The 55593-nt window shown below is 76.2% G+C and carries 50 protein-coding genes, 1 tRNA gene and 1 other RNA gene (1 of these 52 only partly in view); 27 read left to right on the forward strand and 25 right to left on the reverse strand.

The window, feature by feature from the left end:
• A protein-coding gene (locus V1J52_RS10030) for a Tellurium resistance (RefSeq protein ID WP_330139299.1) crosses the window boundary here: on the forward strand, nucleotides 1–10 show its final stretch. It extends 752 nt beyond the left edge of the window; the window shows 10 of its 762 coding nt (coding positions 753–762); the start codon falls outside the window, past its left edge; it ends in the stop codon at nucleotides 8–10.
• 19 nt (nucleotides 11–29) lie between these two features.
• Here the strand turns inward: V1J52_RS10030 and V1J52_RS10035 are convergent, their stop codons facing one another.
• Nucleotides 30–1277 carry a TerD family protein gene (locus tag V1J52_RS10035; protein WP_330139300.1) on the reverse strand — a complete coding sequence of 416 codons (1248 nt, stop codon included), beginning with the start codon at nucleotides 1275–1277 and terminating at the stop codon, nucleotides 30–32.
• A 246-nt stretch (nucleotides 1278–1523) separates the two neighbouring features.
• On the opposite strand from V1J52_RS10035, the gene V1J52_RS10040 reads away from it, so the two are divergent.
• From V1J52_RS10040 to V1J52_RS10050, 3 genes are read left to right on the forward strand one after another with little or no spacing between them, the layout of a single operon-like run.
• A complete protein-coding gene (locus V1J52_RS10040; RefSeq protein WP_330139301.1) occupies nucleotides 1524–2759 on the forward strand; it encodes an HpcH/HpaI aldolase/citrate lyase family protein in 1236 nt (411 codons plus the stop codon).
• Nucleotides 2756–5188 (forward strand): phosphoribosyltransferase, encoded by a 2433-nt coding sequence (locus V1J52_RS10045; protein WP_330139302.1) that lies wholly within the window; start codon nucleotides 2756–2758, stop codon nucleotides 5186–5188. Before V1J52_RS10040 ends, V1J52_RS10045 begins: the two co-directional genes overlap by 4 nt.
• Nucleotides 5185–6003 carry an HAD family hydrolase gene (locus V1J52_RS10050; RefSeq protein ID WP_330139303.1) on the forward strand — a complete coding sequence of 273 codons (819 nt, stop codon included), beginning with the start codon at nucleotides 5185–5187 and terminating at the stop codon, nucleotides 6001–6003. Before V1J52_RS10045 ends, V1J52_RS10050 begins: the two co-directional genes overlap by 4 nt.
• A 60-nt stretch (nucleotides 6004–6063) precedes the next feature.
• On the opposite strand, the gene V1J52_RS10055 is transcribed toward V1J52_RS10050, so the two are convergent.
• Entirely contained in the window at nucleotides 6064–6288 is a 225-nt protein-coding gene (locus V1J52_RS10055; RefSeq protein ID WP_330139304.1) for an FmdB family zinc ribbon protein, read from the reverse strand.
• A gap of 21 nt (nucleotides 6289–6309) precedes the next feature.
• Nucleotides 6310–7572 carry a coiled-coil domain-containing protein gene (locus V1J52_RS10060; RefSeq protein ID WP_330139574.1) on the reverse strand — a complete coding sequence of 421 codons (1263 nt, stop codon included), beginning with the start codon at nucleotides 7570–7572 and terminating at the stop codon, nucleotides 6310–6312.
• A gap of 150 nt (nucleotides 7573–7722) precedes the next feature.
• Between V1J52_RS10060 and V1J52_RS10065 the strand changes: the two genes are divergently transcribed.
• Nucleotides 7723–7797: transfer RNA gene (locus V1J52_RS10065), tRNA-Val, on the forward strand.
• Nucleotides 7798–7950: 153 nt separating this feature from the next.
• On the opposite strand, the gene V1J52_RS10070 is transcribed toward V1J52_RS10065, so the two are convergent.
• Nucleotides 7951–9324 (reverse strand): cellulase family glycosylhydrolase, encoded by a 1374-nt coding sequence (locus V1J52_RS10070; RefSeq protein WP_330139305.1) that lies wholly within the window; start codon nucleotides 9322–9324, stop codon nucleotides 7951–7953.
• Between the two features lie 262 nt (nucleotides 9325–9586).
• Between V1J52_RS10070 and V1J52_RS10075 the strand changes: the two genes are divergently transcribed.
• Together V1J52_RS10075 and V1J52_RS10080 are read left to right on the forward strand one after the other, a co-directional pair.
• Nucleotides 9587–10120 (forward strand): flavoprotein, encoded by a 534-nt coding sequence (locus tag V1J52_RS10075; protein WP_330139306.1) that lies wholly within the window; start codon nucleotides 9587–9589, stop codon nucleotides 10118–10120.
• 89 nt (nucleotides 10121–10209) lie between these two features.
• Nucleotides 10210–11421 carry an SGNH/GDSL hydrolase family protein gene (locus V1J52_RS10080; protein WP_330139307.1) on the forward strand — a complete coding sequence of 404 codons (1212 nt, stop codon included), beginning with the start codon at nucleotides 10210–10212 and terminating at the stop codon, nucleotides 11419–11421.
• An 86-nt stretch (nucleotides 11422–11507) separates the two neighbouring features.
• Here the strand turns inward: V1J52_RS10080 and V1J52_RS10085 are convergent, their stop codons facing one another.
• The 4 genes from V1J52_RS10085 to V1J52_RS10100 form a co-directional block, all read right to left on the reverse strand.
• Nucleotides 11508–11729: a hypothetical protein gene (locus V1J52_RS10085; RefSeq protein WP_330139308.1), complete on the reverse strand. Its 222-nt coding sequence runs from the start codon at nucleotides 11727–11729 to the stop codon at nucleotides 11508–11510.
• A gap of 248 nt (nucleotides 11730–11977) precedes the next feature.
• Nucleotides 11978–12460: a hypothetical protein gene (locus V1J52_RS10090; protein ID WP_330139309.1), complete on the reverse strand. Its 483-nt coding sequence runs from the start codon at nucleotides 12458–12460 to the stop codon at nucleotides 11978–11980.
• A 288-nt stretch (nucleotides 12461–12748) separates the two neighbouring features.
• Entirely contained in the window at nucleotides 12749–13282 is a 534-nt protein-coding gene (locus tag V1J52_RS10095) for a hypothetical protein (protein WP_330139310.1), read from the reverse strand.
• Between the two features lie 102 nt (nucleotides 13283–13384).
• The gene (locus V1J52_RS10100; RefSeq protein WP_330139311.1) at nucleotides 13385–14461 is read right to left on the reverse strand and encodes a choice-of-anchor A family protein; all 1077 of its coding nucleotides are present in this window, start codon (nucleotides 14459–14461) and stop codon (nucleotides 13385–13387) included.
• Between the two features lie 68 nt (nucleotides 14462–14529).
• Here V1J52_RS10100 and V1J52_RS10105 point away from each other — a divergent pair, with 68 nt between their 5' ends.
• A complete protein-coding gene (locus tag V1J52_RS10105; protein ID WP_330139312.1) occupies nucleotides 14530–15021 on the forward strand; it encodes a GNAT family N-acetyltransferase in 492 nt (163 codons plus the stop codon).
• A 52-nt stretch (nucleotides 15022–15073) separates the two neighbouring features.
• Here the strand turns inward: V1J52_RS10105 and V1J52_RS10110 are convergent, their stop codons facing one another.
• Nucleotides 15074–17098, reverse strand: a complete 2025-nt coding sequence (locus V1J52_RS10110; RefSeq protein ID WP_330139313.1) for an MDR family MFS transporter — start codon at nucleotides 17096–17098, stop codon at nucleotides 15074–15076.
• Between the two features lie 216 nt (nucleotides 17099–17314).
• Between V1J52_RS10110 and V1J52_RS10115 the strand changes: the two genes are divergently transcribed.
• The gene (locus tag V1J52_RS10115) at nucleotides 17315–18037 is read left to right on the forward strand and encodes an HAD-IA family hydrolase (RefSeq protein ID WP_330139314.1); all 723 of its coding nucleotides are present in this window, start codon (nucleotides 17315–17317) and stop codon (nucleotides 18035–18037) included.
• A gap of 125 nt (nucleotides 18038–18162) precedes the next feature.
• On the opposite strand, the gene V1J52_RS10120 is transcribed toward V1J52_RS10115, so the two are convergent.
• Nucleotides 18163–18741 carry a TMEM165/GDT1 family protein gene (locus V1J52_RS10120; protein ID WP_330139315.1) on the reverse strand — a complete coding sequence of 193 codons (579 nt, stop codon included), beginning with the start codon at nucleotides 18739–18741 and terminating at the stop codon, nucleotides 18163–18165.
• Nucleotides 18742–19239: 498 nt separating this feature from the next.
• On the opposite strand from V1J52_RS10120, the gene V1J52_RS10125 reads away from it, so the two are divergent.
• Nucleotides 19240–19926: an HNH endonuclease family protein gene (locus tag V1J52_RS10125; RefSeq protein ID WP_443075795.1), complete on the forward strand. Its 687-nt coding sequence runs from the start codon at nucleotides 19240–19242 to the stop codon at nucleotides 19924–19926.
• A 129-nt stretch (nucleotides 19927–20055) separates the two neighbouring features.
• Here V1J52_RS10125 and V1J52_RS10130 read toward each other — a convergent pair whose 3' ends face one another.
• The gene (locus V1J52_RS10130) at nucleotides 20056–20715 is read right to left on the reverse strand and encodes a superoxide dismutase family protein (protein WP_330139317.1); all 660 of its coding nucleotides are present in this window, start codon (nucleotides 20713–20715) and stop codon (nucleotides 20056–20058) included.
• Between the two features lie 210 nt (nucleotides 20716–20925).
• On the opposite strand from V1J52_RS10130, the gene V1J52_RS10135 reads away from it, so the two are divergent.
• The 3 genes from V1J52_RS10135 (at nucleotide 20926) to V1J52_RS10145 (ending at nucleotide 23307) form a co-directional block, all read left to right on the forward strand.
• Nucleotides 20926–21570 (forward strand): DedA family protein, encoded by a 645-nt coding sequence (locus tag V1J52_RS10135; RefSeq protein WP_330139318.1) that lies wholly within the window; start codon nucleotides 20926–20928, stop codon nucleotides 21568–21570.
• A gap of 242 nt (nucleotides 21571–21812) precedes the next feature.
• Nucleotides 21813–22820: a Gfo/Idh/MocA family protein gene (locus V1J52_RS10140; protein ID WP_330139319.1), complete on the forward strand. Its 1008-nt coding sequence runs from the start codon at nucleotides 21813–21815 to the stop codon at nucleotides 22818–22820.
• 109 nt (nucleotides 22821–22929) lie between these two features.
• Nucleotides 22930–23307, forward strand: a complete 378-nt coding sequence (locus V1J52_RS10145; RefSeq protein ID WP_330139320.1) for a DUF1330 domain-containing protein — start codon at nucleotides 22930–22932, stop codon at nucleotides 23305–23307.
• 97 nt (nucleotides 23308–23404) lie between these two features.
• Here V1J52_RS10145 and V1J52_RS10150 read toward each other — a convergent pair whose 3' ends face one another.
• On the reverse strand, nucleotides 23405–23731 hold the full coding sequence (locus tag V1J52_RS10150; RefSeq protein ID WP_330139321.1) for an antibiotic biosynthesis monooxygenase family protein: 327 nt from the start codon (nucleotides 23729–23731) through the stop codon (nucleotides 23405–23407).
• Nucleotides 23732–23822: 91 nt separating this feature from the next.
• Here V1J52_RS10150 and V1J52_RS10155 point away from each other — a divergent pair, with 91 nt between their 5' ends.
• Nucleotides 23823–25982 (forward strand): phosphatase PAP2 family protein, encoded by a 2160-nt coding sequence (locus V1J52_RS10155; protein ID WP_443075779.1) that lies wholly within the window; start codon nucleotides 23823–23825, stop codon nucleotides 25980–25982.
• Between the two features lie 12 nt (nucleotides 25983–25994).
• Here the strand turns inward: V1J52_RS10155 and V1J52_RS10160 are convergent, their stop codons facing one another.
• From V1J52_RS10160 to V1J52_RS10180, 5 genes are read right to left on the reverse strand one after another with little or no spacing between them, the layout of a single operon-like run.
• Nucleotides 25995–26900, reverse strand: coding sequence for an ECF transporter S component (locus V1J52_RS10160; RefSeq protein ID WP_330139322.1), 906 nt, complete (start codon nucleotides 26898–26900; stop codon nucleotides 25995–25997).
• A complete protein-coding gene (locus V1J52_RS10165; protein WP_330139323.1) occupies nucleotides 26897–28525 on the reverse strand; it encodes an ABC transporter ATP-binding protein in 1629 nt (542 codons plus the stop codon). Before V1J52_RS10165 ends, V1J52_RS10160 begins: the two co-directional genes overlap by 4 nt.
• Nucleotides 28522–29685 carry a CbiQ family ECF transporter T component gene (locus V1J52_RS10170; RefSeq protein WP_330139576.1) on the reverse strand — a complete coding sequence of 388 codons (1164 nt, stop codon included), beginning with the start codon at nucleotides 29683–29685 and terminating at the stop codon, nucleotides 28522–28524. Before V1J52_RS10170 ends, V1J52_RS10165 begins: the two co-directional genes overlap by 4 nt.
• Nucleotides 29682–30410, reverse strand: a complete 729-nt coding sequence (locus tag V1J52_RS10175) for an SCO2322 family protein (RefSeq protein ID WP_330139324.1) — start codon at nucleotides 30408–30410, stop codon at nucleotides 29682–29684. The genes V1J52_RS10170 and V1J52_RS10175 overlap by 4 nt, the downstream gene beginning before the upstream one ends.
• The gene (locus V1J52_RS10180; protein WP_330139325.1) at nucleotides 30410–31705 is read right to left on the reverse strand and encodes an SCO2321 family membrane protein; all 1296 of its coding nucleotides are present in this window, start codon (nucleotides 31703–31705) and stop codon (nucleotides 30410–30412) included. Before V1J52_RS10180 ends, V1J52_RS10175 begins: the two co-directional genes overlap by 1 nt.
• 565 nt (nucleotides 31706–32270) lie before the next feature.
• On the opposite strand from V1J52_RS10180, the gene lanKC reads away from it, so the two are divergent.
• From lanKC to V1J52_RS10200, 4 genes are all read left to right on the forward strand, one after another.
• Nucleotides 32271–34859 (forward strand): class III lanthionine synthetase LanKC, encoded by a 2589-nt coding sequence (gene lanKC / locus V1J52_RS10185; RefSeq protein ID WP_330139326.1) that lies wholly within the window; start codon nucleotides 32271–32273, stop codon nucleotides 34857–34859.
• A gap of 77 nt (nucleotides 34860–34936) precedes the next feature.
• Nucleotides 34937–35056 carry a SapB/AmfS family lanthipeptide gene (locus tag V1J52_RS10190; protein ID WP_330139327.1) on the forward strand — a complete coding sequence of 40 codons (120 nt, stop codon included), beginning with the start codon at nucleotides 34937–34939 and terminating at the stop codon, nucleotides 35054–35056.
• Nucleotides 35057–35236: 180 nt separating this feature from the next.
• On the forward strand, nucleotides 35237–37051 hold the full coding sequence (locus tag V1J52_RS10195) for an ABC transporter ATP-binding protein (RefSeq protein ID WP_443075781.1): 1815 nt from the start codon (nucleotides 35237–35239) through the stop codon (nucleotides 37049–37051).
• Nucleotides 37044–38822, forward strand: coding sequence for an ATP-binding cassette domain-containing protein (locus tag V1J52_RS10200; RefSeq protein WP_330139328.1), 1779 nt, complete (start codon nucleotides 37044–37046; stop codon nucleotides 38820–38822). The genes V1J52_RS10195 and V1J52_RS10200 overlap by 8 nt, the downstream gene beginning before the upstream one ends.
• On the opposite strand, the gene V1J52_RS10205 is transcribed toward V1J52_RS10200, so the two are convergent.
• Complete coding sequence (locus V1J52_RS10205) at nucleotides 38745–39350, reverse strand: response regulator transcription factor (RefSeq protein WP_330139329.1); 606 nt, start codon at nucleotides 39348–39350, stop codon at nucleotides 38745–38747. The two genes, V1J52_RS10200 and V1J52_RS10205, sit on opposite strands and share 78 nt — an antisense overlap.
• Before the next feature lie 193 nt (nucleotides 39351–39543).
• Nucleotides 39544–40188 (reverse strand): TetR family transcriptional regulator, encoded by a 645-nt coding sequence (locus V1J52_RS10210; protein ID WP_330139330.1) that lies wholly within the window; start codon nucleotides 40186–40188, stop codon nucleotides 39544–39546.
• 277 nt (nucleotides 40189–40465) lie between these two features.
• Between V1J52_RS10210 and V1J52_RS10215 the strand changes: the two genes are divergently transcribed.
• The 3 genes from V1J52_RS10215 (at nucleotide 40466) to V1J52_RS10225 (ending at nucleotide 43775) form a co-directional block, all read left to right on the forward strand.
• On the forward strand, nucleotides 40466–41806 hold the full coding sequence (locus V1J52_RS10215; protein WP_443075783.1) for a glycosyltransferase family 4 protein: 1341 nt from the start codon (nucleotides 40466–40468) through the stop codon (nucleotides 41804–41806).
• Nucleotides 41807–41943: 137 nt separating this feature from the next.
• The gene (locus V1J52_RS10220; RefSeq protein WP_330139331.1) at nucleotides 41944–42711 is read left to right on the forward strand and encodes a class I SAM-dependent methyltransferase; all 768 of its coding nucleotides are present in this window, start codon (nucleotides 41944–41946) and stop codon (nucleotides 42709–42711) included.
• Nucleotides 42708–43775: a prenyltransferase/squalene oxidase repeat-containing protein gene (locus V1J52_RS10225; RefSeq protein ID WP_330139332.1), complete on the forward strand. Its 1068-nt coding sequence runs from the start codon at nucleotides 42708–42710 to the stop codon at nucleotides 43773–43775. Before V1J52_RS10220 ends, V1J52_RS10225 begins: the two co-directional genes overlap by 4 nt.
• A gap of 98 nt (nucleotides 43776–43873) precedes the next feature.
• On the opposite strand, the gene V1J52_RS10230 is transcribed toward V1J52_RS10225, so the two are convergent.
• The 3 genes from V1J52_RS10230 to V1J52_RS10240 all read right to left on the reverse strand — a co-directional run bounded on the left by V1J52_RS10230 (nucleotide 43874) and on the right by V1J52_RS10240 (nucleotide 46471).
• The gene (locus V1J52_RS10230) at nucleotides 43874–44782 is read right to left on the reverse strand and encodes a DUF5336 domain-containing protein (RefSeq protein ID WP_330139333.1); all 909 of its coding nucleotides are present in this window, start codon (nucleotides 44780–44782) and stop codon (nucleotides 43874–43876) included.
• A 137-nt stretch (nucleotides 44783–44919) separates the two neighbouring features.
• Complete coding sequence (locus V1J52_RS10235; protein ID WP_330139334.1) at nucleotides 44920–45795, reverse strand: N-acetylmuramoyl-L-alanine amidase; 876 nt, start codon at nucleotides 45793–45795, stop codon at nucleotides 44920–44922.
• 34 nt (nucleotides 45796–45829) lie between these two features.
• Nucleotides 45830–46471 (reverse strand): class I SAM-dependent methyltransferase, encoded by a 642-nt coding sequence (locus V1J52_RS10240; RefSeq protein WP_330139335.1) that lies wholly within the window; start codon nucleotides 46469–46471, stop codon nucleotides 45830–45832.
• A gap of 287 nt (nucleotides 46472–46758) precedes the next feature.
• Here V1J52_RS10240 and chsH3 point away from each other — a divergent pair, with 287 nt between their 5' ends.
• The gene (gene chsH3 / locus V1J52_RS10245; protein ID WP_330139336.1) at nucleotides 46759–47616 is read left to right on the forward strand and encodes an enoyl-CoA hydratase ChsH3; all 858 of its coding nucleotides are present in this window, start codon (nucleotides 46759–46761) and stop codon (nucleotides 47614–47616) included.
• 243 nt (nucleotides 47617–47859) lie between these two features.
• A complete protein-coding gene (locus tag V1J52_RS10250) occupies nucleotides 47860–48795 on the forward strand; it encodes an SDR family NAD(P)-dependent oxidoreductase (RefSeq protein WP_330139337.1) in 936 nt (311 codons plus the stop codon).
• 14 nt (nucleotides 48796–48809) lie between these two features.
• Here V1J52_RS10250 and V1J52_RS10255 read toward each other — a convergent pair whose 3' ends face one another.
• Nucleotides 48810–50396: a hypothetical protein gene (locus V1J52_RS10255; RefSeq protein ID WP_330139338.1), complete on the reverse strand. Its 1587-nt coding sequence runs from the start codon at nucleotides 50394–50396 to the stop codon at nucleotides 48810–48812.
• Between the two features lie 175 nt (nucleotides 50397–50571).
• Here V1J52_RS10255 and V1J52_RS10260 point away from each other — a divergent pair, with 175 nt between their 5' ends.
• The 3 genes from V1J52_RS10260 to V1J52_RS10270 are packed head-to-tail and all read left to right on the forward strand — an operon-like array spanning nucleotide 50572 to nucleotide 53335.
• Nucleotides 50572–51429 carry a Nif3-like dinuclear metal center hexameric protein gene (locus V1J52_RS10260; RefSeq protein WP_330139339.1) on the forward strand — a complete coding sequence of 286 codons (858 nt, stop codon included), beginning with the start codon at nucleotides 50572–50574 and terminating at the stop codon, nucleotides 51427–51429.
• Nucleotides 51426–52169, forward strand: coding sequence for a zinc ribbon domain-containing protein (locus V1J52_RS10265; protein WP_330139579.1), 744 nt, complete (start codon nucleotides 51426–51428; stop codon nucleotides 52167–52169). The genes V1J52_RS10260 and V1J52_RS10265 overlap by 4 nt, the downstream gene beginning before the upstream one ends.
• An 8-nt stretch (nucleotides 52170–52177) precedes the next feature.
• Nucleotides 52178–53335, forward strand: coding sequence for a bifunctional RNase H/acid phosphatase (locus tag V1J52_RS10270; protein ID WP_330139580.1), 1158 nt, complete (start codon nucleotides 52178–52180; stop codon nucleotides 53333–53335).
• On the opposite strand, the gene eda is transcribed toward V1J52_RS10270, so the two are convergent.
• A complete protein-coding gene (eda, locus tag V1J52_RS10275; RefSeq protein ID WP_443075784.1) occupies nucleotides 53310–53978 on the reverse strand; it encodes a bifunctional 4-hydroxy-2-oxoglutarate aldolase/2-dehydro-3-deoxy-phosphogluconate aldolase in 669 nt (222 codons plus the stop codon). The two genes, V1J52_RS10270 and eda, sit on opposite strands and share 26 nt — an antisense overlap.
• Nucleotides 53979–54037: 59 nt before the next feature.
• Complete coding sequence (gene yaaA / locus V1J52_RS10280) at nucleotides 54038–54865, reverse strand: peroxide stress protein YaaA (protein ID WP_330139341.1); 828 nt, start codon at nucleotides 54863–54865, stop codon at nucleotides 54038–54040.
• An 82-nt stretch (nucleotides 54866–54947) separates the two neighbouring features.
• Between yaaA and rnpB the strand changes: the two genes are divergently transcribed.
• An RNA gene (gene rnpB, locus V1J52_RS10285) (RNase P RNA component class A) lies at nucleotides 54948–55346 on the forward strand.
• Nucleotides 55347–55593 lie beyond the last annotated feature (247 nt).

Raw genomic sequence — 55593 nt, forward strand, 5'->3', positions numbered from 1 at the left:
GGGCCGCTGAGAGCGGACGCCCGTACCGCTCAGCGGCCGGCGAACTGCGGCCCCTGCGGCGGCAGTACGAACGCCGGGTCCGGCTGCGGGTAGCCGTGGCCGCCCGGCGCCGCGGCGTGCCGGGGCGCCGGGGGCGCGGCCGGGGGCGGCACCGGGGGCGCGCCCTGGGCGTACCCGTATGGCGGCGCGCCGGCCGGCTCCGGCGGGCGCGCGGGCGGTCCGGGATAGCCGTAGCCGGTTCCGGCACCGGGCGGCGGTCCGGGCGGTGCGGGCGGCGGCGGGGGTACCGGTCCGGGGCCGCCCGGTTCGGGGTCGGGCACCGGTGCCGGTCCCGGCGCGGGCGGGCGGCCCGGCTCCGGCGGGCGGCCCGGCCCGGGTCCGGGCGCGGGGGTGGGCTCCTCGGGTCCGGGGTGCGGCACCGGTTCCGGCTCCGGGACACCCGGTTCGCGCGGCGGCTGCGGCACGGTGCCCTGGTCCGCCGGGGGAGGCGCCCCCGGTTCCGCCCGCTGCGCCGCGGCCCGTTCCGCCCGCGCCTCCGCACGCCGTTCCGCGCGGCCTCCCGCCCGGCGGGGTGCGGGCAGCCCGCCACCGGCCGCTCGGCCGCTGGGCAGCTCGGCGCCGTCGCCGGACGCCCCGCCGCCGGACGCACCGGCCCAGTCGGCACCGGAACCGTCCGCGCCCGGCCGGTGGGCCCCGGGGCCGTAGGCCGCGGGCCCCTGCGCCCCGGGCTCGGACGTGCCGTCGTCCACCGAGACGCCGAACGCGGTCGCCAGACCCACCAGACCGCTGGTGTACCCCTGGCCCAGCGCACGGAACTTCCAGCCTCCGCCGCGCCGGTACAGTTCCCCGCACAGCAGTGCCGTCTCCTCGCCGGTCTCCGGCCGGATGTCGAAGTGGGCGAGGGTCGCGCCGCTGCTGCCGTCCCGCACCAGCAGCCGCAGGCCGCCGGGAACCTGGGCGAAGGTGCCGCCGTCGGCCGAGGCCGTCAGCATGACCCGGTCCACGGACGGGTCCAGGGCGGCGAGGTCCACCTCAAGGGTGTCCGTCAGGCCCTCCGGCTCGCGCCGCTTGGTGAGGTGGCGCACCAGCCCCGAGGGGTGCCGGGACTGGTTGTAGAAGACGAAGTCGTCGTCCGTGCGCACGCGTCCGTCCGCCCCGAGCAACAGCGCGGAGGCGTCGACGTCGGGTCCTTGGGGGCCGGTGGCCCAGCGCAGGACCGCCTGTACCGTCGCGGCCCGCAACTCGATGTTGGAGCCCTTCGCCATCGCCTGCGTCATACCGCCATCCTGCCTGCCCGTCGCCGGGGGAACAACGCGGGGGAGTCCGCGCCGTGACGACGGTGTCCTCGGACCGGCCGGCGCGGGCCCGGGCGGAACCGGGCCCTCCGCCCGGCAACCGGTAGATCGTGTTCCGGTAACGTGATTTTCACGGACAGGGGAACTGTTGCCCGGTTGCCGTCCGTACGATGACCGGGCCGGGCCCTGCGTATGGCTTCGGTGCACCACCAGCGAGACGGGGGTTCCATGCGCCACTACGGGCACCTTTCGCCGGCTGTCCGGCGGGCGTTGTTCCACCAGGAACCCGTCGAGTTCACGGCCCGGTCGTCCGCCCGGGTGCTGGCCGCCGCGCTCGGCGCCACGCTCTACAGCCCGGCCACCCGCGAGACGCTGGCCGGGGACGTGCCGAAACTGGCTAGGCGCGGCGTCGTCTCGATGGTGCTCTGCCTGGAGGACTCGATCGCCGACGCGGAGGTGCCAGCCGCCGAGGAGAACCTCGTGCGGCAGCTCACCGCTCTGCACGACCGGCCCGGGAACGAAGCCCCCCGCCCCGGCGGCGGCCCCGGCGGAACCGGCGGCGGAAGCCCCGGCGACGCGCTGCCGCTGCTGTTCGTCCGCGTCCGCGCACCCGGCCAGATACTCCGGCTCGTGCGGCGGCTCGGCCCGGCCGCCGCGCTGCTGTCCGGCTTCGTCCTGCCCAAGTTCACCGAGGACCGGGGCACCCCGTTCCTCGAAACGCTGGCCCGCGCCGAGCAGGAGAGCGGGGCGCGGCTGTTCGCCATGCCCGTCCTGGAGTCGCCCGAGCTGCTGCACCTGGAGACGCGCACGGAGACACTGGAGGGCGTCGCCCGCGTCGTCGACAAGTACCGGGAGCGGGTCCTGGCCCTGCGGCTCGGCGTCACCGACCTGTGCTCCGTCTACGGCCTGCGCCGGACCCCGCACATGACGGCGTACGACATCGGCCTGGTGGGCACCGTCATCGCCGACGTCGTCAACGTCCTCGGCCGGCTGGACGGCACCGGGTGCACGATCACCGGCCCGGTGTGGGAGTACTTCCGCTTCTCCGAGCGGGTCTTCAAACCGCAGCTCCGCCGCTCCCCGTTCGCCTGGCGCGGTGCGGACGGACTGCGCGCCCGGCTCCTGGAGCAGGACATGGACGGACTGCTGCGCGAGATCCAGCTCGACCACGCCAACGGGCTGCTGGGCAAGACCTGCATCCACCCCTCGCACGTCGCGCCGGTGCACGCGCTGTCCGTCGTCAGTCACGAGGAGTTCAGCGACGCCACGGACATCGCGCGCCCGCAGCGGGACGGCGGCGGAGTGCTGCGCTCCGCCTACACGAACAAGATGAACGAGGTCAAACCGCACCGGGCGTGGGCCGAGCGCACCCTGCTGCGGGCCGAGGTCTTCGGAGTCGCCCGCGAGGGCGTCGACTTCGTGGACCTCCTGGCCGCCGGTGTGGACGACGAAGGGGCAGCATGATGTGGACGGGGACGTGGGCCGCGCGGCGGCTCGGCATCGAGCTGACCGGTGACGGCATCCGGGAACTGCTGGGCCTCGCCGTGCGGCGCAACCCGAAGCGGGCGCACCTGCTGGTGTCCAGCGTGCTGGGCAAGCACGTGCCGCAGCGGCCCGCCGTCGTCTACGGCACCGCCCTCGGCCTCGGCCACCGGGTGCGCGAGCTGCTGGGGGAGGAGGCCGCCGCCCGCGCCGTCGTGCTGGGCTACGCGGAGACGGCGACCGGGCTCGGCCACTGCGTCGCCGACGGCCTCGGGCGGGCGCCGTACCTGCACTCCACCCGCCGCCCCGTCCCCGGGTTCGCGCGGGCCGCCGGGTTCGAGGAGGAGCACTCGCACCACACCTCGCACCTGCTGCTCCCCGCCGACCGCGCCCTGCTCGCCGGGGACGGACCGCTGGTGCTCGTGGACGACGAGTTCTCCACGGGCCGCACCGTCCGCAACACCCTCGCCGCCCTGCACCGCGCCTTCCCGCGCGAGCGGTACGTCGTCGTCGCCCTCACCGACATGCGCTCCGCCGAGGACACCGCCGCGCTGGAGAAGTCCGCCGCCGACCTGGGCGCGCGCATCGACGTGGTGGCCCTCGCCCGGGGCCGCGTCACCGCACCGCCCGACGTGCTGGAGCGCGCCGCCGCCCTCCTCGCGGAGCAGCCGCAGGAGGAGCCGGAACCGCAGGACGCGCCCGGCCCGGCCGCCCCGCCGCTCGGCGACGTCGTCCGGGTGGACCCGCGCTGGCCCGCCGGACTGCCCGAGGGCGCCCGGCACGGCTTCACACCCGAGCACCGGGCCCGGCTGGAGGCGGTGCTGCCGCGCGTGGCCGACCGCGTCGCCGCCGCCCTGCCCGAGGACGCCGCCCGGGTGCTCGTCCTGGGCACCGAGGAGCTGATGTACGTCCCGCTGCGCGTCGCCGACGCGCTGAGCGGCGCCACCGGAGCCGAGGTCCGCTTCTCCACGACCACCCGGTCCCCGGTGCTCGCCGTGGCGGACCCGGGCTACGCCATCCGGCACCGCCTCGTCTTCCCCGCCCACGACACCCCGGCCGACGGTCCCGGGCCGCGCTACGCCTACAACATCCCGCCGCTGCACACCCCCGCCGGACCGGGCGACGGGCACCTCGACGACCCGGGCTTCGACGCCGTCGTCGTCGTCACCGACGCCGCCGCCGACACCCCCGCGCTGCACGCGGAGGACGGACTCCTCGCGCAGCTCTCCGCCCGCACCCGGCGCGTCGTGCTGACCGTCCTGCCCTCGCACGCCGCCCTGCCGCAGCCGCTCCGCGGCCCCGCCTTCTCCTCCTACCCGGCAGAGGACTGCGGCTGGCTGCTCCAGGACCTGTCCGGCACCACCCTGGAGGCCCCCACCGAGGAGCGCGAGGAGGCCATCCAGCGCGGCGGCGCCCACTACGCCGAGTCGCTGCCCGTCGAGTACCAGCCCACCCCCGAGTACCAGCGGCTGTTCCGCGCCGCCCTGGACGCGTCGGCGGCCCGGGTCGCACGGGCGGTCGGAGCCGTCACCGACGCGGTGCTCACCGAACGCGGACGCAGTCCGGTGCTCGTCTCACTCGCCCGCGCGGGCACGCCCGTCGGCGTCCTGATGCGGCGCTGGGCCCGGCAGACGCACGGCATCGACGTGCCGCACTACGCGATGTCCATCGTGCGCGGCCGGGGCATCGACACCACCGCCGTCCGCTGGCTCGCCGCCCACCACGACCCGGCCGACGTGGTGTTCGTCGACGGCTGGACCGGCAAGGGCGCCATCACCCGCGAACTGGCCGACGCCCTGCGGCCCTTCCCCGCCTTCGACCCGTCCCTCGCGGTGCTCGCCGACCCGGGCGGCTGCGTGCGCACCTACGGCACCCGCGAGGACTACCTGATCCCCTCCGCCTGCCTCAACTCCACCGTCTCCGGACTGGTCTCCCGCACGGTGCTGCGCGCCGACCTGGTCGGCCCCGGCGACTTCCACGGCGCCAAGTGCTACCGCGAACTGGCCGACGCCGACGTCTCCGGGGAGTTCCTCGACGCGATCACCGCGCACTTCCCCGCCACCGCCGCGCAGTCCGCCGCCGACGCCCGCGCGCTGCTGGCCGCCGACCGCACCCCCACCTGGGAGGGCTGGCGGGCCGTCGAGCGTATCAGCGCCGCGTACGGCATCGGGGACGTCAACCTCGTCAAGCCCGGCGTGGGGGAGACGACGCGGGTCCTGCTGCGCCGCGTGCCGTGGCGCATCCTGGCCCGGCGCGGCGCCGGCGCCGACCTCGACCACGTCCGGCTGCTCGCCGCACAGCGCGGCGTGCCCGTCGAGGAGACCGACGACCTGCCCTACAGCTGCGTCGGCCTCATCCACCCCCGCTACACCAGGGGCGCCACCGGCGCCGACGGAAAGGCCGCCTCATGACGTCCGCACCGCCCCTGCTCGTCGCCAGCGACCTCGACCGCACCCTCATCTACTCGGCCGCCGCCCTCGACCTGGCCGTCCCCGACGCGCAGGCGCCCCGGCTGCTGTGCGTGGAGGTCTACGACGCCAGACCGCTGTCCTACCTGACCGAGCGCGCCGCCGCCCTGCTGGCGGAGCTGGCCGCCCGCACCGTCCTCGTCCCCACCACCACCCGCACCCGCGAGCAGTACCGGCGCATCCACCTTCCGGGGCCGCAGCCGTCCTACGCGATCTGCGCCAACGGCGGCCACCTGCTCGTGGACGGGCGCACCGACGACGACTGGCACCGCGGCGTGCACGACCGGCTGGCCGCCTCCTGCGCCCCGCTGGCGGAGGTCAGCGACCACCTCGCGCGCACCGCCGACCCGGCGTGGCTGCTGAAGCGGCGCACCGCCGAGGACCTGTTCGCCTACCTCGTCGTGGACCGGGCCCTGATGCCGCAGACCTGGGTCAAGGAACTGGCCGCCTGGACGGAGCCGCGCGGCTGGACGGTCTCGGTGCAGGGCCGGAAGGTCTACGCGGTGCCGCGTCCGCTGACGAAGTCCGCCGCCGTCGCCGAGGTCGTGCGGCGCACCGGCGCGGGACGCGTGCTGGCCGCCGGGGACTCGCTGCTCGACACCGACCTGCTCCTGGCCGCCGACGCCGGATGGCGGCCCGGCCACGGTGAGCTGGCCGACACCGGCTGGGACGCCCCGCACGTCACCGCGCTGTCCGAGCGGGGCGTCGCCGCGGGCGAACGCATCCTCGCCGAAGCGCTGCGGCTGGCCGGCGGCTGACCTTGGCGGAGCGGGCCGCCGCCCGGACGGCTCCCGCTCCGGCCGGACCCGTGCCGTCCGTCAGGAGCAGCACCCGCCCCCGCAGCAGCCGCCGCCCCCACCGGAGGCGGCGGCACCGGCCGCCGACGGCGCCGCAGCGCTCCCGCCGACGGCCACGGCCGACAGCAGCTTGACGGTGTCCGCGTGCCCGGCGGGGCAGGACGCCGGGTCACCGGACCCGGCCATCGGACGGCTGACCTCGAAGGACGTGCCGCACTCGCGGCAACGGAACTCGTACCTGGGCATACCCCGCAGGATAGCCGCAGGTCAGTGACTGCCGCCCCGGCCTTCCCTGATGTCCTGCACCACCTGGGCGACGGACTCCCTGATCGCGTCCAGCTCGGTCAGGAACAGCCAGTAGTCCGGGTGCCGCCCGCCGTCCTCCAGCGCCGCGACCGCCCGGTCGAGCCGCTCCACCGCCCGGTCCAGCGGCGCCGCGTGCCGGGGGTCCGGCGTACTGCGCCCGGCCATGGCCAGCCGCTGGGCATCCCGGACGGCGAACCGGGCCCGCTCCGTCTCCTGGGCGTGGCTGAACGCCACGTCGCTGAGCCGGTCCAGCCGCTCCCCGGCCGCCGCCACCCCCGCGTCACCGGTGTTCAGCAGCGCCCGGACGGTGGCCAGCAGCGCCGTCGCGTCCGCCCACCGCTGCTCCTCGCGCGCCACCCGCGCCGCCCCGAGCTTCTCCTGCGCCTGCCGGGCCGCGTCCTGCGCCTGCGCGGGCACGTCCTGCAAGTCCTGCCAGCAGGCGGCGCTGAACCGGCGCCGCAACTCGCTCAGCACGGGCTCCACCTTGCCCGCCCGGGTGGCCAGCGCCTCGGCCCTCGTCCGCAGCGAGGCCAGCCGCCGGTCGGTCTCGGCGGCCCGCTCGGGCAGCCGCCGCGCCTCCTCCCGCACCGCCTCGGCCCGCCGCTGCACGTCCTCGGCGCGGCGGATCGTCTCCCGCACCCCGTGCTGCCCCGCGCCCTGGTTGAGCCGCGTCAGCTCCGGACCGAGCGCCGCCAGGCCGGCGGCCAGCGCGTCCGCGGCGAACCCGGCGTCCCGCGCCGCGTCCAGCGCCTGCGTCGCGGCCAGCAGCGACTGCCGGGCCCGCTCCGTCGCCGGTGCCACCTGGGCGAGCTGCTCCTCGGCGTGCTCCAGCAGCCCGCCCAGACCCCGCCCGAACCGGTCCAGCTCCGCCCGCGCCCGCTCCAGTTCGCCCTTGACCCGCTCCAGATCCCGCAGCGCCTCCTGGGCGGCGGGGGCCTCCAGACCGTCACGGTCGAGGTCATGCGTGTCCACGGCCTGGATGTAACCGTGGCTGACCTGGTCGATCCGCCGCCCCAGCGCGGCGAACTCCTCCACCGCCCTGCGGGCGGGCGGCGAACCGTCCACGGCGGTGATCGTCTCGATGGAGATGCGCAGCTCACGCTGGGCGGTGTCCAGTTCGTAGAACGCCGCGGCGGCGGCGTCCTTGGCGGCCTGCGCGTCGGCACGCAGGTTCTCCGTGCGCCCGCTGCCCCAGCCCCACCACCGCGTGCCGCCCCCGCTCATCGCTGCCACGCAACCCCTCTCGCGCTCCGCCAGTGGACCCGGCCCCCATTGTCCCACCCGGGCCCGCCGCCACGACGGGCCCGGCTCCACCGGTGCCCGCTATCCTTTACCCTCGTTGTGCGCCTGCCCCAACGGGCCGGTGCGTCACCCGGGCGCATAGCTCAGCGGTAGAGCGCTGCCCTTACAAGGCAGATGTCGGCGGTTCGAACCCGTCTGCGCCCACCAGCACGAAGACCCCCGGCCACTTCCGGCCGGGGGTCTTCCGCGTCACGATCCGACATCAACGGCGGCGTCGCCCCGGTCAGGCCGCGCCTGTCCTGGGCGTCCGCTCCCGGCCGGCGGGACGGGGCTCCGGTGCGGCCGGAGCCCCGTCGGACGTCAGCTGGTGGGGAAGTTGTCGGGGGTACTGATCCGGTTCTTGAGCAGCGCCCCGGACTCGGTCAGCACGCTGCCGCTGCTGTAGTCACTGCCGTTGCAGGTACCGGGCCTGAAGGCCGCACTGCCCTCGGCCTTGTCGGAGTAGGTCCAGTTCGCGTAGCCGATCTTCAGTTGGTCGAGCAGGTCCAGCCAGGCCGTGGTGCTCGCCCGGTCGACCGCTCCGCCGCCGGTGTAGTCCACCGTGCCGAACTCGGTGACGAACAGCGGCAGCCGCGTGGCTGCCCGGCTGACCGCGGCCCGGTAGTTGTCCTTGTGGCTCGCGGCGTAGAAGTGGAACGCGTACATGATGTTGGTGGCGTCGACGGGGTTGTTGACGACCTCGCTCTCGTTGGACCCGTCCGAGACTCCCAGCGAGGACCAGCCGCGGGTGCCGACGATGACGACGGCGTCCGGGTCGGCGGCCCGGATCACCGGGATGACCTGCTCGGCGTAGCTCTTGATGGCCGCCCAGCTCACGCCGTTGGGTTCGTTGGCGATCTCGTAGATCACGTTCTTCTTGTCGGCGTTGCGGGCGGCGACGGACGCGAAGAACGTCTTCGCGCGGTCGAGGTTGTAGTTCGGGTCGCCCGGCGTCAGGGTGTGGAAGTCGATCATGGCGTACATGCCGCGGGCCTCGGCCATGTCGACGAGGTGGTTCACGCGGCTGGTGAAGCCTGCCGGGTCGGTCTCGTAGCCGCTCTCCTGCACGTACATGGCGATGCGCAGCAGGTCCGACTTCCAGTCCTCCGCCAGCGCGTCCAGGGACGCGTTGTTGTAGCACTGGCCGAACCACTGGATGCCGTGCGTGCTCATGCCCCGCAGCTGTACGGGGCGGTCGTACTGGTTGCACAGGTGCACGCCGCAGACGTGCAGCTGTCCGTTGACGTCGACGGGCGTGCCGTCGCCCGGGGTGGGCGGCGGGGGCTCCTCGACGGACCCCGTGCAGGGCGCGCCGTTGAGCGTGAACGCCGTCGGCTCGGGGTTGACGCCCGTGAAGGAGCCGGTGAATCCCAGGTCGGCCGTCGCGCCGGTGTCCAGCGTGCGGTTCCAGCCGGCACCGACGACGGTGACCGCGGAGCCGGACTGCGACCAGGTGGCGTTCCAGCCCTGGACGACCTTCTGCCCGGCGTCCGGCATGGCGAACTCGAGCGTCCACCCGGTGACGGGTGCGCCCAGGTTGGTGATCTTCACTCCGGCCTGGAAGCCGCCCTGCCACTGATTGGTGATCGTGTAGTCGACCTTGCAGCCGGTGGCGGCCACCGCCTGGGGACTGACCAGTGCGGTGAGTCCCAGGACCATCGCGCAGGTCGCCAGTAAGGCCAAGAAGCGTTTCAAGGCGTTCCTCCTCGTGCGAAGTGGAGACAATGCGGTGGGAGCGCTCCCAAAGCCCCTCGGCCCGAGACCGTACACCGGCGCGCCGATGTGCGATAGGCATGCGACCGTCGCCGTCCGGCGGATCATGGCCGGGGGGCCGCGAGCCGCCGGACACCCCTGGGCCCCTCCTCGGTCCGGCCGCCACGCGGACGGCCGCGGACCCGCCCCGGGTGCTCGGGACCTGCGGACCGCCGTGACCACAGCGGTGTGGTGAACTGCCGTCATGAGTCAACGGGTGCTCTACCTGCTCGGCTGTGCGGCGCCGCCCGTGCAGTACATCGACCGGCCCGTCCGGCAGGCGCAGGAGGCGGGGTGGGAGGTGTGCGTCGGTCTGACGCCGACCGCCGCCGAGTGGATCAGCGAGCGCGTTCCGGCGCTGGAGGAGCTGACCGGCCACCCGGTGCGGCACGCGAAGCGCGGCCTGCGGGAGACGTCGGGCTGGCCTGCGGCGACGGTCTCGGTGATCGCCCCGGCGACGCTGAACACCGTCAACGCCATCGCCCTCGGCCTCACGCCGACGTGGCTCACCGGGCACGGTGTCGAGGCGGTCGGAAGGAGCTGGCCGCTGGTGATCCTGCCGTGCGTGAACAGTGACTACGCCTCGCACCCGCAGTTCGGCCGCTCGGTCGTGATGCTGCGCGCCGCAGGGGTCCGGGTGCTGCTCGGCGCGCCGGACGGGTTCGTGCCCCCTCCGCCCGGCCACGGCGACGCGAAAGAGTACCCGTGGCACCTGGCGCTCGCGGCGGCCCGCCGCTGAGCGGCCGTGGTCCTGGCACGGAGCGGGGCGGGGCCGCGCGGGCGGATATGCGTTGGCCGGGTTGTGGCTCCGGTGCGCAGAATGTGCCCATGCCCGATCGAACTGACGACCACCCCGGCGGCCACCCGACGGCCCGGACGCCGGACTGGACGACCACGCCCCTCACCCCGGAACTCCTGCGCGGCGCGCTCGACCTGGAGCGCACCCGGCACGGGCTGCTGCCGCACCGGCTGCCCGCCCGGGCCCGCGCCCAGTGCGCCGACGCTCAGCTCGCCATGGCGGAGGCCCAGCCCTCCGGTGTGCGGCTGGCGTTCCGCACGCGCGCCACCGCCGTCGAACTGGAGGCGCTGCGCACCAAGAACGCCTACGCGGGCGCCCCGCCCCGGCCCGACGGCGTGTACGACCTGCTCGTGGACAGCCGGCTGGCCGGGCAGGCGAGCGTGACCGGCGGCAACGTCCGGATGACGGACATGACCACCGGGTCCGTGGAGACCCGGCCCGGTCCGGTCGGCACCGTCCGGTTCGCCGGACTCGCCGACAGGCTCAAGGACGTCGAGATCTGGCTGCCGCACAACGAGATCACCGAGCTGGTGGCCCTGCACACCGACGCCCCCGTCGAACCCCTGCCGGACACGGGCCGCGCGAGGTGGCTGCACCACGGCAGCTCGGTCAGCCAGGGCTCCGACGCCGCGAGCCCCAGCACCACCTGGCCCGCGCTGGCCGCCGGTCTCGGCGGCGTGGAACTGACCAACCTGGGGCTGGGCGGCAGCGCCCTGCTCGACCCGTTCACCGCCCGCGCCCTGCGCGACACCCCCGCCGACCTGATCAGCGTCAAGATCGGCATCAACCTCGTCAACACCGACCTCATGCGCCTGCGTGCCTTCGGGCCCGCGGTGCACGGTTTCCTCGACACCATCCGGGAGGGCCACCCCACCGCGCCGCTCCTGGTCGTCTCGCCCGTCCTGTGCCCCATCCACGAGGACGTCCCGGGCCCCAGCGCCCCGGACTTCCGCGGCCTCAGCGAGGGCAGGCTCCGGTTCCAGGCCCTGGGCGATCCGGCGGAGCGGGCCGCCGGCAAGCTGACGCTGGGCGTCATCCGCGAGGAGCTGGCCCGGATCGTGGCGCAGCGGGCGGCCGACGACCCGAACCTGCACCACCTCGACGGCCGCGAACTCTACGGCGAGGCCGACTTCGCCGAACTGCCGCTGCCCGACCAGCTCCACCCGGACGCCGCCACGCACCGCCGCATCGGCGAGCGCTTCGCCGCCCTGGCCTTCGGGCCCGGCGGCGCGTTCGCCTGACGTGGACCGGGCCCGGCGGGGACGGCGGCAGCGGCTGCGGGGGCGCGGTCTTCGCGCGGCGCCGGGCGCGTTGGGCGCGCCGTCGGTCAGCCGTGGCCCGCGACGCCGGGCTGGCGGGGGACGGCCAGGGGGCGCGCGGCGGGCGCGGGGAGCCCGGTGGACGCGGGCAGCGCGGGGTCCTCGGGGGTGCCGGGCGGGGGCGGCGCGGCCCGGCTCGTTCCCGCTGCGCCGATCTCGCCGCAGAGCACCAGCAGGGTGAACGTGGCGAGGCCCGCGGCGGCGGCGCGCAGGTGGCGGTTCGTGGGCACGTGCCCTCCTCCGCGGTGCTGTGGGTGCCCGGACGTGTGCGGGGTGCCGGTACTGCGCCGAACCTAGGGCTCGGGGCCGGGTTCTGGCAACGCCCGCCCGCGGCGCCGGGATCACCCCGTGCGGGGAGGGAGGGCCGCGCCTGCCGGGTTCGGGCGCCGTGCCCGCGTCCGGGCGGCCGGAGGCGGGCACGGCGCCCGAACGGCACGGGGTCCGCCCCCGTGCCGTGCGGGCCGGTGGTCCGGGAACGTCAGCGTCCGGCGGTGTTGGTGTGCCAGACGGGGGTGCCGCGCACGTCGTAGATGACGACGTTGCCGTCGTCCTGGACGGAGAGGATGTTGCCGCGGCGCCAGGTGTTGGCGTGCCAGACGGCGGTGCCGCCCGAGTCGTAGAGGACGAAGTTGCCGTCGTCCTGGAAGACGAGGCAGTCGCCCCGGGACCAGGCGCCGGGCGCCTGCCACACCGGCCTGCCGTCCCGGTAGACGACGAGGTTGCCGTCCTCCTGCAGGCGCAGCAGGGTCCGGCCGTTGCCGGAGGTCAGTGCCATGTTCCGGCAGATGCGGGTCCCGCGCACGAAGTCGCCGTTCGCCAGGGCGCCGGCTTCCTGCCTGGTGTCGGACGCCTTCACCGCGTGCGCCGGTGCGGCCGGGGCCGCCGTGGCGGTCGCGCCCCCGCCGACGGCCAGCGCCGCCGTCACCACGACAGCGACGAAGTAACCGTGGACCTTTTTCACCGTGTAGCCTCCTGCTCGTCGTGTCCCCGGAATTCCGGGGTGCGCGACGATTGAATCGGCACGGTGGGCGGGCGGCAATGGAGCCGGAACGCGTGCGGGGGATTATCGGACACGTTCCGACGCGTCGGAGAATGGTTTCTGTTCTGCCGCACGGGAGGTTCGCCGAAGATATGCCCGACACGATAACGGCCCAAAATGAGTCCGTATAAAATGATGGGCGCTTTTCATTTTTTCGGACTTTGTGGGCTGGTGGGGCGGGTGATGCGTGCCCTCGCACACATCACCCCCTCAGTCGCGCGCCCCGCCGAAGACGTCCGGCGCCTGGCGGGCGTGCAGCTCCTGGAGGACACCCGCCTGGTCCCCGGCGCGGCGTTCGAGCGTCTCCAGCCGGGCCCGGTCCAGGCCGAATCCGTCCGGGAGCCGGAGCAGGGTGCGCCACAGCGCGGCCTTGCCCTCGACGCCGAGGCGGATGGCCTCCAGCTCCAGCAGGGAGCTGAGCGGTGAACGGCGGACGAGCGCCCGGTTGGGCTTGAGGCGGCCGAGCCGTTCCGCGGCCCACCCCGCGCACACCTTGTAGCGGCGCACCCGGACGTCCAGGGTGCTCATGATGTCGGTCAGCGCGTCGCGGTCCTCCGCGATCTCGGCGGCCAGCCGCGTGAGCCGTTCGCCGTCGGGCGAGCCCCGGTGCTGGCCCGCGACGCGCCGGGCCAGCTCGACGCCGCCGGTGGCGCCCGCCAGGTGGTCGTTGAGGTACACGGCGAGTAGCGCCGGAGCGGAGTGGCGGCCCTGCCGGGCCGGGGATGCTGTCGTGGTTGCGGCCATGGGAAGCGGGTTCCCGGCCCGCGCCGGACGACACCTGCCGGGAGCCGCGCCGTCCGGCGCGGGCACACCGCCCGCGCCGGCCGGGGCCGCCGCGGGACGGCGTCAGGTGCGGCGGCGGGTGGCCCACAGGGCGGCGGCCCCGGCGGTGAGGGCGCCGAAAGCGGCGAAGAGCAGGGCGCGCACCTGCTGGTGGCTCCCGCCGGTGTGGGCCAGGTCCTCGCCGCCCGGCGGACGGGGCCCGGCCGGACTGGGCGGGGCCAGGGGGGTGTCGAGGCAGCCGGTGAAGGGGGCGAGGCGCGTCTCGGCGCCGTCGGCGGTGAGCGAGGCGGCGATGACGTTGCCGGTGAGGTGGCCCGCCGAGCCGAGGTCGACCGCCGCGTTCGGGGCGAGGACCGTGCCGCGCCAGTTCGCCGCGTCGTGCTTGGCGACGGAGGCGGCGTCAGGGAAGTTCCACAGGAGCTTGCCCGCCAGGCCCTCGGGCCCGGTGACGGTCACCGGGCCGTGGTCGTCGGTGCCGTAGACGGAGCCGGAGACGTTGACGACGGCCGTCGCCCCGTCCGGGACGGTGAGGACGACGCGGCGGGCGTCCGCGAGTTGCGTGGCGCTGACGGGGAAGACGTTCAGCGCCGGGTCGTGGCCGACCAGCCGTACCGTCGCCCGGCCGTCCACGGTGGTGCGGGTGACGCTGCCCCGGGCCGGCAGCGCCTCCAGGCGTTCGGAGAGCCCCCGCAGGCGGGCGAACTCCCGCGCGAAGTCCACCGGGGGCGGGCCGCCGCGCGTGGCCTCGCGTCCCGACTTGAGCACCGGCGGGCGGCCCTCCAGCCCGCCGTAGACGGCGGTGCCGCGTTCCAGCACGGTGAAGGCGGAGCTGCCCGCCGCGCCGTTGCGCAGGGTCCCGCCGACGACGAGCGTGGCGTGCTCGGGCAGGGCGTCGAAGGGGGCGGGGTGCGCCGCGACGCTGAGGCCGCCGGTGAAGTCGGCGTCGCCGCCCACCGCGACGGCGCCCTGGCTGCCGCCGCGCCGCACCGAGTCGTCCTCGACGAACTCCGTGTACGCCCCCGCGGGGCCCAGCTGCGGCGCGCAGGCCGGAGCGGCGGCGGCCGGACCGGGCAGGGCCAGCACGAGCGCACCGCCCGCCAGGGCGGCGGCGAGTGCGGGGCACGGACGGCGTGGGGGCATGGGCGCATGATCGCCACCCGGTCACCCCGAGGTCAAGGCCGTACACCCTGCGTCGCATACTGGGCGCCATGACCGACGCACACGCCCGGCCGTCCGCACGCTCCGTGACGTGGACCGTCGCCGAGGAACCCGTCGGCGGCGCGCCGGCCAGGACGCTGCTCGCGGCCTACGCGCAGGAGGTGGGCGCGGCGATCGGGGAGCCGCCCGCCGCCCTGTCCGGCCCCGGTGACGACCTCGTCCCGCCGCACGGGGTCTTCCTGGTGGCGCGGCTGGCGGGGGAGCCGGCCGGCTGCGCCGGGGTGCGGCTGCTGGACGCGGGCACGGCCGAGCTGAAGCGGCTCTACGTCGCCGGGACGGCCCGGGGCACGGGCCTGGGGCGGGGGCTGATGGCCGCCGCGGAGGAGGCCGCCCGGCGGCTGGGCGCGGCGCGGCTGGTGCTGGACACGCGGGAGGAGCTGGTCGCGGCCCGGCGGCTGTACGAGCGGTGCGGCTACACCGAGGTGCCCCCGTACAACGCCAACGCCATGGCGGGGCTCTGGTACGCCAGGCCACTGCGCTGACGACGACGTGCCGCCACTGCTGCCGGTCCCGCGCCACCGCCGCCACGGGCGGTCAGGGGCGGCGGTCCGGCTCCTCGCGCGGTGTCTCGCCACCGCCGCCGCCCAGGTCCCGGGAGAGCTGCCGCACGAGGACGGTGAGGTCGCGCGGCCGCTCCGGCGTCCACCAGTCGCCCAGCAGGGCGGCCAGCGCCGCCTCCCGGGCGGCGGCGAGCCGTGCGGCGATGTCGTGGCCCGCCGGGGTGAGGGAGAGCCCGAGCCCCTCGCGCTCGGCCAGCCGCCGCTCCTCGGCCTCCCGCGCGCCCGCGGCGATGACCGTGCGGTCCAGTCCGTAGCGGTCGGCCAGCAGGGCCGGTTCCACGTGTCCGTCCCGGTGCATGCGCAGGAGCAGCCACCCCGTCGCGGGCCGCAGGGTGAGACCGGCGTCGGCGACGAGGCCCGCGTAGAGGTCCCGGCGCCCCGCGCGGCTGCTGAGGACCGTCAGCGCCCGCAGCAGTTCCTCCCGAGAGGAGCGGGTCACCGGGTTGAGGCCGAGGGTCTCGCTGGAGTCGGGGGCCTGGACGCTGGCCCGCAGCGGCGTCTCCCGGAGCAGGCAGGCCAGCCCGAAGGCGACGGCCGTCACGGGGACGGCCCACAGGAAGACGTCCGTGATCGAGATGGAGTAGGCGTCGAGCGCGGCGGCCCGCTGGCCGGGCTCCAGCCCGGCCACGGCGCGCGGGTCCTCGGCCAGCGTCCGCGGGGTGACGCCGGGCGGCAGCCGCTCCCCGGCCAGCGCGCTCTCCAGCCGGGGGCCGAGCCGCGCTGCGAAGACCGTGCCGAAGACGGAGACGCCGACGGCGGCGCCGATGGAGCGGAAGAAGGTGGCGCCCGAGGTCGCCACGCCCAGGTCCTCGTACCGCACCGCGTTCTGCACGACGAGCACGATGACCTGGAGCACCAGGCCGAGTCCGGCGCCGAAGACGAGGAAGTACGCGCTCATCTCCCAGGTGCCGCTGTCCGCGTCGAGGTTGTGCAGGAGCAGCAGTCCGAGGACGGTGACGGCGGTGCCGAGCACGGGGTAGACCTTCCAGCGCCCGGTGCGGCTGATGAGCTGCCCGGAGAGCGTCGAGGTGGTGAGGATGCCGAGCACCATGGGCAGCATGTGCACGCCGGAGAGCGTGGGCGTGATGCCGTGCACCACCTGGAGGAACGTCGGCAGGTAGGTCATCGAGCCGAACATGGCGAAGCCGATGACGAAGCTGATGACCGCGCAGAGCGTGAACGTGCGGACGCGGAAGAGCGCGGGCGGCAGGACGGGTTCGGCCGCCCGCCGCTCGACGCGGACGAACCAGGCCAGCAGCGCGGCGCCGAGCACGGCGAGGCCGAGGACGCCCGGGGAGTCCCACTCCCAGGTGGTGCCGCCCAGCGACGTCCCGAGTACGACGCAGGTGGCGACGGCGGCGATGAGGAGCGTGCCCAGGTAGTCGATGCGGTGCCGGTCGCGGCGGACCGGGATGTGCAGGACGGCGGCGATGACCAGCAGGGCGAGCACACCCAGCGGCAGGTTGACGTAGAAGACCCAGCGCCAGCTGAGGTGGTCGACGAACAGGCCGCCCAGCAGGGGCCCGAGTACGCTGCTGGCTCCGAAGACGGCGCCGAACAGCCCCTGGTACCGGCCGCGCTCCCGGGGCGGCACGAGGTCGCCGACGATCGCCATGGACAGCACCATCAGCCCGCCGCCGCCCAGGCCCTGGACGGCGCGGAAGGCGATCAGTCCGGCCATGTCCTGTGCGACGCCGCACAGGGCGGAGCCGACGAGGAAGATCGTGATGGCGGCCTGGAAGAGCTTCTTGCGCCCGTACTGGTCGCCCAGCTTGCCCCATAGCGGGGTACCGGCGGTGGCGGCCAGCAGGTAGGCGGTCACCACCCAGGACAGGTGGTCCAGGCCGCCCAGCTCGCTGACGATCGTGGGCAGGGCGGTGGCGACGATCGTCTGGTCCAGCGCGGCCAGGAGCATGCCCATGAGCAGGGCGCTCAGGGCGAGGTAGAGGGTGCGCTGTTCCTGGCGGGTCCGCGGCCCGGCCGGTGGCGCTTGTGTCATGGGTCCATGGTCGGGGTTTGCGGCCGCCGCGTCCTGTCGAGCGGCGGAGGCCGGGCGCGGGGCGTGGAGGGAAACGCAGGGTCGGGGGCTGGCGGTGGGGCCCCGTGTTTTGTATGCTGTGGAAACAAAGTGGTTCCGTCCGTTCCCGCGCCTGACCGCGGGGCCTCCCTGACCGGCGGACGGGACCACTCCTTCTTTCCCCGGGAGCCGCCCGCCATGGCCGACACCGCCGCCGCGTCCGCCGCCTTCGATCCGGCCGCCGCCGTCACCGCGACGCTCACCGCCCGCGCCGTACTGCTCGACATGGACGGCACGCTCGTCGACTCCGAGGCCGTGGTGGAGCGGGTGTGGCGCGACTGGGCGGCCGGGCACGGCCTCGCGTTCGAGGACGTGCTGCCGCTCGTGCACGGGCGCCAGGGGCACGTCACGATGGCGCTGCTGCTGCCGGAGCGGCCGATGGCCGCGAACCACGCCGACAACCGGGAGATGCTCGCCCGCGAGACGGCCGAGACCGACGGCGTCGTGCAGGTGCCGGGGGCCGCCGCGTTCCTGGCCGCCGTCGAAGCGGTGCCGCACGCGCTCGTGACGTCCGCCGACGCCGCCCTCGCCCGGGCCCGGATGGACGCGGCGGGGCTGCGCGTGCCGGAGGTGCGCGTCACCGCCGAGTCCGTCGAGGAGAGCAAACCGCACCCCGAGGGCTTCCTGCGGGCGGCGGCCGAGCTGGGCGTCGACCCGGCGGACTGCGTGGTCTTCGAGGACTCCGAGGCGGGTGTCGAGGCCGGACGGGCGGCGGGCATGCGGGTGCTCGGTGTCGGGCCGCGCGCGGCGGCGTTCGGGCCGACCGCGCACGTGCGCACGCTGGAGCAGGTGCGGGTGGAGGTGCCGTCCGGCGCCGACGGGCCGGTGCGGCTGCACGTGCTGGCCGACGGCTCCGCCTAGCGGGGCTGCGAGCCCGGAGCGGGCGTCCCCGGGCGGGCCGCCCGCCTCGCGCGTCCCGCCTCTCCCCGGGGCCCGCGCCGCGTGCCCCCGCGGTGTGCGGCGCGGGGGCGTGGGCGGCGGGTGCGTCAGGAGACCGCCTCGAAGAGGCTCCACAGGCCGAGGGCCGCCATGACGGCGGCGGCGATGCGGGTGATCAGCCGGAGCGGGACGCGGCGCATCAGCGCCCGGCCGCCGAGGATGCCCAGCGCGGCCACCGACCACAGGGCCAGCACGGCGCCGACCCCCACCGAGACGGGGTCCTCGTAGCGTGCGGCGAGGTTGGCCGTCATGATCTGCGTCAGGTCGCCGAACTCGGCGATCATGATCAGGGTGAAGCCGCTGCCCGCGACCTTCCAGAAGGACTGGTCGGCCGGCTGCCGGACTTCCTCCTCCCCCTCGTCCTTCTTCCACAGCAGCATCGCGGCGCCGCCGAGGAACAGGGCGCCGGTGACGGCGGCGAGCAGGCGCTCGGGGAGGAGGCCGAGGACGCTTCCCGCGGCCACGGCGAGCGCCACGTGGACGGTGAACGCGGCGGCGACGCCGGCGAAGACGTAGGAGGCCCGGTAACGGGTGCCGAGCACCAGTCCGGCCAGGGCCGTCTTGTCGGGCAGTTCGGCGAGGAAGACGACGCCGAAGACGACGGCGGCGACGGTGAAGCTGAACACGGTGCTTTCCTCAATCGGTCGGGCCGTGCCTGTTCCGGCCCGCGGGGGAGCACGCTTCGGCACGGCAGCGTCAGGACACTGCGGCCGAAGGTCTCGCTGGCGCGCCACGCGTGCGCGCGGCGGGCTCCGGGCGCCGGGGCGGTGAGCCGCCCAGTGTGTCGACGGTCCGGCGAAGAGCTACTCCCCTTCAGACGGCCCCACCCTACGGCACGTGCCCCGTCCGCCCGGCTCCCGGAGGGCGGGTGTGAGCCGTCGCACGGGCGTCCGGCCGGGTGTGCGGCGGGGCGGGGCCGCCCGCACGCGCCCGTCGTGCTGCTTCACGCGTCTTGATCTGACGTGCGCATGTCGTCAATCTGTTACCTGTGGCCCGCCGGGGCGCAACCCCGCGCCGCCAGCATGCCGAACGCACCGCCCGGCACACCCCGTCTTCCGCGCCTCCGCTCCCCGTTCCCGCCCCGTCAGGAGTCCCGCATGCGTCGAATTGGCATGTCCACGGCAATGTCGCAGCGCTACGCGCGTCACACCCGCCCCGGCCGTCCCGCCGCCCCGCGCTCCCGGGCCCGTTCGCTGCCCGCCGCCGGAGCCGCCCTCACCGGCCTCGTCGCCGGACTGGTGCTCACCGCGCCCCCGGCCCAGGCCGCGCCCCCCACCCCGCCCAGCGCCGCCCAGGCCCGCTCCATGCTGGCCGGGCTACCGGTCGCGGGGGAGGCGTCCATGGACGGCTACAGCCGCAACCTGTTCCCGCACTGGATCGCGCAGGACGGGAAGTGCAACACCCGCGAGGTCGTGCTGCGCCGCGACGGCACCAGCGTGCGTACGGACTCCGAGTGCCGGGCCACCAGCGGACGCTGGTTCTCGCAGTTCGACGGCGTGACGCTCACCAGCGCCTCACAGGTCGACATCGACCACATGGTGCCGCTCGCCGAGGCGTGGCGTTCCGGTGCCCGCTCCTGGTCCGCCGCCAAGCGGCGCTCCTTCGCCAACAACCTCAGCGCGGCGCAGCTCATCGCCGTCTCGGCCAGCTCCAACCGCTCCAAGGGCGACCAGGACCCCGCCGAGTGGCTGCCGCGCGCGGCCTACCAGTGCACCTACGCGCGCTCGTGGGTGTGGGTGAAGCACAACTACGCCATGAAGGTCGACTCCGCCGAGAAGTCCGCGCTCAGCGGCATCCTCAACCGCTGCTGAACCCGGCGGCGTCCCCGCAGGGGGCGCGCCCGGCCGCACCGCAGCCGCCGCCCGTCCCCGGCGCGGGGAACGGGCGGCGGCCCGGCGCCCGCGCCGTGGCGCTCCCCGCCGGGCGCCCGCCCCCGGCGGTCACCTCCCACCGGCCGCCCGGGGTACGAAGGGCACCGTGAAGCAGGCCAGCCGCGCGCCCGCCTGCCCCGCCCCGGCCGGGCCCGTGGCCGTGCGGTGCTCGTGCAGCACGACCGAACGGGCCTGCCCCGGGCGGAAGGTCCACTCCTGGCGCGCCACGGCGCCCCCGTCGCCGGACGCGTCGGTGGCGAAGTCCAGCCACACCTCGTTCGCCGGGTTCGCGTAGGCCGGGTCGGTGGAGGGCCGTACCGGGTCCACGGCGTCCTGGTAGTGCGGACCGGCGTCGGCCGGGTCCGGGCCGCAGGCGCCGGTGTGGACGTGTGCCCCGAACGCCCGCCCGGGGGCGGCGCCGCGCACCCGCAGTTCGACGGTCGTCCGTCCGCCGCTGACGCGCTGGCCCACCGCGACGCGGGCGCCCGGCGGCACCAGCTCCGGCGCGTACGTCACGGCGGACGGCGCCGCGAACGTGCCCGGCCGGGCGAAGGCACCGGCCGCCGCGAGTCCGTACGTCCCCGGCACGCGGCCCGCTGTCCGTGCCGCACCGGCCGCGTCACCGGCCGCGCCCGCGGGCGCCGGACGCGCCGCGCCCGCGTCCGCCGCGGGCAGGAGCGCGAGCGCCGCCGCCAGCCCCGCCGCCGCCCAGGTCCTCACCACGTCCACTGTCCTGCTCCCTCTCGCGTGTTCTGCTTCCGGCCCGCCCGATCCCGTCTCAAGTCCGCCCCTGCGGGGACGGTGCACACTGTGCCGCGTGCCCGGCGGGAAACCGCCCGGTGACCGCTTCCCACGGCCCCGTGCTGACCGTGTGGGGGAACCGCGCGTACGCTGTACGGCGGAAAGCCGCTCCCGACGGGGGCAGGACCGGGAGTGAAGGTGCTGGAAACCCTGGGGTCGTTGGTCTACGAGCCGTGGATCTACGTCCTCGTCGCGCTCACGGTGCTGCTGGACGTGTTCCTGCCGGTGCTGCCCAGCGGCATCCTGCTGGTCACCGCCGCCACGGCCGCCGCCACGGAGTTCCCCGCGAGCCTGGCCGCCCGGGGCGACCTGATGCCCGAGATGTGCGTGCTGGTGCTGTGTGCGGCCACCGCCTCCGTCCTCGGCGACCTCGCGGCCTTCCAGCTCGCCCGGCACGGTGGCCGCCGGTTCGCCGGGGCCGTGAACCGCTCGGCGCGGCTGGCGTCGGCCCAGGAACGGCTCGGCCACGTGCTCGACCGCGGCGCGGGCCCCCTGATGGTGCTCGCCCGCTTCGCCCCGGCGGGGCGCTCGGTGATGAGCCTGGCGGCGGGCGCGACCCGGCGCCGGTTCCGCGACTTCGCGCCGTGGTCCGCCATCGCGGGCCTCGTCTGGGCCGGGTACAGCGTCTGCCTCGGCTACTTCGGGGGACGGCTGTTCGGTGTGAGCTGGGGGAGCGCCGCCCTGTCGGCCGCCGCGCTGTGCACGGCCGGGTCGCTCGCCGCCTACCTGCTGCGCCGCCGTCCGGCACGGGCGCGGGCCGCCGCCGTGCCGCCGCCGGCCTGACGGGCGGTCCGGAGCACGCGCCGCCCCTCCGGCGTCCGGCACCGCGCCGGAACCGCCGACGTCCGGCGCGGTTACGATGGCGCGCGGCGCGACCGCGCGCCCCGTACGCCCTCCCACCCGCGCCGACGGCGCCGCGGGCCGCGCCGCCCGCGCGCCCGGCACCGTCCGCGAGCGCCACGGCGGCCTCTCCACCGGTACGGACGCACCACGGACGGACCACGGACGGAAGAGGTACCCACTCCATGACCACGACCGAGCCCCTGCGCATCGGCATCCTGGGCGCGTCCCGCATCGCCGGGCAGTCCCTCGTCGAACCGGCGCGCACCACGGGCCACCGGCTGGTGGCCGTCGCCGCCAGGGACCGCGCCCGCGCCCAGGCGTTCGCCACCCGGCACGGGGTGGAACGGGTGCTGGACACCTACGCCGACGTCCTGGCCGACCCGGAGGTGGACGCCGTCTACAATCCGCTGGCCAACGCCCTGCACGGGCCGTGGAACCTGGCCGCGCTCGCGGCGGGCAAGCCGGTGCTGTCGGAGAAGCCGTCCGCGAGCAACGCCGAGGAGGCCGCCGAGGTCCGGGACGCCGCCGCCGCGGCCGGCGTGCCGTTCCTGGAGGGCTTCCACTACCTGTTCCACCCCGTCACCCGGCGGCTGCACGCGCTGCTGGAATCCGGGGAGCTGGGCGAACTGCGCCACGTGGAGGCGCTGGTGGCCATCCCCGCCCCGGCGCAGGACGATCCGCGCTGGTCCCTGGAGCTGGCGGGCGGCGCGATGATGGACGTGGGCTGCTACGGCCTGCACGCGCTGCGCATGCTCGCGCCGTGGGCGGGCGGCGCGCCCCGGCTCGTCGCCGCCCGTGGTGGGGAGCGGGCGGGCGCGCCCGGGGTGGACGCCTGGCTGGACGCAGACCTCGTCTTCCCCGGCGGGGCGACCGGCTCCGCCCGCTGCCACATGGAGTACGACGGGGTGTCGATGGGCATGCGCGTGGTCGGCTCCCGGGGCGAGGCGACCGTGCCCAACTTCGTCAAGCCGCAGGACGACGACCGGCTGGTGGTCCGCACCGCGTCCGGTGAGCGCGTGGAGGAGCTGGGCCGCCGCACGTCGTTCAGCTACCAGCTCGACGCCTTCGCCGCGGCGGTCCGCGCGGGGGCGCCGCTGCCGATCGGTGCCGACGACGCGCTGGAGATGATGCGGCTCATCGACGCGTGCTACCGCGCCGCCGGGTTCCCGCCCCGCCCGCGCCTCCGTTGACACCGGTCGGGACGCGCTGCCAAGGTGGGCTGAGCAAGCGCTTGGTCAGCCCGCCTCGGCCGGGCGCCCCGAGCACCCACCCGGCCAGTACCCCCCGGAGGACGTCGCCATGGCAGTGGACCCGCGCGGAGCCGACCTCAAGCGGTTCGTGGACGAGGACCCCGGCGGCCCGGTCGTCATGCTCAACCTGCTGCGCTTCCGCGACGGCGGCCGCGACTCCTACGCGGCGTACGCCGCCGAGCTGGACGCCACCTACCTCCCCCGGTACGGCGGGAAGGTGCTGTACGCGGGGGAGGGCTCGACGGCGCTGGTGGCCGAGGACGGCCAGTCCTGGGACGCGGTGCTGATCGTGCGGTACCCGAGCCGCGAGGCGTTCAGCCAGATGGTCGCCGACCCCGGGTACCAGCGCGTGACGCACCTGCGCACCGAGGCGCTCAGCGAGGCGGTGCTCCAGGCCACCACGCCCTGGAAGCCCACCGCCGGCTGACCCGCACGGACGGCGGGCCGTCGCGGCCCCGCCCAACCCCTGCCGGAACGGCCCGGCCGGGCGTTCCGGCCGGGCGCTGACAGGGCCGCGCCCGGAGTCAGTCCCGCTTGGGGCCCGTCTGCTGGACGACCTCGAAGCTCCACACCGTCGAGCCGGAGGCGGCCGGCGGCTGCTTCGGGGCGCCCTCGCCGCCGCCCTGGTGCGCGGCCTTCATCGGGCCCTCCATCCACGCCTGGAAGGCCGCCTCGTCCCGCCAGCGGGTGTAGACGAGGTACTGGTCGGTGCCCTCCAGCGGGCGCAGCAGCTCGAACCACTCGAAGCCGTCCGACCCCTCCACCGTGCCCGCCCGCGAGGCGAACCGGCGCTCCAGGACCTCCCGCTGCTCCGCCGGGACGGTCAGTGCGTTGATCTTCACGATGCTCATGCCCCCATCCTGCCGCACGGCGCGCCCGTCACCCGGGCCGGTCGCCATCTCAGGTGACCTGCATATGTCCTGCGTCTGACGTTCGGGGAAGATGGCGGCGAGGCGGACGGGACGGAGCGGGGCGGGCGTGACGGCGGATACGGGAGAGCGGACGGCCGGGCGGGGGACGCGCGAGGGGGCGCTGTTCGCGCTGCTCGCCGGGGTGTGGCTGCTGGTGGCGGCGCTGGCGGCGCGGCAGGCGCTGGCGGTGCTGCGGCTGCCGCCGGAACGGCGCCTGACGGACCTGTTCGCGTGGCTCGGCGAACGCGGCACGCTCAGCGAGCCCGGACCGCTCTACGCCGACGGCGGCCAGGGGGCGTTCACCGGCACGCCGCTGGCCGGGCTGGTGCTCCGGCCGCTGGCCGGCGCCGGCGCGCAGGGGATCGGCGTGGTGTGGACGGGGCTGACGCTCCTGCTCGTCGCCGCGCTCGGCGTCCTGGCGGTGCGGGCGCTCCCGGACGGGCCCGCCCACGGCGCGGACACGGGTCCGGCCGGTGCGGCGGGCGTGGCGGGCCGGGCGGCGGCGTGGCGCAGGCCGCTGCTGGCCGTCCCCGTGGCGCTGGCCCTCCTCCTGGTGTCGCTGCCGGTGCGCAACACCTTCACCCTCGGCCAGACCAGCATCATCCCGGTACTCCTGGCGCTCGGCGGCTTCCTCGCCGCGCGCCGCGCACCCCGTGCCGCCGGGGCGGCCGCCGGCCTCGCGGCGGCGCTCCAGCCGCCGCTGCTGCTGTTCGCGGGCGTGCTCTGGCTCACCGGGCGGCGCCCGGCGGCGGCCGGCGCAGCCGTCACCGCCGCCGCCGCGACGGCACTGGCCTGGGCGGCCCTGCCGGCCGACTCGTGGGCCTACTGGGTGCACCACGTCGCCGGGGTGGGGCTGGGCGGCGCCTCGGACGGCCTGGCCAACCAGTCCCTGCACGGACTGCTGCTGCGGCTGGGCCTGAGCGGCCCGCCGGAGACGGCGGTGTGGGCGGTGCTGGCCGCCGCCGTCGCCGCCCTCGGCCTGCGCCGCGCCGCGTCCTACGCGCGCGACGGGCAGTGGCTGCTGGCCGCCGCGGTCACCGGGTGCGCGGCCGTGGCCGTCTCCCCGGTGGCGTGGCAGCACCAGCAGCTGTGGGTGCTGCTCGCCGTCGTGGGCCGGGTGGGGCGGCGCCGCGGCGACCGCTGGGTGTGGCCGGTGGCCGTCGTGCTGGTGATGACGCTCGACGCGGCGGTGCTGGTGCCGGACATCGGCTGGCTCGCGCCGCTGGGCGAGAACGCGCCGCTGCTGGCCGCCCTGCTCGCGGCCTGCGCGCTGCCGTTCGTCTCCCGCTCCTCGCCGCTGTGGTCCCGCCCGGAGCCCTCCGGCCCGTTCAGCCGCCCCAACCTGATGCTGGAGCTGCTGCTCATCCGCGTCGGGTACTTCGCCTACTCGTGGGTGCGCGCGCTGGCCGCGGGCGGCAGGGAGAGCGCCGAGGCGCACGGCAGGCAGATGCTGGCGCTGGAGCGTCCGCTCGGCCTGGACGTCGAGCACGGGCTGAACCAGATCGTCGCGGGCACCGCCTGGCTCACCGACACCATGAACTTCTACTACGGCGCCTTCCACTTCCTGGTGCCGATCGTGCTGCTGGCCTGGCTCTACCTGAGCCGCCCCGCCGCCTACCGCTGGGCCCGCACGTCGCTGTGCCTGGCCACCCTGCTGGGGCTCGTGGGCTTCTGGCTGTACCCGCTGGCCCCGCCGCGGCTCATGCCGGGACTGGGCTACGTGGACACCGCGCACGGGCCGCAGAACTTCGACGACCCGGACTTCGGCGTGCTGACCGGCGTCTCCAACCAGTACGCGGCGATGCCGTCCCTGCACGTGGGCTGGTCGCTGTGGGCGGCGGTGGTCGTCGTGCGCCTCACCCCGCGCCTCGTGCCGAGGATGCTGGCGGCGGCCTACCCGCTGCTGACGACGGTGGTGGTCATGGGGACCGCCAACCACTACCTGCTGGACGCCGTCGGCGGTGCCGTCGTCGTGGCGGCAGGTTTCGCCGCCGCGCGGCTGTGGTGGCGGCGGCACGGCGCGGACGCGCCCGCCGTCCTGCCCGCGCAGCGCACCCCGGACGGCGCCCGGCCGGGCAGCCCCCGGGTGGCGGCACGCGGCGGGGCCCCCGGTGCGCCACCGGGGACGCCCGGCGGACGCGGGGTGGTGGACGCCGGGACGGCCGGGGAGGCGGCCTGCGCACCCCGGTGACGTGGGCCGGGCTCAGGCCCGGCCCGGATCGCTGTGACCCGGGCCGCCGCCGCCCGGACCCGGGGCGGTGTCCCCGGCCGCCGCCGGGGCGAAGGCGACCGGTGCGGCGAACGCGGCCCGCCGGGTGGCCCGGCGCAGCGCCCGCAGGACCGTGCCGCCGACGGTGAGCGTCAGCACGACCGTCAGCACCGCCCTCGGCAGGTCCCAGCCCAGGGACGTGGCCAGGCAGTAGGCGACGAAGCGGGCCAGGTTCTCGGTGAGCGGATCGCCGGGCACGTAGGAGACGCCGGTGCCGAGTCCGGCGATGTACGGCCAGCCCTGGAGGTTCATGACCAGCCCGTAGCCGGCCGCCGCCGGGCCGCCGTAGGCCGCGAGCAGCCACAGCTCGCGGCGCCCGCGCAGCGTGTGGGCGCCCGGCAGCAGCCCGGCGCCCATCGCCACCCAGCCCATGCTGAGCATCTGGAACGGCAGCCAGGGCCCCACCCCGCCGGTCAGCAGCGCCGAGGCGAACAGCGAGACGGCGCCCAGCACGAACCCGAAGCCGGGCCCCAGCACCCGTCCCGAGAGCACCATCAGGAAGAACATCGGCTCCAGGCCCGCCGTGCCGGCGCCCAGCGGACGCAGCGCGGCGCCCACGGCGGCCAGCACGCCGAGCATGGCGATGGCCTTGGCGTCCAGGCCGGCGTCCGCGATGGTGGCCACCACCACGGCGAGCAGCAGCGGCAGCAGCGCGGCGAACAGCCAGGGCGCGTCGCCGGAGTGGGCGAGCCCGGAGGCGGACCCGGCCAGCAGCGGCCAGCCGAACCCGGCGACGCCGGTGGCCGAGACGAGCGCGAGCGCCGCACCCGAGCGCGGTCCGATCCGCACCGCCCGCACCTGCCCGCCCGGCTCCGCGCGCGCCGGGGCGCCGCCGGTCACGGCGTGCCCTCCAGCGCCCGGCGCACCTGCGGAACGGTCAGCCAGCGCTGCGGCGCGAGCACCTTGGCCGTCTGCGGGGCGAACGCGGGGGAGGAGACGACGACGTCCGGTGTCGGCCCGTCGGCGACGACCTCGCCCTGCGCCAGGACGACGACCCGGTCGGCGAGTTCGGCGGCCAGCTCCACGTCGTGCGTGGCCAGCACGACGGCGTGGCCCCGGCCGGCCAGGCCGCGCAGGACGGCGGTCAGCCGGTGCTTGGCCGCGTAGTCCAGGCCGCGGGTCGGCTCGTCGAGCAGGAGCAGCGGCGGGGCGGCGGCGAGAACGACGGCGAGGGCGAGCACGAGGCGCTGGCCCTCGGAGAGGTCCCGGGGGTGGGTGCCGTCGGCGATGCCGGGCAGCAGTTCGCCGACGAGCGCACGGCAGGTGCCCGGGGCGGCTGCGGCGTCCCGGTCGGCGGCGGCGCACTCGGCGGCCACCGTCGGGGCGCCGAGGAGGTCGCGCGGGTCCTGCGGGACGAGCCCGACGCGGCGCAGCAGCGCGCGCGGCTTCGTGCGGTGCGGGGCCCGCCCGCCCACGTCGGCGCTGCCCCGGGAGGGTTCGTGCATGCCGACGAGGGTGCGCAGCAGCGTGGACTTGCCGGAGCCGTTGCGGCCCATGAGCGCCACCGTCTCGCCGCGCCGCACGGTCAGCGACACCCGGTGCAGGACGGTCGCCCGCCCGCGCCGCACGCTGGCCCCGGACAGTGCGCCGACCGCCTCGCCACCGTCCGGGCCGCCGTCCGCGGCGGGGGCGGGCGGGGCCGGGCGGTGCGAGGCGAGCCGTTCGCGCAGGTCCCCGGCGCGGCGCCGGGCGTCGCGCACCGACAGCGGCAGCGGGGCCCAGCCCGCGAGGCGTCCCAGCTCCACCACGGGGGGCCGCACCGGGGACTCGGCCAGCAGCGCGGCCGGGTCCCCCAGCCGGGCGGGGGCGCCGGGCGCGGGGAGCAGCAGCACCTGGTCGGCGTACTGCACGACGCGCTCCAGTCGGTGCTCGGCCATCAGCACGGTGGTGCCCAGGTCGTGCACCAGGCGCTGGAGCACCGCCAGCACCTCCTCGGCGGCGGCCGGATCGAGCGCGGAGGTCGGCTCGTCCAGCACCAGCACCTTCGGATGCGTCGTGAGCACCGAGCCGATGGCCACGCGCTGCTGCTGGCCGCCCGACAGCGTGGCGATGGGCCGGTCCCGCAGCTCGGCCAGGCCGAGCAGGTCCAGCGTCTCCTCCACCCGGCGGCGCATCGTCGCGGGCGGCAGCCCGAGCGACTCCATGCCGTAGGCCAGCTCGTCCTCGACGGTGTCGGTGACGAAGTGGGCCAGCGGGTCCTGTCCGACCGTGCCGACGACGTCGGCCAGCTCGCGCGGCTTGTGGGTGCGGGTGTCGCGGCCGTCCACCGTCACCCGGCCGCGCAGCGTGCCGCCGGTGAAGTGCGGGACGAGTCCGCACACGGCGTTCAGCAGCGTGGACTTGCCGACGCCGGACGGGCCGATCAGCAGCGCCAGCTCGCCCTCGGGCACGGTCAGGTCGACGCCCGCGAGCGCCGGCGTCCCGGCGTCCGCGTAGGTGACCTCGACGTTCTCGAAACGGATCACGGGTCTTTCCTTCGCTGCGTCGGTACGGCCTGCGGGGCGGGCAGCGGCGCGACGAACGCGGGCAGCAACCCGGCCAGGCAGGCGGCCGCCGCGCCCAGCGGTAGCCCGGGTGCGGTCAGCGGCACGGCCGGGGGCCGCAGGGCGGACGGGTCGGCGGCCGCCGCCACCAGCATCCCGGCGGCCGCCGCGGCGCCGGACCCGGCCACCAGCCAGGCCCGCGGCCCCCAGCGGTCCGGACGGTAGCGGGTGCGCACCGCCCGCCGTCCGCCCAGCCGCAGCCCGGCCAGCGACGCCGCGAGCCCGGCGCCGAGCACCGGCAGCCCGAACGCGGCGCCGCCCGAGGCGAGCAGGCCGTAGGTGCCCACGCACACGCCGAGCAGCCCGCCCAGCGTGCACACGGCGGTGGCGTGCCGCACCCGGCGCGGCACCGGGGCGGTGCGGCCGTACCCGCGGGCGTCCATCGCCGCCGCCAGCGCCACCGAGCGTTCCAGCGCGCCCTCCAGCACCGGCAGCGCCACGTGCAGCACCGACCGCACGCCGGTGTCCCGGCGCCCCCGCAGCCGGCGGGCCGCGCGCAGCCGCGTCACGTCGGCCACCAGACTCGGCGCGAGGGTCATGGCGACGACGGCGGCCACGCCCGCCTCGTACAGCGCGCCCGGCAGCGACTTGAGCAGCCGGGCGGGGCTGGCCAGCGCGTTGGCGGCTCCGACGCAGACGAGCAGCGTCGCCAGCCGCAGACCGTCGCACAGGGCGAAGTACAGCCCCTCCGCCGTGACCCGGCCGCCGATCCGCACGCCCTGCGCCCAGCCGGGCAGCGGGACCTCGGGGAGGGTGAACAGCACCACCGTGCCCGGCACCGGGGAACCGAGCACGAGGGCGAAGACCAGGCGGATGCCCAGCACCAGCAGACCCAGCCGCAGGAACGCGGCATAGGAGCGGGCCCACGGCGCGTCGGTGCGGCGCGCGGCGACGACGTACCCGGCGACCGCCACCAGCAGCGCCAGCAGCAGCGGGTTCGTGGTGCGGGACGCGGCGGCGGCCAGGCCCAGCGCCCACACCCACCAGGCCCCGGCGTGCAGCGCGGTGGCCCGGTCCGCCCGGGGCGCGCGCAGCCCGGCGCCGTGCCGGGCGAGCGCGCCGGGGAGCCGCCCGCCGGTCATGAGCGGCGGCGCCGCGCCTGCCACAGGGCCGCGACCGCGAGCGCCAGCACCGCGACGACCCCGCCGGCCAGCGGCAGCACCGGGCTCCCGGCGTCGTCCGCGGAACCGTCACCGGAGGCGGAACCGTCAGCCGAGGCGGAGCCGTCACCGGGGCCCGAGCCGGAGTCCGGCCCGGAGCCGTCGGCGGAGCCGGTGTCAGGACCGCCGCCCCCGTCCGCGCCGATCCGCTCGCCGCACCCCGAGGCGGGGTACCCGGCGATGGCGCACAGCAGCGCGTTCGCGTCGTAGCGCAGGGGCGGCGCGGCGGCGGCGAGCGCGTCGGCGGCCGTGCCGTCCCCGGGGATGCGGGCGCACTCCTCGCGCGGTCCCGGGGGCCGTGCCCCGCCGGGCGCGTCGGCCGCGGTGCCCGGGTCGATGACGAGGGCGACCCGCTTGTGTCCCGCGCGCGGCTGCGTCCCCGCGCAGACCTCCGCGAACGCGGCCGCACCGCGCGGCTCGGCGGCGCTCCCGGCCTCCTCGCTGACGGCGAAGCGGAACCCGAGCACCGCGCCGTCGTCCGGCCGCTGGGTGCCGGGGCCCTCGGTGGCGTACGACCAGCCGTCCGCGCCGCGCAGCCAGAACGACCAGTAGCGGTACCCGTCGGCGTGGGCGGGCGCCGCGGCCGGGAGCAGGAGCAGGGCCGCGGCCGGCAGCGAGGCCGCCAGCGTACGGAAGCGGGGCCGCATCAGAGCCGCTGCCCCGTCCCGCCCCGCCTGCGCAGGCTCAGCGCCATGCCGATGCCCACGCCGGCGAGCACGCAGGCGCCGACGATCCACCACAGGGCCGGGCTGCCGTCGTCCTCGCTCGCGTCCTCCGCCCGCGCGTCCGCCTGCGTGTCGTCCCGCGCGCCGGTGTCCCCGGCGTCCGCGCCCTCCTGGGCGGGCCCGGTGGCGGCCAGCGCGGCGACGAGGTCGGTGCCGCCGAAGTCCGCCGGGTCGCCGCCGGCCGCGCGCACCGCGAGCACCAGCTCGCCGAGGCCGGCCGGGCTCTGCGTGAGGCCCTCCCACCGCGCGTGGTTGCGGGCCAGCCAGTCCAGCGCCTCCTGGGCCGCCGCGTCCCGGCCGCCGGCGCCCAGGGCGAGGGCGGCCTTGGTGGTGGTGCCGTAGTCGGGCTGGTCCTCCGCGCCCGCCAGCGTGGACATCAGGTGGCCGCCGTGCTCGGCGAGCGCGCGCTCCAGGTAGGCGGCGCCGGCCCGGGCCGACTCGGTGCCGGGCGCGAACCGCTCGTCCCCCTCGCAGCGGGGCGCGCCGCCCTCCGGGGCGTCCTGCGGGGCCTTCGCCCAGCCCGCGCCGTACGCGCCCAGCACGGCGGCGGCGCTGGCCATGGCGTCGGCCGCCAGCCGCCCCTCCTCCGGCTGGTGGTCGAAGGCGCCGCGCTCGTCCCCGGGCGCGTCGCAGCCGAGCTGGAACTGGGCCAGCCCCTCGTACGCCGAGCGCCCGCCGCCGGCCGGCTCGGTCCGCGCCGGGTCCTCGCCCGCCGCCGAGAGGGCTCCGATCACGACGGCGGTGGAGTTGGCGTCGGAGTCGTCACCGGGGGTGTAGGGCCAGCCGCCGTCGTCGTTCTGCACGGACTTCAGCCAGCTCAGGGCCTCGCGCACCGGCGCGCTTTCGGGACCGTGCGCCTCCAGCGCGGCCAGGGCCTGCACGGCGGCGGCCGTGGCGTTGGTGTCGCCGGGCTGCGCGGTCGGGTCGCAGGGCTTGCCGGTGTCGGGGCGGTAGGCAACGAAGGAACCGTCGTCGCACTGCTGGTCCGCCAGCCAGCGCACGGCCTCGCCCGGCGGCCGGGCCCCGGTGGCGTCCAGGGCCAGGAGGGCGAGGGACTGCCGCCAGACACCGTCGTAGTTCGGATCGCCCGTGCCGAACAGACCCGCCGGGAGCGCCTTCCCGGTGGCCGGCGTGGGATCGGCCAGGGCGGCGGGGGCGGCGGACGCGCACAGAACGGCCGTGGCGGCCAGGGCCACGGCGCTGCGACGCAGGAACATCTCGGGTGCCTTTCGGTGAGCGGTCGCGTCACCGGCACCACGGCGGTCCGCGCTGGGCGCGCGGCACTCCGGGCTCGGCATCCGCAGACCTCGACGGTGCCGGCGTGCGGGACGCCGGGAGCCTTGGGCCCTCCCGGGGGAGGGGGCCGCCGCGGTGCGGGTGTTCCGGCTCGCGGGCGGTGCGGCACGGGCCGCACGGCGCCGCTCACGGTTGCGGGTCAGCGCCGGGTTCGCACCGGCTTCCCCCGACCAGGGCGGGCTTGCGTCGAACACTCTAACGGGAGGTGGCCGGGACGCCGCGGTGCGGCTGGTCACAGCGGCACCGCGGCGCCCCCGGGCCTCCGGCGTGGCCGGTTCCGGTCGGGACCGCGTACCGCGCCTGGCCGTTTCCGGCCACCCCTACTGGTCACGGCGCGCGTGCGGACCCGTGCATTCCTCACACCCTCCTCGTGACAGCCGTGACTACTCCGTCACGCTGCGGCATGGAAACGTCAGTGCCGTGCCGGACGGCGGTCCACGGTCCGCCCGGCACACCCACCGAGGAACGAGCGGCCGAAGGGGGACGATGGACAGCCGGTATGAGGCGTACTGCCTGGCGGACCAGCACTTCTACGAGACCCCCGACCGGCTCTCGTCCGGCGCGGGCCGCAAGGACGCCGGACTGGAGACGGCGCGCCGCCCGATACCCGAGGGCTGGCGCCACCACCGCAGCGGCGACTGGCTGGAACTGCGCCCCGAGGACGGCGATTTTCCCGCCCAGGGCTGGAAGATCCACGTCTCGGCCACGCTGCGCAACGCCGACCGGATCGCCGCCCACGTGTGGGACTACTGCGTCCCCCGCTCCATCCCCTTCAAGTTCGTGCCGGACCTGCACCTGCTGCACCTGCGCAACGCCAAGTACGCCGAGCGCGGCATCAGCGGCAAGGCCGTCACCGTCTACCCGGTGGACGAGGCGCAGCTGCGCACCGTCCTGACGGAGCTGGAGGAGCGGCTCGGCGGCGAGGAGGGTCCCTACATCCTCACCGATCTGCGCTGGAACGAGGGTCCGCTGTACGTGCGGTACGGCGGTTTCGCGCCGAGCAACTGCCTCGACGAGTCCGGGCGCATGGTCCCGGCCGTCGAGAACGGCGACGGCGTCCTCGTGCCCGACCGCAGGGAACCGGTGTTCACCGTCCCCGAGTGGGTGACGCTGCCCGGCTTCCTCCAGCCGCACCTGGACGCCCGCAACTCCTCCACCGTCGCCGACCTGCCCTACCGCATCGAGCGCGCCCTGCACTTCTCCAACGGAGGCGGGGTCTACGCCGGGACGGACGTGCGCACCGGCGAGGAGGTCGTCCTCAAGGAGGGCCGCCCCTACGCGGGGCTGGCCGCCGACGGCGCCGACGCCGTGCAGCGCCTGGAGCGGGAGAAGGCCGCCCTGGAGCGGCTCGCCGGGCTCGGCGTCGCACCGGAGGTCCGCGACTGGTTCACCCTGGAGGGCCACCAGTTCCTGGTGATGGACCTCCTGCCGGGCCAGACGCTCAACTCCTTCTACGCCAGGCGGCACCCGCTGCTGAGCGACGACCCGGACCCGGCCGCCGTCGCCGACTACACCCGGTGGGCGCTGGACGTGCACCGCGCGGTCGCCGACGCCGTCGCCGCCGTCCACTCGCGCGGCGTCGTCTTCAACGACCTGCACATGTTCAACATCATGGTCGCGCCGGACGAGAAGACGGTCGCCCTGCTGGACTTCGAGGCCGCGGCACCGGCCGAGGACAACCCCCGGCAGGTCGTCGCACACCCGGGCTACGTCGCGCCGGGGGACCGGCGGGGCTTCTCGATCGACACCTACGCACTCGCCTGCCTGCGCCTGGCGCTGTTCCTGCCGATGACCACCCTGCTGGCCGTCGACCGGAACAAGGCCGCGCACCTGGCCGCCATCGTCGCCGAGCAGTTCCCCGACGTCCCCCGGGAGTTCCTGGACGAGGCCGTCGCCGAGATCGAGGGGCGCCCGGCGGCCGGCGCGGCGAGCGCGCGCCCCGCGCACGCTCCCTCCCCGGCACCGGTGGAACCCGCCGACTGGCCGCGCAGCCGGGACGCCATGGTCCGGGCCATCCGCGCCTCCGCGACGCCCGAGCGCGACGACCGGCTCTTCCCCGGCGACATCGCGCAGTTCGCCAGCGGTGCGGGCCTGGGCCTCTCCTACGGCGCCGCCGGAGTGCTGTACGCCTTCGCCGAGACCGGCGCCCCCCGCTACGAGCAGGGCGAGCAGTGGCTGCTCGACCACAGCGCGGCGCCGCCGGCGCGCACCCCGCTCGGCCTCTACAACGGACTCCTCGGCGTCGCGCTGGTCCTGCACCGGCTCGGCCACACCGAGCGCGCCGCCGAACTGACCGGCAGGGTGCTCGGCGAACGCTGGCAGCGCCTCGGGCACGACCTGGAGGGCGGACTCGCCGGAGTCGGCCTCGTGCTGGACCACCTGGGCACCCAGACGGGCGACAGCGCCCTGCACGCGACGGCGCTGGAAGCGGCCGACCACGCCGCGCGGGCGCTGACCCGGGCCGCGGACCCCGACGGGCGCCTGCCGCGTGCCGGGCTGCTGCACGGCGCCAGCGGTACCGCGCTGCTGTTCCTGCGGCTGTACGAACGCACCGGCGACACCGGGCTGCTGGACCTGGCCGCCGACGCGCTCCGCCGGGACCTGGACCGCTGCGTCACCGACAAGCACGGCGCCCTCCAGGTCGACGAGGGCACCCGCACCATGCCCTACCTGGGCGCGGGCAGCGTGGGCATCGCCGCCGTCCTCGACGACTACCTGGCCCACCGCCCCGACGACGCCGCCTTCGAGAAGGCGCGGCAGGAGATCCTGCCCGCCGCCCGGTCCCGCTTCTACGCGCAGCCCGGACTCTTCCGCGGCCGGGCGGGCATGATCTGGCACCTGGCGCGCACCTCCACCCCCGGTGTCACACCCCAGGACCTTCCCGGACAGCTCACCGCTCTCGGCTGGTACGGCATGCACTACGCCGACGGCCTCGCCCATCCCGGCGACCAGATGATGCGGCTGTCCATGGACCTCGCCACCGGCACCGCCGGATGCCTGCTCGCCGTGGGCACAGCCCTGCACGACGAGCCCGCCCGGCTGCCGTTCCTCCCGCCGCCACCGCGGCCCCAATAGACCTGCCCCGGCCAGGGGTCAGGAAGCAAACCCCGTCCCTACATGGCACGGAAATCCCAACCGAAAGGAAGAACATCATGGCGCTTCTCGACCTGCAGAAGATGGAAACCCCGAAGACCGGCGGCGACGAGGGCAGCAACGTCAGCCTGCTGGCCTGCGACAAGCAGAGCACCAACAGCGTCATCCTGTGCCTCTGACACCGCTGAGCCGGTGAACCGCTGACGCGGCGGTGACCTCGCGTCCCACCGCGTCACGGAAGGCCCGGTCCCGGGCGGCGGCTTCGGCCACCGCCCGGGACCGTCCCGTCGGTACCGGGGAAGCCGGGAGCCGGAGGGCGCGACGCACTCCGGGACGCGAGGAAGGTGAGGAGCCCCAGGTTGAGGAGTCTGCTGCCGTCGACCCCCGCCGACCGGGTGCTGAGGGACGTACTGCGGCACAACGCCGTCCGCGTCACCGCCCTCGCCGCCCTGACCACCGTCGACGCGGGCGCCGCGCTCCTGCTGCCCACCGCGCTCGGCCGCACCCTCGACCTGCTGCTCGCCGGGGAGTCCGCGCGGGGCTGGCTGGTGTGCAGCGTCGTGCTGCTGGCCGCCTTCGTCGTGCTGGACGCCGCCGAGACCGTGCTGACCGGCACCACCGCGGCCCGCGCCACCGCCCGGCTGCGCGTGCGCCTGGTGGACCGCCTGCTGGCGATCGGCCCGGCCGGAGCCGCCCGGTTCAGCCGCGGCGACCTCGTCACCCGGGGCACCGGGCTCGCCGCCCAGGCCGGTACGGCGCCCGGCGCCGCCGCCTCACTCGTCTCCTCGCTCGCCCTGCCGCTCGGCGGCATCACCGCCCTGGTCCTGCTGGACTGGCGGCTCGCGGCGGCGTTCCTGCTCGGCGCCCCCGTCCTCGCGCTGCTGCTGCGCGCCTTCACCCGCTCCTCGGCCGACGTCGTGGCCCGCTACCAGCAGACGCAGGCCACCATGGCCGGCTCGCTCACCGAAGCGCTCGGCGGGGCCCGGACGGTCGCGGCGGCCGGCACCTGGCACCGCGAACGGGCCCGCGTGCTCGGCCAGCTGCCCGAGCTGAGCCGCCACGGGTACCGGATGTGGCGGGTGCAGGGCCGGGCGAACGCCCAGGCCGCCGCCCTGGTCCCGCTGCTCCAGACGGCCGTCGTCGCCGTCGCGGGCCTGCTCCTGACGGCCGGACAGCTCACCGTGGGCGAACTGCTGGCCGCCGCCCGCTACGCCGTCTTCGCCACCGGCATCGGCGTGCTCACCGGCCATCTCGCCGCCCTCGTGCGGGCGCGGAAGTCGGCCGGGCGGATCGCCGAGGTGCACGCCGTGCCCGCCGCACCCCACGGGCACACGCCCCTGCCGGACGGGCCGGGGAGGCTGGAACTGCGGGGGGTGCGCGCCGTGCACGGCGGCCGGACCGTGCTGGACGACGTCCACCTCACGGTGCCCGGCGGAGCCGTCGTCGCCGTCGTCGGCCGCTCCGGCTCCGGCAAGTCGGAACTGGCCAGGATCGCCGGGAAACTGGCCGAACCCGACGCGGGCCGGGTGCTGCTGGACGGCGTCCCGCTGGACGAGGCGGACCCGGCCGCGCTGCGGCGGGCCGTCGGCTACGCCTTCGAACGGCCCGCCCTGCTCGGCGGAACCCTCGCCGGCACCATCGGCTTCGGCCCCGCGCCGCCGCCCCGGGAACGGATCACCGCGGCGGCCCGCGCCGCCTGCGCCGACGCGTTCATCCGGACGCTGCCCGCCGGGTACGACACCCGGTGCGCGGACGCGCCGCTCTCCGGCGGCGAGACCCAGCGGCTGGGACTGGCCCGCGCCTTCGCCCACGACGGACGGCTGCTGATCCTGGACGACGCCACCTCCAGCCTGGACACCGCGACGGAACGGCAGGTCACCGCCGCGCTGCTGGACGGCGAGCGGAAGCGGACCCGGCTCGTCGTCGCGCACCGCGCCACCACCGCCGCCCGCGCGGACCTGGTGGCGTGGCTGGACGGCGGCCGGCTGCGCGCCGTCGCCCCGCACGCCGCGCTGTGGCTGGAACCCGGCTACCGGGAGGTCTTCGCGGCCGGGCCGCCCGAGCCGGACGAGCCGCAGGGGACGAAGGAGACGCAGGTGGCGGGTGAGCCGGACGGCCCGTCCCGGCCGAAGCGGGCCGTGCGGGTCACGAAGGGCGGGCCGGCCGATGGCTGAGCGGCACGGCGGACTCCTCGCGGCGGGCGTGCGGCGGCTGCGCCGTGAACCGCGGGCGCTGCTGGCCCTCATGGGCTGGTCGCTGATGGAGTCCGCGCACACCTTCCTGCTGGGCCTGGCCATCGCCCGCGCCCTCGACGACGGCTTCCTGGCCGACAGCCCCGGAACGGGCCTGGCCTGGCTGGGCGTGGGCGCGCTCGGCATCCTGGTCGGCGCGGTCGGCACCGGCGGCGTCTACCGCGCGGTGGCGGCGCTGGCCGAACCGCTGCGGGACCTGCTGGTCGAACGCGTCGTCGGCGCCGGACTGCGCTCGGCGGTGCTGCGCGGCCGGGCCGCCGAGTCGGGGGCGGTGTCGCGGCTGACGCACCAGGTGGAGATCGCCCGGGACAGCTTCGCCGGGCTGCTGATGTCGGGGCGGGCCTTCGTCTTCACCTCCGTCGGCGCCCTGGCGGGCCTCGCGTCGCTGCACCCGCTGCTGCTGCTGGTCGTCCTGCCGCCACTCGTCCTCGGCCTGCTCGTCTTCTTCGGCACGCTGCGTCCGCTCGCCCGCCGCCAGCGGGCCTACCTGGTGGCCGACGAGGCCATCGCCGAGCACCTGGGGGAGACCGTCGGCGGGCTGCGGGACGTCACCGCCTGCGGCGCCGAGGCCACGGTGCGGGCGGACGCCGCCGGGCGCATCGCCGCCGAACGCCGCGCGGCCGGGGCGCTCGCCCGCTGGGGCACGAGCCGGGCGCTGGCGCTGGGCGTCGGCGGACGGCTGCCGGTGGCGCTGCTGCTCCTCCTCACCCCGTGGCTGCTGTCGCGCGGGGTGAGCGCGGGCGCGCTCGCCGGGGCGCTCACCTACCTGTTGCAGGGCCTGGTACCCGCGCTGGAGAGCCTGGTGCGCGGGCTCGGCGGCGCGGGGGCACGCCTGGCCGTCGTTCTCGGACGGCTGCGCGACGACCCGGCGGACCCGCCGCCCGCGCCGCTGACGCCCCCCGCGCCCGCGGACCCGGGGGCGGCCGTGGAGCTGCGCGGACTCACCTACGCCTACGGCCGCCGGGCGGACCCCGTGCTGGCGGACCTGGACCTGACGGTGCCCCGCGGCGGCCACCTCGCCGTCGTCGGACCGAGCGGCATCGGCAAGTCCACCCTCGCGCTGCTCCTGGCCGGGCTGCTGGAACCCACCGGCGGCACCCTGGCCGTGCGCGGCCCCGTGGCGCTCATCCCGCAGGAGGCGTACGTCTTCTCCGGCACCCTGCGCGCCAACCTCGGCTACCTGTGCCCCGAGCCGCCGACGGACGCGGCGCTGCGGGACGCCGTGGCGGCCACCGGCTGCGGGCCGCTGGCCGAGCGGCTCGGCGGGCTGGACGGCGTGGTGGAGCCGCGCGGCCTGTCGGCCGGGGAGGGCCAGCTCATCGCGCTGGCCCGTGCCTACGTGGCGCCCGTGCCGGTCGTCGTCCTGGACGAGGCCACCTGCCACCTCGACCCGGCCGCCGAGGCACGGGCCGAGGCGGCCTTCCGCGACCGCCCCGGGACCCTCGTCGTCATCGCGCACCGGATCAGCTCCGCGCGCCGGGCGGACCGCGTCCTGGTGCTCGACGGGACCCGCCCGGCTCACGGGCGTCACGCGGAGCTGGTGGGCCGCTCGCGGCTGTACCGGGAACTCACCGGCGACTGGGAGGGCGCCGGTGAGCTGCCCGGTGCCGCCGGCTCACAGCCACCCGGAGCGCTGGGCGATGCAGATGGCGTCCACCCGGTTGCGGGCGCCGGTCTTCCGCGTGATGGCTGACATGTAGTTCCTTATGGTCCCGTTGCTCAGGTGCAGGGACTGCGCGATCTCCGCCACCGAGGCGCCGCCGGCCGCCAGGGAGAGGACGCTCAGCTCGCGGCGGGTGAGCGGTAATCGGGTCGCCTGGAGGAAGGCGAAGGCGAGCGTGGCGTCGACGAAGCGTTCTCCCTTCGCCACCTGTCTTATCCCGGTCAGCAGCTGGTCCGGGCTCGCGTCCTTGTTCACGAAGCCGAGGGCCTCCGCCTCGAAGGCCCGGCGCAGCGGTCCCGGCCGCCCCGGGTTGGCGAGGACCAATAATCGGCAGTTCGGCGAGGGCAGTTCCCTGGTCAGGGCCTGGAGGTCGCGTGCTTCGCCCCCGGCGGACTCCTCGATGTCGGCCACGCACACGTCCGCGTGCGTGGTGCGTGCCGTCCGCGCCGCCCCCTGCCAGGGCGCGGCGCTCACCGCCATGTCGTGTGCTTTGCCGAGCAATTCGGCCAGTCCCGATCTGAGCAGACGCGTGTCGTGCACGAGCAAAACCCGAATCACTGACGCTTCCTCCTGAGCACTTCTGTCCCCTGGCCCTATACCGCCGTGCTCCGTCTACCCCCGTAGCGCGGGGGATAGCGGCGAAACACAGCCGCAATTAGAGCTTCCGTGGCCGACTTTCGACGCGAAAAATCACGCCAGGGGGAAGGAGGAGGGCGCACACAGGGTGTGAGGGCGCCCCTACCGTGCGCCCTCAGCGCACGCGGTCCCCGGCCCCCTCGCCCTCCCCGAGGGGACCGATGAGACGGCAGGCCGTCTCCAGGTCGTTGCGCACCTGTGCGATGGAGGCGCGCCCCGACAGCCAGGTGATGAGCGCCGAGAACCAGGTGTGTTCGATGACCCGCACGGCGGAGAGCTGCTCGGGTGTCGGCGTCCCCTCCAGCCCCATGGCGTCCAGGACGATCGCCGTCGTTAGCCGGAAGACGGTGTCCACCTCGGGGCTCACCGAGCGGTCGGCGAAGGTGAGCGCCCGGACCATCGCGTCCGCGAGGTGCGGATCGCGCTGCATGGCGCGAAACGCCCGCATCAGCGTCTGGGCCACCCGCACGGCCGGGTCCGGGTCGGTCGGCGGCCGCCGGTGGAGCGTCCGGTGCAGCTGCTGGAGCTGGTCCTGCATGGTGGCGACCAGCAGGTGGACCTTCGAGGGGAAGTACCGGTAGAGGGTGCCCAGCGCCACCTGGGAGGACTCGGCCACCTCCCGCATCTGCACCGCGTCGTAGCCGCCGCGCCGGGCCAGCCGCGCCGTGGCCTGAAGTATGCGTCGGCGCCGGGCCTCCTGGCGCTCGGTGCGCGGCGCGGAGGCCGGCTGCGGGTACGGCGGCGTGGCAGGTGTCGTCATGGCGTCGTCGGCGGTCGGCTCACAGGTCGCTGGGTGCGGGCGGCAGGGGGAGTGCGGCGGAGCGGGTGGAACGGGCTGTCGGAGGGGCACGGGCTGTGCCTGCATCCTGTCAGACCCGGGCCGTGGTGCGAATCACCAGGTCCGGACCGGCCCGCCTGGTGACCGGCCGGTAGATTCAGGGGCGGAAGAGAGCGGCGAAGGCCGGGATCTGAAACTTGTTCTACCTCGGCGCGAGCGGATACGCTCCCGCGAAAGTCCGGCGAGAAGGGGGCCGCGAGTGACCGCAGAGGCCGTGGGGGACACGGTGTCCGGGCCCCCGGGCGGCGCGCGCGGCGCCGAGGGGCCGCTGCGCATCGCGCTGCTCACCTACAAGGGGAACCCTTTCTGCGGCGGCCAGGGCGTCTACGTCCGCCACCTCTCGCGGGAGCTGGCCCGGCTCGGGCACACCGTCGAGGTGATCGGCGCCCAGCCCTACCCCGTCGTGGACGAGGGCGTCACCCTCACCGAGCTGCCCAGCCTCGACCTCTACCGGCAGCCCGACCCGTTCCGCACGCCGGGGCGCGGCGAGTACCGGGACTGGGTCGACGCGCTGGAGGTCGCCACCATGTGGACCGGCGGTTTCCCCGAGCCGCTGACGTTCTCCCTGCGCGCCCGCCGCCACCTGGCCGCCCGGCGCGGCGACTTCGACGTCGTCCACGACAACCAGACCCTCGGCTACGGGCTGCTCGGCGGCCCCGGCGCGCTCGGCGCCCCGCTCGTCACCACCATCCACCACCCCATCACCGTCGACCGGCAGCTCGACCTGGAGGCCGCCGCCGGCTGGCGGCGCCGGGCGTCCGTGCGCCGCTGGTACGGCTTCACACGCATGCAGCGCCGCGTGGCCCGCCGCCTGCCCGCGGTGCTCACCGTCTCCGGCTCCTCCCGGCAGGAGATCACCGACCACCTCGACGTGCCCGCCGACCGGGTCCACGTCGTGCACATCGGCGCCGACACCGCCCTGTTCTCGCCCGACCCGGCGGTCGCCGAGGTGCCGGGGCGGATCGTCACCACCTCCAGCGCGGACGTGCCGCTCAAGGGCCTGGTGCACCTCGTCGAAGCGCTCGCCAAGGTGCGCACCGAGCAGCCGGGGGCGCACCTCGTCGTCGTCGGGCGGCGCGCGGACGACGGCCCGGTCGCCGCCGCCATCGAGCGCTTCGGGCTCGACGTCCCCGACCGCGCCGGGCGCCGTCCCGTGGAGTTCGTCAAGGGCATCAGCGACCAGGAACTGGCGGACCTCGTACGCGGCGCCCAGGTCGCCTGCGTGCCCTCCCTGTACGAGGGGTTCTCGCTGCCCGCGGCGGAGGCCATGGCCGCCGGCACGCCCCTGGTGGCCACCACCGGCGGTGCCATCCCCGAGGTCGCGGGCCCGGACGGCGAGACCTGCCTCGCCGTGCCGCCCGGTGACGCCGGTGCGCTGGCCGGGGCGCTCGGCCGGCTGCTGGCCGACGCGCCGCTGCGGGCCCGGCTCGGCGCGGCCGGACGCGCCCGGGTGCTCAGCCGCTTCACCTGGCAGCAGGCCGCGCTGGGCACCGTCGCGCACTACCGTGAGGCCGTCGCACGCGCCGTCCACCGCACCTGACCATGCTGCCCGAAGCCCCCTCGCACCCCCTCAGGCCGCCCTGTCCCGCCGCACGCCGTCCCCAGGCCGCTCACGCCCCCACCGCACGCCGCACGCCCCACGCCTCATCCGAGACACCCGGACCGAAAGAAGCACCTGTGCTGACCGTCGACTTTTCCCGGTTCCCCCTCGCGCCGGGCGACCGCGTCCTCGACCTGGGCTGCGGCGCCGGACGCCACGCCTTCGAGTGCTACCGGCGCGGCGCGCACGTCGTGGCGCTCGACCGCAACGGTGCGGAGATCCGCGAGGTCGCCACCTGGTTCGCCGCCATGCGCGAGGCCGGCGAGGCCCCGGCGGGCGCGAGCGCCACGGCCATGGAGGGCGACGCCTTGGCCCTGCCGTTCCCCGACGACAGCTTCGACGTCGTCATCATCTCCGAGGTGATGGAGCACATCCCCGACGACAAGGGCGTGCTCGCCGAGATGGTGCGCGTGCTGCGTCCCGGCGGGCGCATCGCCGTCACCGTCCCGCGCTACGGCCCCGAGAAGGTGTGCTGGACGCTGTCGGACGCCTACCACGAGGTCGAGGGCGGCCACATCCGCATCTACCGGGCGAGTGAACTGATGGAGAAGCTGCGCGAAGCGGGGCTGCGCCCCTACGGCAGCCACCACGCCCACGCCCTGCACGCCCCCTACTGGTGGCTCAAGTGCGCCTTCGGCGTGGACAACGACCAGGCGCTGCCGGTGCGGGCCTACCACAAGCTGCTGGTGTGGGACATCATGAAGAAGCCGCTGGCCACCCGCCTCGCCGAACGGGCACTCGACCCGCTGATCGGCAAGAGCTTCGTCGCCTACGCCACCAAGCCGCACACCCCGCGCGACCCGTACGCCCCGCAGTCCCCGCGCACGCCGAAGGCGGCTGCGTGACGAGCCCGGAGCGCACCGAACGGCTGACCCTGCCCGGCGTGCTGACCGCCGAGGAGGCCGCCCTCACCGTGGCGGGCATCGCCGCCGTACAGCGTCCCGACGGCGCCATCCCCTGGTTCCGCGGCCACCACCTCGACCCGTGGGACCACGTGGAGGCCGCCATGGCCCTGGACACCGCGGGCGAGCACGCCCGCGCCGAGGCCGCCTACCGCTGGCTCGCCGAACACCAGCTCCCCGACGGCTCCTGGTACGCCGCCTACGCCGACGGGGACGCCGCCGCCCCGACCGACCGGGGCCGGGAGTCCAACTTCTGCGCCTACGTCGCCGTGGGTGTGTGGCATCACTACCTGTCCACCGGGGACGACCCGTTCCTGGAGCGGATGTGGCCCGTCGTGAGAGCCGCCACCGACTTCGTCCTCGCACTCCAGCAGCCCGGCGGCGCGATCGCCTGGAAGCGGGAGGACGACGGCACCGTCAGGCCCGAGGCGCTGCTCACCGGCTGCTCCTCCGTCTACCAGGCGCTGCGCTGCGCCCTGGCCGCCGCCGAGCACCTGGAGGAGCCCCAGCCCGGCTGGGAGCTGGCGCTCGGGCGGCTCGGCCACGCGCTCGCCCGGCACCCCGGGCACTTCGCCGACAAGTCCCGCTACTCGATGGACTGGTACTACCCGGTGCTGACCGGTGCGGTGACCGGGGCTGCGGCCACGCGGCGCGTCGAGGAGGGCTGGGACCGCTTCGTCGTCCCCGGGCTCGGCGTGCGCTGCGTCCTGCCGAACCCGTGGGTGACCGGCGGCGAGAGCGCGGAACTGGCGCTCGCGCTGTGGGTGGTGGGCGAGTCCGACCGGGCGGTGGAGATCCTGCGCTCGATCCAGCACCTGCGGGCCCCCGGCGGCATGTACTGGACGGGGTACGTCTTCGAGGACGACGCCGTGTGGCCCGAGGAGCAGACGGCGTGGACGGCGGGCGCCCTGCTGCTGGCGGTCGCCGCGCTGGGCGGTGACGACGCGACGGTGGAGGTCTTCGGCGGCGCCCGGCTGCCGCGCGGCCTCGAACCGGACTGCTGCTGAGCCGCCCGCCGCGCCGGGCGGACACGGCGACGGCCCCCGCGCCCTCCTCGGGGAGCCGGGGGCCGTCGCCGCTTGCCCGCCGCGGCGGGCGGGACGCCTCAGCCGCGCTGGATGCCGGAGGTGTCCTGGAGCAGGCCGCGGCGGCCGTCCTGGGTCTGGGCGACGAGCGCCTGGCCGCGCTGCTCGACCGCCAGGTACCAGGTGCCCGGGGTGAGTTCGGCGACCGGGTGCGGCGAGCCGTCCTCCCCGGTCAGCGGGCGGGCGACCGGGACGGCGAACCAGAAGGGCTGGAAGCTGGGGTCCGCCGCGGGCTGCGGCTGGCCGCCCTGCGCCGGAGCGGGCTGCGGCTGGCCGCCCGCCGGCTGCGGCTGGTGCTGCGCGGCCGGCTGGTGCGGGTGGGCCTGCTGCGCGGGCTGCGGCTGACCGCCGTAGGACGCCTGCGGGTCATGGCCGCCCTGCGGGGCGCCGGGGTAGCCGTAGGACGGCTGCGGCTGACCCTGCTGCGGGTAGCCGTAGCCCGGCTGCTGGCCGTAGGGCGCCTGCTGCGCGGGCTTCGGGGCGCGCGCGGGGAGCAGCCGCGCCTGGAGGGCGGAGACCATCGGCGTCGCCACGGCGCCCGCCGCGAGCACGAGGACGGCGATGAAGGCGAGGATCTGGCCGGCCCCGACGTCGAAGGGCTCCTTGAAGGAGCTCGCGCTGCTCAGCAGCGTCCAGAAGGCCGTCCAGAGCGCGAACACGCTCAGCGCGATGCCCCACTGGTCCAGCTTCATCCCCACGAGCCGGAAGTCCGGCGACAGGAAGCGGGAACCCGCGATGAGACCGGCCGCGATGAAACCGGCCAGGAAGACGGACGGCATGACGGGCCACCAGAAGTTGGACCAGCCGTTGCGCCCGTCGGACTCGCCGCCGAACGACATCGTGTAGAAGTTGAGGAATGAGGCGATGAACAGCACGACCGCTGCTCCGATCACCACTGCGTCGCCTCGGTTGAGCGAGCGGTTGTTCACGTCGGATCCTTCGTCGATCTCTCGTCGTCATGGTCGGGTCATCACGGGGGCGGCCCCCATCGTACGGATACTCCGGTCAACTGGGGGACGACCCCCCGTTTCGCTCCGGTGGCCCGCCGGGGCGGCGCGGCCCGGTGTCAGCCGGGGGTGGTGAGGAACGCGGTGACGCCGTCGGCGACGCCCAGGGCCGCGCGCTGGCGCCAGGCCGGATCGGTGAACCGCGCGGCGTCGCGGGCGTCGCGCATGTTGCCGCACTCCAGGAACACCTTGGGCACCGTGGTCAGGTTGAGGCCGCCGAGGTCGTCGCGCACGGTGAGGCCGGTGTCCGCCGTGTCCGGGCCCAGGTAGGCGGCGGGACGGGTGCCGGTGGCCGCCGCGAACCGGTCCGCCAGGTGCTCCCCGAGCCGCCGCGAGGGGGCGGTGACCGCCCGGGTGTCGGCCGTCCCCGCGTGCACCTCGGCGGGCAGGATCACGTGGAAGCCGCGCTGCCCCTCGCCCGCCCCGTCGGCGTGCACGGACACCACCGCGTCCGCCTTGGCCGCGTTGCCGATCCGGGCCCGCTCGTCCACGCACGGGCCGTGCGGCCGGTCGCCGTCCTGGGTGAACACCACCGTGGCGCCCCGGTCTTCGAGCAGGGCGCGGGCGCGCCGGGCCACGTCGAGGGTGAACTCAGCCTCCGGATAGCCGGAGTTGGTCGCGGTGCCGGTGGTGTCGCACGCCTTGCGGTGCGTACCGGCGTCCACCTGGCGGGCGATGGCCCGCGGGTGCTCCCGGTTGGTGGGGTTGTGCCCCGGGTCGAGGACGACGACGGCCCCGTGCAGCGGCGCCCGCTTCCCCGGACGGTCCCGGCCCTCGCCGCGCCCGTCGCCGGAGCGGGCCGGGCTCGCCCCGGCCTCCGGCCCGGCGCTCGTCCCGGCCGCCCGCCCGGCGTCCCGGCCCGTGTCCGGGCGCAGCGACGTCCAGGCCAGCGCGCCCGCCAGGCACAGCCCTGCCAGCCCTGCCAGCACGGCCACCGCGAGCAGTGTCCGTCGCGCGGGCGGGGCCACGTCAGCTCGCCGGGCCGGTACGGCGCAGGACCCGCAGGGAGCCCGTGCCCGGCTCCTCGGCGAACCCGCCCGACTCCAGCGCCCGCAGGTAGAGGCGGTACGGGGCCTGGCCGCCGTCCGCCGGGTCGGGGAACACGTCGTGGACGACCAGCAGCCCGCCCTCGGCCAGGTGCGGCACCCAGCCCGCGTAGTCGGCGCTCGCGTGCTCGTCGGTGTGGCCGCCGTCCACGAACACCAGCCCCAGCGGTGCCCGCCACACCGCCGCCGCCTGCGGGGACCGCCCGACGAGTGCGAGGACGTGGTCCTCCAGACCGGCGGCGTGCAGCGTGCGGCGGAAGGCGGGCAGCGTGTCGATGCGGCCGGTGTGCGGATCGACCACCTCGGGGTCGTGGTACTCCCAGCCCGGCTGCTGCTCCTCGCTGCCCCGGTGGTGGTCGACGGTCACGGCGGTGACGCCCGCGGCCCGCGCGGCGTCCGCCAGCAGCAGGGTGGAGCGCCCGCAGTACGTGCCCACCTCCAGCAGCGGCAGTCCCAGCCGGGCCGCCCGCACGGCCGCCGCGTACAGGGCGAGCCCCTCGTGGCGGGGCATGAACCCCTTGGCGGCCTCGAACGCGGCGATGATCTCCGGCGCGGGTATCGACATGCCGCCCATGCTGCCCCATCACCCCGGCGGGCCGGGCGCCGGGGCAGGCCGGAACGCCGGTGCGCCGCGGCCCGAGGGCGTGTACCCGTGAGTATTCCCAAGCTCGCGCCGGTGCGTTATACAGAAGGCGGCTAGAACGTGTTCCAGTCCCGGAACCCGTGTCCGGCCCCGAGATGACCCCGGCACGGCTGACGGTGCGGACGGCCGGGCCGGGGTCCCCTCACGACTTCGCCCGCGCCGCCCGCCGGTCCGCCCGTCCCCGTCCGTGGCCGAGGAGTGCCCGCCTGATGCCCATCGATGCCGCCAAGGCCCTGGCCGCCGAGCCCACCGTCACGGAACTCGCGTGGAGCCACAAGGACGTCCTGCTCTACCACCTGGGTCTGGGCGCCGGGACGCCGGCCACCGACCCGGCCGAGCTGCGCTACACCCTGGAGAGCCGGCTGCACGTGCTGCCCAGCTTCGTCACGGTGGCGGGCGGCGGCATGGCCGTCGTGGACGGCATCTCCGCACCGGGCGTGGACGTCGACCTGGCCGCCGTGCTGCACGGCGGCCAGACGATCGAGGTGCACCGCCCCCTGCCGCCGAGCGGCACCGCCCTCCAGCGGTCCCGGGTGGTGGCCGTCCACGACAAGGGCAAGGCGGCCGTGCTCGTGCTGCGCGGGGAGACCAGCGACGCCGAAGGGCCGCTGTGGACCTGCGACACCGAGCTGTTCGTGCGCGGCGAGGGCGGCTTCGGCGGCGAACGCGGCGGCAGCCCGCGCCTGGAGCCGCCCGGGCGGGAACCCGACTGGACGCTGGAACGGCCCGTCCGCGAGGACCAGGCCCTCCTGTACCGGCTCAGCGGTGACTGGAACCCGCTGCACGCCGACCCGCAGTTCGCCCGCCTCGCCGGGTTCGACCGGCCGATCCTGCACGGCCTGTGCACCTACGGCATGACGCTGAAAGCGCTCACCGACACCGTGCTGGACGGTGACGTGCGCCGGGTGCGCAGCTACCGCACCCGCTTCGCCGGTGTCGTCTTCCCCGGCGAGACGCTGCGCGTCCGCGCCTGGCGGCTGGACGGGAACCGCCTCCAGGCCCTCGTCACCGCCGCCGAACGCGAGGACGCCCCCGTCCTCGCGGACACCGTCGTCGAGCACGCCTGACCGGCGCGGCACCGGCCATGACGACGGCGACCGCACGATGGGCCAGCGCCGCACGACCGGTCAGCGCCGCACGACCGAGCAGTCCCGCACGGACGGCCGCCGGGGGCGCCGCACCCCGCACGCCCGGAGCCGTGCACGACACCGCACCCGGCGGGACGCGCGGGAGCGAGGGCGGCCCGCGCACCCGCACCACTCGCTGACCCCGGCCGGAGCCGGGGCCGGACGCGAAGGAGCGTACCGAGGATGCTGCCACTCCAGGGCAGGACCGCGATCGTCACCGGTGCGGGCCGGGGCATCGGCCGGGCCGAGGCGCTGCACCTCGCCCGGCTCGGCGCCTTCGTCGTCGTCAACGACAGCGGCGTCGCCGCGTCCGACGGTTCGGGCCCGTGCTCAGGGCAGCCCGCCGAGGCCGTCGTCGCCGAGATCCGGGCCGCGGGCGGCGTCGCCGTCGCGCACGCCGGGGACGTCGGCGAGCAGACCGAGGCCCGGGACGTGGTCCGGCTCGCCGTCGAGCGCTTCGGCGGCCTCGACATCCTCGTCAACAACGCGGGCATCATGCGGGACCGGATGGTGTACTCGATGAGCGAGGACGAGTGGGACAGCGTCGTACGGGTGAACCTCAAGGCCCAGTACAACACCACCAAGTACGCCTCCGCGTACTGGCGGCAGCAGGCCAAGGAGTCCGGCTACCCCGTGTACGGGCGGATCGTGAACACCTCCACGGAAGCCTTCCTCGCCGGGTCGCCGCTCCAGCCCAACCAGGCCGCCGCCGGGGGCGGCGTCATCGGCCTCACCACCTCGTCGGCGCTCGCGCTGGCCGCCTACGGGGTGACCGTCAACGCCGTCTGCCCCCGGGCCCGCACCCGGATGACCGAGGAGTGCTTCGCCGGGGTGCTGCCCCCGGCGCACGGCGGTGTGGACCCGCTGACGACCGAGCACGTCGCCCCGCTCGTCGGCTACCTGGTCTCCCCGGCGGCCGCGCGCGTCACCGGTCAGGTGATGGTCGTGCACGGCGGGATGGTCGCCGTCCTCGACCGGCCCCGGGTGGCCGCGACGTTCGACACGGCCGGTGACGTCTTCACCCACGAGGAACTGGAGGACCAGCTCACTCCCTACTTCACCGAACGCACCGGCGAGGGGTTCGCCGCGCTGGAGGTCGTCAGCCTCCGCAAGCGCTGACCCGCCCGCCGCGCTCAGCGGCCCGCCGCCGTGGCCAGCGGCGCGTACCGTAGCGGGACGGGCCGCGACGGGTCGGGCCGCAGCGGGACGGGACGCGCACCTCCCGCCGCGGACGGGGGAGGCGCGGCGTACGCCGGCTCCGGCTCCGGGCGCGCCCGCTCGCCGGTGAGCCCTTCCGGGGCGGACCACGTCCGGGCCAGCGGGAGGGACACGGACGCGGCGCCGTCCGCGGACGGCGGCCGGACGGTGCGCCGTTCCTCCGCGGCGTGCCCGTGCGCCGCACGCCGGGCCCGCACGGCGTCGGCCAGCGACGTGCCGCGCGGTGGCGTCCAGCCGGAGGCGGGCGCCGCGCCCGGCGCGGCGCTGGCCGGGGCGCCGGGGACTGGGGCGCCGGGGGCCGGGGCGGGCCCGCGCGCCGGGGCGGGGGGCGGCTCGGCGACGGCGTCCGCCCCCAGCCGGGCCAGCCCGCAGCGGACGTGCTCGGTCGCGTACGGCAGCCGCAGCTCACCCGCGGCGGTGAACCGCCCGGTCCGCAGCCAGCCGCGCGGCGCCGGCAGGTACCGCATCGCCCGCCAGCCGGGCCGCCACACCGCGAGCCACGGGATCGCGGGCCGCGTCGCGTCGGCGGGCGGCGGGCCGTCCACCCGCAGTGCCACCGCGCAGCCCTCCGGCAGCAGCGGCTGTCCGGGCTGGACGGCGAACGGCGTCACCGTCATGCCCGCCGGGTGCAGCGCCTCGGGGAAGCGCACGGGGCGCTCACTGCCCAGCACCCCCCAGCCCACCCGTGCGGTGCCGGGGGCGTCGGAGCGCACGAGCAGCAGCCCGCTGTCCGGATCGGCCAGCAGCAGGCGGTCGTTGCTCTCCTCGGTGATCTCCAGCAGCGGGGTGACCTCTCCGCCCCGGCCGAGGTTCACCACCACGGCCTTCGTGCGCCCGTCCGGACCGCGCCGGTTGAGCGCCAGCCAGGCGCCGTCCCGGTCCAGCCAGGCGCCGTCCGTGCAGTGCCCCGGCACGACGGCCACCGGCTGCGGACCGCGGGCACCGCTGACGCTCCCGGTGCCGTCGGTGAGCAGCCACACCGTCGTCGTCCCCGCGTCCTGGGCGAGCGCGTAGGCGCGGCGCCCGTCCGGGGCGGGCGGCAGCAGCACGAGCCGGGCGCACTCCACCGAGCCCAGCGGCAGTTCGCCGGTGCCCGGACCCGCCGGGTAGAGCAGGGCGGGCCGGAACCGGCCGTTCGCGCGGCGCACGATCAGCACGCGCCCGTCGGACAGCGGCAGCACCTGGCTGTGCGGGTCCTCCGGCTGGTGCCCCGGCAGGGCCACGGCGTACGGCTCGGGGCCGTCCAGCGTCCAGCGCTCGGGGCACCAGCGGTCGCCGCCCGCCGCCCGGAGCCGGGCCGCGTACGCCCCGTCGGCCGACAGCACGCAGGCCAGCGGCCGGTAGGACGGCGGCGCCGCCGTCAGCGGTACCGCCGGTCTTCCGGACTCCGTCTCGGTTTCCGTTCCCGCTTCCGGCCGGGGCCCGGCTCCGTTCTCCGTGCCGGGTTCCGCGCCGGGCTCCGCCCCGGCCGTCGTCCCCGACTCCGTCGCACAGACCGTCATCGTGCGATCACCTCCAGCCACGACGCTAGGTATAGAACGCCGTTCCGAAGCGCGGGAGATGCCCGTCTTCACCCCTTCGGGTGGCCGATGTGCGGTTCGCCGGGCCGCGCGGGCGCTGCTGTGCTGCGTCACGCCGTCCGGCTGGGGCGGCGCGGACGGGCGGTAGCCTTGCCCCGTGCCTGCACTTTCCGATGTCATCACCGCACTCGACGCCCTGTGGCCGCCCGGCGGCGCCGAGCCGTGGGACGCGGTCGGCACGGTCTGCGGCGACCCGGACGCCGGGGTGAGCCGGGTCCTGGTGGCCGTCGATCCGGTGCGCGAGGTCGCGGACGAGGCCGTCGCGCTCGGCGCCGACCTGCTGCTGACCCACCACCCGCTCTACCTGCGCGGCACCACGACCGTCGGCGCCCACACCGCCAAGGGCCGGGTGGTGCACACCCTCATCCGGGCCGGCGTCGCCCTGCACGTCGCGCACACCAACGCCGACCGCGCCGACCCGGGCGTCTCCGACGCCCTCGCGGGCGCGCTGGACCTGCGCGTCACCGGGCCCCTGGTGCCCGACCCGCAGGACGCCGCGGGCCGCCGCGGCCTCGGCCGGATCTGTGAGCTGCCGGCGCCCATGTCGCTCGCCGCCTTCGCCCAGTACGCCGCCGGGCGGCTGCCCGCCACCGTGCAGGGCGTCCGTGCCGCCGGCGACCCGGACGCCGTCATCCGCACCGCCGCCGTCTGCGGCGGTTCGGGTGACGGCCTCTTCGACGCGGTGCGCGCCGCGGGCGTGGACGCCTACCTCACCGCCGACCTGCGCCACCACCCGGCGTCCGAGGCGCGCGAGCAGACGCCGCTGGCCCTGCTCGACGCCGCGCACTGGGCCACCGAGTGGCCCTGGTGCGAGCAGGCCGCCGCCCAGCTCGACGCGCTGTCGCAGCGGCACGGGTGGAACCTGCGCACCCACGTCTCCCGCGCCGTCACCGATCCCTGGACCGCCCACGCGGCGTCCGGGCCACACCACGACCACCCAGGAGCCCCCAACTGAACGCCGCGCCCGCCGACCAGATCCGCCTCCTCGACGTCCAGGCCCTCGACATCCGGCTCACGCAGCTCGCGCACCGCCGCGAGAACCTGCCCGAGCACGACGAGGTGCGCACCCGCGAGGAGGAGCTGACGCAGCTCCGCGACCTGCTGGTGGCCGCGCAGACCGAGGAGAGCGACACCGCACGCGAGCAGACCAAGGCCGAGCAGGACGTCGACCAGGTGCGCCGCCGCGCCACCCGCGACCAGGAACGGCTGGACTCCGGCGCGGTCACCAGCTCCAAGGACCTGGAGAACCTCCAGAGCGAGATCGCCTCGCTCGCCCGGCGGCAGTCCACGCTGGAGGACGTCGTCCTGGAGATCATGGAGCGCAACGAGGCGGCCTCGGCGCGCGTCGCCGAGCTGACCGAGCGGGCCGCCGCCGTGCAGGCCAAGGTGGACGACGCGCAGGCCCGGCGCACCGCGGCGAGCGGCGAGATCGACGCCGAGGAGGCGACGGTGCGCAAGGAGCGCGAGGTGGTGGCCGCCGCCGTCCCGGACGACCTGCTCAAGCTGTACGACAAGCTGCGCGCCCAGCAGGGCGGCGTGGGCGCGGCGCGGCTGTTCCAGCGCCGCTGCGAGGGCTGCCGCCTGGAGCTGAACATCACCGAGGTCAACGAGGTCCGCGCCGCCGCGCCGGACACGGTGGTGCGCTGCGAGAACTGCCGCCGCATCCTGGTCCGCACGCCCGAGTCGGGGCTGTGACGCCCCCGGTGGGACGGCGGTTCCTCGTCGAGGCGGACGGCGGTTCCCGGGGCAACCCCGGACCCGCCGGGTACGGGGCGGTGGTCAAGGACGCGGAGACGGGCCGGGTGCTCGCCGAGACGGCCGAGTTCATCGGACGCGCGACCAACAACGTCGCCGAGTACCGGGGGCTGATCGCCGGGCTGCGGGCGGCGCGGGACCTCGACCCGCACGCCGGTGTCCTGGTGCGGATGGACTCCAAGCTCGTCGTGGAGCAGATGTCCGGGCGCTGGAAGATCAAGCACCCGGACATGCGCCCGCTGGCCGCCGAGGCCCGGGAGCTGTTCCCGCCGGACGCCGTGCGGTACGAGTGGATCCCCCGGGCGCAGAACGGCCACGCGGACCGGCTCGCCAACGAGGCGATGGACGCGGGCGGCCGCGGCCGGGCCTGGCAGCCGAAGGAGCCGCCGGGCGCGGAGCCCCCGAACGGGCAGGAGCCGCCCGCGCCGCGGGCGGCCGCCGCCGGTCCCGGCACCGCACCGCCCGGCTGGTCGGCGGACCTGGGCACCCCGACGACGTTCGTGCTGCTGCGGCACGGCGAGACGGCGCTGACCCCGCACAAGCGGTTCTCGGGCAGCGGCGGCAGCGACCCCGAGCTGTCCGAGGCGGGCCGCCGGCAGGCGCAGTCCGCCGCCGTGGCCCTGGCCGGGCGCGGCACGGTGCAGGCCGTCGTCAGCTCCCCGCTGCGGCGCTGCCAGGAGACGGCGGCCGCCGTCGCCGCCCGGCTCGGCGTGGACGTCCGCACCGACGAGGGCCTGCGCGAGACGGACTTCGGCGCGTGGGAGGGGCTGACGTTCGCCGAGGTGCGCGAACGCCACCCTGAGGACCTGAACGCCTGGCTCGCCTCCGCCTCGGCCGCCCCGACCGGCGGCGGCGAGTCGTTCGACGAGGTCGCGCGCCGCGTCGCGCTCTCCCGCGACAAGCTGCTGGCCCGGTACGCGGGCCGCACCGTCCTGCTCGTCACCCACGTGACGCCGGTCAAGACGCTGGTGCGCCTGGCGCTCGGCGCGCCGCCCGAGTCGCTGTTCCGGATGGAGCTGTCGGCGGCCTCGCTGTCGGCCGTCGCCTACTACGGGGACGGGAACGCCTCGGTGCGGCTGCTCAACGACACGTCGCACCTGCGCTGAGCCGGGCCTCGCCGAGAGCCGCGGCCCCGGCCGCCAGCCGCTCGACGCGGGCCCAGTCGCCCGCGGCGAGCGCGTCCGCAGGGGTCAGCCAGCTGCCGCCCACGCAGCCGACGTTGGGCAGCGCCAGGTAGGCGGGCGCGGTGGCCGGGCCGATGCCGCCGGTGGGGCAGAACCTCGCCTGCGGCAGCGGTCCGGCCAGCGCCTCCAGGTACGGCACGCCGCCGGCGGCCCCGGCGGGGAAGAACTTCAGTTCCCGCACCCCGCACTCCAGGAGCGTCAGGGCCTCCGAGGCGGTGGCCACGCCGGGCAGGAAGGGCAGCCCCGTCTCGCGCAGCCCGCCCAGGAGCCTGTCCGTGCACCCGGGGCTCACCAGGAAGCGTGCCCCGGCGGCGGCGGCCTGCGCGGCCTGCTCCGGCGTGCACACCGTCCCGGCGCCCACCACGGCCTCCGGCACCTCGGCGGCGACGGCCCGCACCGCGTCCAGGGCGGCAGGCGTCCGCAGGGTCACCTCGACGGCGGGCAGCCCGCCCGCCACCAGCGCGCGGACCAGCGGCACGGCGTGTCCGGCGTCCTCCAGCACGACGACGGGCAGGACGGGGGCGAGGTCGAGCACGGAGGTCGTCAGCGGCGTCATGGCCGTCATCCTGCCCGGGGGCCCGCAACTTGTGAAACACCTGTTGCGCCATCCGCAACGCGAAGCGTTCAGTGCACCTCGGTGACGACGACGTCGAGCCGCCAGGGCTGACCCGCGCGCGTCGGCGCCGCCGTCTCGACGCGGTGGCCCAGCCGCTCCAGCGTCCCCGCCAGTTCCTCCGGCGTGCCCGGCTCCGCGCCGTCCTCCAGGAGCGAGCGGACGAGGCGGCCCTTGGTGGCCTTGTTGAAGTGGCTCACCACCGACCGCTTCTCCACGCCGCCCACCACCTCCGACTGGAGCACCCGCACCGTCGCCGTCCGCTCCGCGAGGGCACCCTTCGGCTTCCACATCGCCGCGTACGCCGACGACCGCAGGTCCAGCACCAGCCCGTCGCCCGCCGCCTCGGGCAGCACCGACTCCAGCGGCCCGCGCCAGAACGCGCCGAGCCCGCCGGTCCCCGGCAGCTTCACGCCGCCCGAGCACCGGTAGGACGGGATCGGGTCCCCGACGCGCAGGGCGCCCCACAGCCCGGAGAACACCAGCAGCCACCGTCCGGCCCGCTCCCGCGCGGCCCCGTCCAGCGAACCGAGCCCCAGGGCGTCGTACAGCACACCGGTGTAGATCTCACCGGCCGGCCGCACCGGCGCCGTGCGCAGCGCCGCGTTCCGGACGATCTCCCCGCGCAGCCCCTCGCTGAGACCCAGCACCTCCCGGGCCTTGGTGTCGTCCTGGGCCGCGCCCTCGCACAGCGCCACCAGCTCGGCCAGCACCCGCTCCCTGGCCTGTGTCAGCCCCGGCAGCGACAGGGCGTCCAGCCGCAGCGCGGCCTGCGCCCCGCCCCCGGGCTCCGGCTCCGGGGACGCCTTCCCCTCGGACGGCGGCAGCAGCACCAGCACGGACCCTCACCCTCACCCACGACGACGTACAGGCAGCGACCAGCAAGGGTACGCCGCTGGCGTACGATGGCCGCACGGCAGACGAGCCGTGCGGGCGGCCGCGGCCCCACCCCCGGGTGGTGTCGAGGAACGTCCGGACTCCGCAGAGCAGGGTGGTAGGCAACACCTACCTGGGGCGACCCACGGGACAGTGCCACAGAAAACAGACCGCCGGAGCCGCGAGGCCCCGGTAAGGGTGAAACGGTGGTGTAAGAGACCACCAGCGCCCAGGGTGACCTGGGCGGCTCGGTAAACCCCACCCGGAGCAAGGTCAAGAGGAGCCGTTCCGGCGGCTCTGCGCGGACGCCAGAGGGCTGCTCGCCCGAGTCCGCGGGTAGACCGCACGAGGCCGATGGTGACATCGGTCCCAGATGGATGGCCGCCGCCCGGCCGCCCGCGAGGGCCCCGGGCACAGAATCCGGCGTACAGCGCGACTCGTCTGCCCTCAGGGCCCTGGCCAGGGCTCACGTCCTGGCCAGTCCGGGGCCGCGCGCCCTCGGTGGTGCGCGACCACGTCCACGGCGATCCTGAGGCGTTGCCCCGCCGGGCCCCTGGCCTTGCTGGTGCCGAGGGTGCCACGGACCGGGAGCACCCCCGAAGGCGGTCCGCATGCAGGGGCGGACCTTGACGCTGCGGGAGTGGCCGACGAGCCGGCCGGGGTGTGGCGTGTGTGACTCCTTGACATGCGC

The organism is Streptomyces solitudinis, assembly GCF_036323765.1.
Taxonomy (GTDB): Bacteria; Actinomycetota; Actinomycetes; order Streptomycetales; family Streptomycetaceae; genus Streptomyces.

What these genes read in the sequence shown, in the direction of transcription:
- V1J52_RS10105 (WP_330139312.1), top strand. Translation starts at nt 14,530, where the DNA reads ATGACCGACGCACACGCCCGGCCGTCCGCACGCTCCGTGACGTGGACC.
- eda (WP_443075784.1), bottom strand. Translation starts at nt 53,978, where the DNA reads ATGACGGCCATGACGCCGCTGACGACCTCCGTGCTCGACCTCGCCCCC.
- V1J52_RS10095 (WP_330139310.1), bottom strand. Translation starts at nt 13,282, where the DNA reads ATGGCCGCAACCACGACAGCATCCCCGGCCCGGCAGGGCCGCCACTCC.
- V1J52_RS10140 (WP_330139319.1), top strand. Translation starts at nt 21,813, where the DNA reads ATGACCACGACCGAGCCCCTGCGCATCGGCATCCTGGGCGCGTCCCGC.
- V1J52_RS10170 (WP_330139576.1), bottom strand. Translation starts at nt 29,685, where the DNA reads ATGACCGGCGGGCGGCTCCCCGGCGCGCTCGCCCGGCACGGCGCCGGG.
- V1J52_RS10060 (WP_330139574.1), bottom strand. Translation starts at nt 7,572, where the DNA reads ATGAGCGGGGGCGGCACGCGGTGGTGGGGCTGGGGCAGCGGGCGCACG.
- lanKC (WP_330139326.1), top strand. Translation starts at nt 32,271, where the DNA reads ATGGACAGCCGGTATGAGGCGTACTGCCTGGCGGACCAGCACTTCTAC.
- V1J52_RS10080 (WP_330139307.1), top strand. Translation starts at nt 10,210, where the DNA reads ATGCCCGATCGAACTGACGACCACCCCGGCGGCCACCCGACGGCCCGG.
- V1J52_RS10190 (WP_330139327.1), top strand. Translation starts at nt 34,937, where the DNA reads ATGGCGCTTCTCGACCTGCAGAAGATGGAAACCCCGAAGACCGGCGGC.
- V1J52_RS10115 (WP_330139314.1), top strand. Translation starts at nt 17,315, where the DNA reads ATGGCCGACACCGCCGCCGCGTCCGCCGCCTTCGATCCGGCCGCCGCC.
- V1J52_RS10125 (WP_443075795.1), top strand. Translation starts at nt 19,240, where the DNA reads ATGTCGCAGCGCTACGCGCGTCACACCCGCCCCGGCCGTCCCGCCGCC.
- V1J52_RS10075 (WP_330139306.1), top strand. Translation starts at nt 9,587, where the DNA reads ATGAGTCAACGGGTGCTCTACCTGCTCGGCTGTGCGGCGCCGCCCGTG.
- V1J52_RS10175 (WP_330139324.1), bottom strand. Translation starts at nt 30,410, where the DNA reads ATGCGGCCCCGCTTCCGTACGCTGGCGGCCTCGCTGCCGGCCGCGGCC.
- V1J52_RS10035 (WP_330139300.1), bottom strand. Translation starts at nt 1,277, where the DNA reads ATGACGCAGGCGATGGCGAAGGGCTCCAACATCGAGTTGCGGGCCGCG.
- V1J52_RS10255 (WP_330139338.1), bottom strand. Translation starts at nt 50,396, where the DNA reads ATGACGGTCTGTGCGACGGAGTCGGGGACGACGGCCGGGGCGGAGCCC.
- V1J52_RS10045 (WP_330139302.1), top strand. Translation starts at nt 2,756, where the DNA reads ATGATGTGGACGGGGACGTGGGCCGCGCGGCGGCTCGGCATCGAGCTG.
- V1J52_RS10200 (WP_330139328.1), top strand. Translation starts at nt 37,044, where the DNA reads ATGGCTGAGCGGCACGGCGGACTCCTCGCGGCGGGCGTGCGGCGGCTG.
- V1J52_RS10240 (WP_330139335.1), bottom strand. Translation starts at nt 46,471, where the DNA reads ATGTCGATACCCGCGCCGGAGATCATCGCCGCGTTCGAGGCCGCCAAG.
- V1J52_RS10155 (WP_443075779.1), top strand. Translation starts at nt 23,823, where the DNA reads ATGGCGGCGAGGCGGACGGGACGGAGCGGGGCGGGCGTGACGGCGGAT.
- V1J52_RS10055 (WP_330139304.1), bottom strand. Translation starts at nt 6,288, where the DNA reads ATGCCCAGGTACGAGTTCCGTTGCCGCGAGTGCGGCACGTCCTTCGAG.
- V1J52_RS10250 (WP_330139337.1), top strand. Translation starts at nt 47,860, where the DNA reads ATGCTGCCACTCCAGGGCAGGACCGCGATCGTCACCGGTGCGGGCCGG.
- chsH3 (WP_330139336.1), top strand. Translation starts at nt 46,759, where the DNA reads ATGCCCATCGATGCCGCCAAGGCCCTGGCCGCCGAGCCCACCGTCACG.
- V1J52_RS10210 (WP_330139330.1), bottom strand. Translation starts at nt 40,188, where the DNA reads ATGACGACACCTGCCACGCCGCCGTACCCGCAGCCGGCCTCCGCGCCG.
- V1J52_RS10150 (WP_330139321.1), bottom strand. Translation starts at nt 23,731, where the DNA reads ATGAGCATCGTGAAGATCAACGCACTGACCGTCCCGGCGGAGCAGCGG.
- V1J52_RS10110 (WP_330139313.1), bottom strand. Translation starts at nt 17,098, where the DNA reads ATGACACAAGCGCCACCGGCCGGGCCGCGGACCCGCCAGGAACAGCGC.
- V1J52_RS10100 (WP_330139311.1), bottom strand. Translation starts at nt 14,461, where the DNA reads ATGCCCCCACGCCGTCCGTGCCCCGCACTCGCCGCCGCCCTGGCGGGC.
- V1J52_RS10040 (WP_330139301.1), top strand. Translation starts at nt 1,524, where the DNA reads ATGCGCCACTACGGGCACCTTTCGCCGGCTGTCCGGCGGGCGTTGTTC.
- V1J52_RS10180 (WP_330139325.1), bottom strand. Translation starts at nt 31,705, where the DNA reads ATGTTCCTGCGTCGCAGCGCCGTGGCCCTGGCCGCCACGGCCGTTCTG.
- V1J52_RS10050 (WP_330139303.1), top strand. Translation starts at nt 5,185, where the DNA reads ATGACGTCCGCACCGCCCCTGCTCGTCGCCAGCGACCTCGACCGCACC.
- V1J52_RS10145 (WP_330139320.1), top strand. Translation starts at nt 22,930, where the DNA reads ATGGCAGTGGACCCGCGCGGAGCCGACCTCAAGCGGTTCGTGGACGAG.